Annotated in this window: 48 protein-coding genes, 3 tRNA genes and 6 pseudogenes (2 of these 57 only partly in view); 31 read left to right on the top strand and 26 right to left on the bottom strand. The window is 58.0% G+C overall.

Annotated elements, in window-relative coordinates:
- The 3 genes from FHT71_RS04620 to FHT71_RS04610 form a co-directional block, all read right to left on the bottom strand.
- On the bottom strand, positions 1 to 399 hold the beginning of the coding sequence (locus tag FHT71_RS04620; RefSeq protein ID WP_132590831.1) for an OmpP1/FadL family transporter. Its footprint begins 813 nt before the window's first position; the window shows 399 of its 1,212 coding nt (coding positions 1-399); it begins with the start codon at positions 397 to 399; the stop codon falls past the left edge of the window.
- 404 nt (positions 400 to 803) lie between these two features.
- Positions 804 to 3,647: a valine--tRNA ligase gene (locus tag FHT71_RS04615; protein WP_132590829.1), complete on the bottom strand. Its 2,844-nt coding sequence runs from the start codon at positions 3,645 to 3,647 to the stop codon at positions 804 to 806.
- A gap of 118 nt (positions 3,648 to 3,765) precedes the next feature.
- Positions 3,766 to 4,656: a DUF2497 domain-containing protein gene (locus FHT71_RS04610; RefSeq protein WP_132590827.1), complete on the bottom strand. Its 891-nt coding sequence runs from the start codon at positions 4,654 to 4,656 to the stop codon at positions 3,766 to 3,768.
- A 77-nt stretch (positions 4,657 to 4,733) separates the two neighbouring features.
- On the opposite strand from FHT71_RS04610, the gene FHT71_RS32120 reads away from it, so the two are divergent.
- Positions 4,734 to 4,865, top strand: coding sequence for a hypothetical protein (locus tag FHT71_RS32120; protein ID WP_274533071.1), 132 nt, complete (start codon positions 4,734 to 4,736; stop codon positions 4,863 to 4,865).
- 13 nt (positions 4,866 to 4,878) lie between these two features.
- Here FHT71_RS32120 and FHT71_RS04605 read toward each other — a convergent pair whose 3' ends face one another.
- Positions 4,879 to 5,541, bottom strand: coding sequence for a protein-L-isoaspartate O-methyltransferase (locus tag FHT71_RS04605; RefSeq protein ID WP_183719087.1), 663 nt, complete (start codon positions 5,539 to 5,541; stop codon positions 4,879 to 4,881).
- A 373-nt stretch (positions 5,542 to 5,914) separates the two neighbouring features.
- Between FHT71_RS04605 and FHT71_RS04600 the strand changes: the two genes are divergently transcribed.
- On the top strand, positions 5,915 to 6,061 hold the full coding sequence (locus FHT71_RS04600; RefSeq protein ID WP_007788879.1) for a hypothetical protein: 147 nt from the start codon (positions 5,915 to 5,917) through the stop codon (positions 6,059 to 6,061).
- Between the two features lie 998 nt (positions 6,062 to 7,059).
- Here FHT71_RS04600 and FHT71_RS04595 read toward each other — a convergent pair.
- The 3 genes and pseudogenes from FHT71_RS04595 to FHT71_RS04585 form a co-directional block, all read right to left on the bottom strand.
- Positions 7,060 to 7,133 (bottom strand) — tRNA-Cys (locus FHT71_RS04595).
- Between the two features lie 1,180 nt (positions 7,134 to 8,313).
- Positions 8,314 to 9,415, bottom strand: a pseudogene (locus tag FHT71_RS04590) (IS110 family transposase).
- Positions 9,416 to 9,518: 103 nt separating this feature from the next.
- Positions 9,519 to 9,953: a BA14K family protein gene (locus FHT71_RS04585; protein WP_007788873.1), complete on the bottom strand. Its 435-nt coding sequence runs from the start codon at positions 9,951 to 9,953 to the stop codon at positions 9,519 to 9,521.
- A 198-nt stretch (positions 9,954 to 10,151) separates the two neighbouring features.
- Between FHT71_RS04585 and FHT71_RS04580 the strand changes: the two genes are divergently transcribed.
- Together FHT71_RS04580 and FHT71_RS04575 are read left to right on the top strand one after the other, a co-directional pair.
- A complete protein-coding gene (locus FHT71_RS04580) occupies positions 10,152 to 10,793 on the top strand; it encodes a DUF47 family protein (protein ID WP_132594528.1) in 642 nt (213 codons plus the stop codon).
- Positions 10,793 to 11,797 (top strand): inorganic phosphate transporter, encoded by a 1,005-nt coding sequence (locus FHT71_RS04575; protein ID WP_007788869.1) that lies wholly within the window; start codon positions 10,793 to 10,795, stop codon positions 11,795 to 11,797. The genes FHT71_RS04580 and FHT71_RS04575 overlap by 1 nt, the downstream gene beginning before the upstream one ends.
- Position 11,798: 1 nt before the next feature.
- Here the strand turns inward: FHT71_RS04575 and FHT71_RS31355 are convergent, their stop codons facing one another.
- Positions 11,799 to 12,095, bottom strand: coding sequence for a hypothetical protein (locus FHT71_RS31355; RefSeq protein WP_132594530.1), 297 nt, complete (start codon positions 12,093 to 12,095; stop codon positions 11,799 to 11,801).
- A 117-nt stretch (positions 12,096 to 12,212) separates the two neighbouring features.
- On the opposite strand from FHT71_RS31355, the gene FHT71_RS04570 reads away from it, so the two are divergent.
- The 3 genes and pseudogenes from FHT71_RS04570 to FHT71_RS31350 form a co-directional block, all read left to right on the top strand.
- Positions 12,213 to 12,287, top strand: a tRNA-Asn gene (locus tag FHT71_RS04570).
- Positions 12,288 to 12,678: 391 nt separating this feature from the next.
- Positions 12,679 to 12,980, top strand: a pseudogene (locus tag FHT71_RS32260) (hypothetical protein).
- Between the two features lie 135 nt (positions 12,981 to 13,115).
- Positions 13,116 to 13,360: pseudogene (locus FHT71_RS31350) on the top strand (SAM-dependent methyltransferase); the annotation flags it as partial.
- An 81-nt stretch (positions 13,361 to 13,441) separates the two neighbouring features.
- Here the strand turns inward: FHT71_RS31350 and FHT71_RS04565 are convergent.
- Both FHT71_RS04565 and FHT71_RS04560 read right to left on the bottom strand, forming a co-directional pair.
- Positions 13,442 to 14,274, bottom strand: a pseudogene (locus FHT71_RS04565) (SDR family NAD(P)-dependent oxidoreductase).
- Positions 14,275 to 14,374: 100 nt separating this feature from the next.
- Positions 14,375 to 15,067 (bottom strand): ChrR family anti-sigma-E factor, encoded by a 693-nt coding sequence (locus tag FHT71_RS04560; protein WP_183719165.1) that lies wholly within the window; start codon positions 15,065 to 15,067, stop codon positions 14,375 to 14,377.
- Positions 15,068 to 15,253: 186 nt separating this feature from the next.
- Here FHT71_RS04560 and FHT71_RS04555 point away from each other — a divergent pair, with 186 nt between their 5' ends.
- The 5 genes from FHT71_RS04555 to FHT71_RS04535 all read left to right on the top strand — a co-directional run bounded on the left by FHT71_RS04555 (position 15,254) and on the right by FHT71_RS04535 (position 19,062).
- Positions 15,254 to 16,294 carry a cysteine synthase A gene (locus FHT71_RS04555; protein WP_132594534.1) on the top strand — a complete coding sequence of 347 codons (1,041 nt, stop codon included), beginning with the start codon at positions 15,254 to 15,256 and terminating at the stop codon, positions 16,292 to 16,294.
- 6 nt (positions 16,295 to 16,300) lie between these two features.
- Positions 16,301 to 17,038: an alanyl-tRNA editing protein gene (locus tag FHT71_RS04550; RefSeq protein WP_183719085.1), complete on the top strand. Its 738-nt coding sequence runs from the start codon at positions 16,301 to 16,303 to the stop codon at positions 17,036 to 17,038.
- Positions 17,039 to 17,055: 17 nt separating this feature from the next.
- Complete coding sequence (gene sseA / locus FHT71_RS04545) at positions 17,056 to 17,925, top strand: 3-mercaptopyruvate sulfurtransferase (protein WP_183719083.1); 870 nt, start codon at positions 17,056 to 17,058, stop codon at positions 17,923 to 17,925.
- Positions 17,926 to 17,929: 4 nt separating this feature from the next.
- Positions 17,930 to 18,493: a GNAT family N-acetyltransferase gene (locus tag FHT71_RS04540; protein ID WP_037082727.1), complete on the top strand. Its 564-nt coding sequence runs from the start codon at positions 17,930 to 17,932 to the stop codon at positions 18,491 to 18,493.
- A 101-nt stretch (positions 18,494 to 18,594) separates the two neighbouring features.
- Entirely contained in the window at positions 18,595 to 19,062 is a 468-nt protein-coding gene (locus FHT71_RS04535; protein ID WP_183719081.1) for a DUF1203 domain-containing protein, read from the top strand.
- A 62-nt stretch (positions 19,063 to 19,124) separates the two neighbouring features.
- Here the strand turns inward: FHT71_RS04535 and ald are convergent, their stop codons facing one another.
- Positions 19,125 to 20,243, bottom strand: coding sequence for an alanine dehydrogenase (ald, locus tag FHT71_RS04530; protein ID WP_007792839.1), 1,119 nt, complete (start codon positions 20,241 to 20,243; stop codon positions 19,125 to 19,127).
- A gap of 153 nt (positions 20,244 to 20,396) precedes the next feature.
- On the opposite strand from ald, the gene FHT71_RS04525 reads away from it, so the two are divergent.
- From FHT71_RS04525 to FHT71_RS04510, 4 genes and pseudogenes are all read left to right on the top strand, one after another.
- Entirely contained in the window at positions 20,397 to 20,858 is a 462-nt protein-coding gene (locus FHT71_RS04525) for an Lrp/AsnC family transcriptional regulator (protein WP_007792837.1), read from the top strand.
- A gap of 86 nt (positions 20,859 to 20,944) precedes the next feature.
- Positions 20,945 to 21,841: a DMT family transporter gene (locus FHT71_RS04520; RefSeq protein ID WP_132594540.1), complete on the top strand. Its 897-nt coding sequence runs from the start codon at positions 20,945 to 20,947 to the stop codon at positions 21,839 to 21,841.
- 70 nt (positions 21,842 to 21,911) lie between these two features.
- Positions 21,912 to 22,238 (top strand): annotated as a pseudogene (locus FHT71_RS04515) (PilZ domain-containing protein); the annotation flags it as partial.
- A gap of 99 nt (positions 22,239 to 22,337) precedes the next feature.
- Complete coding sequence (locus tag FHT71_RS04510; protein WP_132594542.1) at positions 22,338 to 24,326, top strand: bifunctional 2',3'-cyclic-nucleotide 2'-phosphodiesterase/3'-nucleotidase; 1,989 nt, start codon at positions 22,338 to 22,340, stop codon at positions 24,324 to 24,326.
- Positions 24,327 to 24,384: 58 nt separating this feature from the next.
- Here the strand turns inward: FHT71_RS04510 and FHT71_RS04505 are convergent, their stop codons facing one another.
- Positions 24,385 to 25,353 (bottom strand): LysR family transcriptional regulator, encoded by a 969-nt coding sequence (locus tag FHT71_RS04505; protein WP_007792823.1) that lies wholly within the window; start codon positions 25,351 to 25,353, stop codon positions 24,385 to 24,387.
- A gap of 141 nt (positions 25,354 to 25,494) precedes the next feature.
- Between FHT71_RS04505 and FHT71_RS04500 the strand changes: the two genes are divergently transcribed.
- Positions 25,495 to 26,109 carry an FMN-dependent NADH-azoreductase gene (locus FHT71_RS04500; protein ID WP_007792820.1) on the top strand — a complete coding sequence of 205 codons (615 nt, stop codon included), beginning with the start codon at positions 25,495 to 25,497 and terminating at the stop codon, positions 26,107 to 26,109.
- Positions 26,110 to 26,156: 47 nt separating this feature from the next.
- On the opposite strand, the gene FHT71_RS04495 is transcribed toward FHT71_RS04500, so the two are convergent.
- Positions 26,157 to 26,735 carry a TetR/AcrR family transcriptional regulator gene (locus FHT71_RS04495; protein WP_132594546.1) on the bottom strand — a complete coding sequence of 193 codons (579 nt, stop codon included), beginning with the start codon at positions 26,733 to 26,735 and terminating at the stop codon, positions 26,157 to 26,159.
- 104 nt (positions 26,736 to 26,839) lie between these two features.
- Between FHT71_RS04495 and FHT71_RS04490 the strand changes: the two genes are divergently transcribed.
- Positions 26,840 to 27,616 (top strand): SDR family oxidoreductase, encoded by a 777-nt coding sequence (locus FHT71_RS04490; RefSeq protein WP_132594548.1) that lies wholly within the window; start codon positions 26,840 to 26,842, stop codon positions 27,614 to 27,616.
- A gap of 3 nt (positions 27,617 to 27,619) precedes the next feature.
- Here FHT71_RS04490 and FHT71_RS04485 read toward each other — a convergent pair whose 3' ends face one another.
- From FHT71_RS04485 to ilvA, 3 genes are all read right to left on the bottom strand, one after another.
- A complete protein-coding gene (locus FHT71_RS04485) occupies positions 27,620 to 28,891 on the bottom strand; it encodes a GGDEF domain-containing protein (RefSeq protein ID WP_183719163.1) in 1,272 nt (423 codons plus the stop codon).
- Positions 28,892 to 29,103: 212 nt separating this feature from the next.
- Entirely contained in the window at positions 29,104 to 29,430 is a 327-nt protein-coding gene (locus tag FHT71_RS04480) for an HlyU family transcriptional regulator (RefSeq protein WP_183719078.1), read from the bottom strand.
- Between the two features lie 36 nt (positions 29,431 to 29,466).
- Positions 29,467 to 30,717: a threonine ammonia-lyase gene (gene ilvA, locus FHT71_RS04475; RefSeq protein WP_132594553.1), complete on the bottom strand. Its 1,251-nt coding sequence runs from the start codon at positions 30,715 to 30,717 to the stop codon at positions 29,467 to 29,469.
- Positions 30,718 to 30,894: 177 nt separating this feature from the next.
- On the opposite strand from ilvA, the gene FHT71_RS04470 reads away from it, so the two are divergent.
- The 4 genes and pseudogenes from FHT71_RS04470 to FHT71_RS04460 all read left to right on the top strand — a co-directional run bounded on the left by FHT71_RS04470 (position 30,895) and on the right by FHT71_RS04460 (position 32,828).
- Positions 30,895 to 31,272, top strand: coding sequence for a VanZ family protein (locus tag FHT71_RS04470; RefSeq protein WP_007792808.1), 378 nt, complete (start codon positions 30,895 to 30,897; stop codon positions 31,270 to 31,272).
- 288 nt (positions 31,273 to 31,560) lie between these two features.
- Positions 31,561 to 31,863: pseudogene (locus FHT71_RS32255) on the top strand (glycosyltransferase family 2 protein); the annotation flags it as partial.
- A 600-nt stretch (positions 31,864 to 32,463) separates the two neighbouring features.
- Positions 32,464 to 32,549, top strand: a tRNA-Leu gene (locus tag FHT71_RS04465).
- A 141-nt stretch (positions 32,550 to 32,690) separates the two neighbouring features.
- Positions 32,691 to 32,828 carry a hypothetical protein gene (locus tag FHT71_RS04460; RefSeq protein ID WP_007792673.1) on the top strand — a complete coding sequence of 46 codons (138 nt, stop codon included), beginning with the start codon at positions 32,691 to 32,693 and terminating at the stop codon, positions 32,826 to 32,828.
- Positions 32,829 to 32,906: 78 nt separating this feature from the next.
- Here the strand turns inward: FHT71_RS04460 and wrbA are convergent, their stop codons facing one another.
- On the bottom strand, positions 32,907 to 33,503 hold the full coding sequence (wrbA, locus tag FHT71_RS04455) for an NAD(P)H:quinone oxidoreductase type IV (RefSeq protein WP_007792676.1): 597 nt from the start codon (positions 33,501 to 33,503) through the stop codon (positions 32,907 to 32,909).
- A gap of 221 nt (positions 33,504 to 33,724) precedes the next feature.
- Here wrbA and FHT71_RS04450 point away from each other — a divergent pair, with 221 nt between their 5' ends.
- The 5 genes from FHT71_RS04450 (at position 33,725) to FHT71_RS04430 (ending at position 41,346) form a co-directional block, all read left to right on the top strand.
- Complete coding sequence (locus tag FHT71_RS04450) at positions 33,725 to 34,501, top strand: competence/damage-inducible protein A (protein ID WP_132594557.1); 777 nt, start codon at positions 33,725 to 33,727, stop codon at positions 34,499 to 34,501.
- A 111-nt stretch (positions 34,502 to 34,612) separates the two neighbouring features.
- Positions 34,613 to 35,455 (top strand): universal stress protein, encoded by an 843-nt coding sequence (locus FHT71_RS04445; protein ID WP_183719076.1) that lies wholly within the window; start codon positions 34,613 to 34,615, stop codon positions 35,453 to 35,455.
- 182 nt (positions 35,456 to 35,637) lie between these two features.
- Positions 35,638 to 36,135 (top strand): xanthine phosphoribosyltransferase, encoded by a 498-nt coding sequence (gene gpt, locus FHT71_RS04440; protein WP_132594561.1) that lies wholly within the window; start codon positions 35,638 to 35,640, stop codon positions 36,133 to 36,135.
- Positions 36,136 to 36,332: 197 nt separating this feature from the next.
- Complete coding sequence (locus tag FHT71_RS04435) at positions 36,333 to 36,920, top strand: hypothetical protein (RefSeq protein WP_132594563.1); 588 nt, start codon at positions 36,333 to 36,335, stop codon at positions 36,918 to 36,920.
- A gap of 592 nt (positions 36,921 to 37,512) precedes the next feature.
- Positions 37,513 to 41,346, top strand: coding sequence for a vitamin B12-dependent ribonucleotide reductase (locus FHT71_RS04430; protein ID WP_183719074.1), 3,834 nt, complete (start codon positions 37,513 to 37,515; stop codon positions 41,344 to 41,346).
- A gap of 1,076 nt (positions 41,347 to 42,422) precedes the next feature.
- Here FHT71_RS04430 and FHT71_RS04425 read toward each other — a convergent pair.
- From FHT71_RS04425 to FHT71_RS04415, 3 genes are read right to left on the bottom strand one after another with little or no spacing between them, the layout of a single operon-like run.
- Positions 42,423 to 44,441 (bottom strand): hypothetical protein, encoded by a 2,019-nt coding sequence (locus FHT71_RS04425; protein ID WP_183719072.1) that lies wholly within the window; start codon positions 44,439 to 44,441, stop codon positions 42,423 to 42,425.
- Complete coding sequence (locus FHT71_RS04420; RefSeq protein ID WP_183719070.1) at positions 44,422 to 46,410, bottom strand: hypothetical protein; 1,989 nt, start codon at positions 46,408 to 46,410, stop codon at positions 44,422 to 44,424. The genes FHT71_RS04425 and FHT71_RS04420 overlap by 20 nt, the downstream gene beginning before the upstream one ends.
- Entirely contained in the window at positions 46,407 to 47,516 is a 1,110-nt protein-coding gene (locus FHT71_RS04415; RefSeq protein WP_183719068.1) for a hypothetical protein, read from the bottom strand. Before FHT71_RS04415 ends, FHT71_RS04420 begins: the two co-directional genes overlap by 4 nt.
- Before the next feature lie 1,297 nt (positions 47,517 to 48,813).
- On the opposite strand from FHT71_RS04415, the gene FHT71_RS04410 reads away from it, so the two are divergent.
- The gene (locus FHT71_RS04410) at positions 48,814 to 49,035 is read left to right on the top strand and encodes a hypothetical protein (RefSeq protein ID WP_246717951.1); all 222 of its coding nucleotides are present in this window, start codon (positions 48,814 to 48,816) and stop codon (positions 49,033 to 49,035) included.
- A 272-nt stretch (positions 49,036 to 49,307) separates the two neighbouring features.
- Here FHT71_RS04410 and FHT71_RS04405 read toward each other — a convergent pair whose 3' ends face one another.
- Positions 49,308 to 50,750, bottom strand: coding sequence for a PLP-dependent aminotransferase family protein (locus FHT71_RS04405; RefSeq protein WP_183719066.1), 1,443 nt, complete (start codon positions 50,748 to 50,750; stop codon positions 49,308 to 49,310).
- Between the two features lie 159 nt (positions 50,751 to 50,909).
- Between FHT71_RS04405 and FHT71_RS04400 the strand changes: the two genes are divergently transcribed.
- The 3 genes from FHT71_RS04400 (at position 50,910) to FHT71_RS04390 (ending at position 53,334) form a co-directional block, all read left to right on the top strand.
- Positions 50,910 to 51,698, top strand: coding sequence for a cyclase family protein (locus FHT71_RS04400; protein WP_183719064.1), 789 nt, complete (start codon positions 50,910 to 50,912; stop codon positions 51,696 to 51,698).
- 106 nt (positions 51,699 to 51,804) lie between these two features.
- Positions 51,805 to 52,506, top strand: a complete 702-nt coding sequence (locus FHT71_RS04395; RefSeq protein ID WP_183719062.1) for a glutamine amidotransferase — start codon at positions 51,805 to 51,807, stop codon at positions 52,504 to 52,506.
- Between the two features lie 42 nt (positions 52,507 to 52,548).
- Positions 52,549 to 53,334: a YggS family pyridoxal phosphate-dependent enzyme gene (locus tag FHT71_RS04390; protein ID WP_183719060.1), complete on the top strand. Its 786-nt coding sequence runs from the start codon at positions 52,549 to 52,551 to the stop codon at positions 53,332 to 53,334.
- 33 nt (positions 53,335 to 53,367) lie between these two features.
- Here FHT71_RS04390 and FHT71_RS04385 read toward each other — a convergent pair whose 3' ends face one another.
- From FHT71_RS04385 to FHT71_RS04365, 5 genes are all read right to left on the bottom strand, one after another.
- On the bottom strand, positions 53,368 to 54,000 hold the full coding sequence (locus FHT71_RS04385) for a glutathione S-transferase (protein WP_183719058.1): 633 nt from the start codon (positions 53,998 to 54,000) through the stop codon (positions 53,368 to 53,370).
- A 180-nt stretch (positions 54,001 to 54,180) separates the two neighbouring features.
- Positions 54,181 to 54,627, bottom strand: coding sequence for a DMT family transporter (locus FHT71_RS04380; RefSeq protein ID WP_210294075.1), 447 nt, complete (start codon positions 54,625 to 54,627; stop codon positions 54,181 to 54,183).
- 123 nt (positions 54,628 to 54,750) lie between these two features.
- On the bottom strand, positions 54,751 to 55,689 hold the full coding sequence (locus tag FHT71_RS04375; RefSeq protein WP_183719054.1) for an ABC transporter substrate-binding protein: 939 nt from the start codon (positions 55,687 to 55,689) through the stop codon (positions 54,751 to 54,753).
- 67 nt (positions 55,690 to 55,756) lie between these two features.
- Positions 55,757 to 56,788, bottom strand: coding sequence for a ribose ABC transporter permease (locus FHT71_RS04370; protein ID WP_183719052.1), 1,032 nt, complete (start codon positions 56,786 to 56,788; stop codon positions 55,757 to 55,759).
- Positions 56,785 to 57,039 carry the end of a sugar ABC transporter ATP-binding protein gene (locus FHT71_RS04365; RefSeq protein WP_210294069.1) on the bottom strand. The gene runs 1,323 nt beyond the window's last position, so only the last 255 of its 1,578 coding nucleotides appear in the window; its start codon lies off the right edge, out of view; its stop codon occupies positions 56,785 to 56,787. Before FHT71_RS04365 ends, FHT71_RS04370 begins: the two co-directional genes overlap by 4 nt.

Genomic DNA, 57,039 nt, shown 5'->3' with positions numbered 1-57,039 from the left:
CTCAGTATTGACCTTCGTCTCAACGTTGCTGTTTGCGCCAGCCCAGTTCACGCCCGGATTGGTGTGAACACCGAATGGTTCGGAGTAGTCGAACAGGCAGTCAACCGCCTCATAACCGGCCTTGAAGCCTACATAGGGCACGGCATAGTTTTCGGTCTCATCTGCCGAATTCGGCCGACCACTCAGATTTCCGCGGCGAGCAGTGTTGTCCTTTACATTCTCCAATTCACGCTGCGGCATGACATAAATCACAGCCGACTGCGCGGAAAAACGCGACTGATCGAAGAGCAGATCGATATTGTAGCCGCCGCGATCAAGGCCGCCGGCGAAGGACGGCTGCGCCAGCGTCGAAAATAGGGCAAGCGACAGAACGCCGGCCGATGTCATACGAGATGCCAATGTGTCTCCCCCACTCAGGCAATTGCAATGGCGGGACTGTGCAGGCGATGCCGATAAATGGCAACTTTGTGTTCGGGCGTGATTGGAAACTCGGCTAACGGATGTTTTACGTAAAAAATTGACGGGCACGTCAATATTTCGGCAATTTAGAACAAAATTCTATAGATGGTAAAATTACCCCCGGCATTGAGGTCGACCATTCCACGTTAGCTGCCTCCTGTAACAGGGAAACAACACTGATGTTTTTCGCCAGGGGCAGCAAGAAAACGTGTGGAATCAAGGTGGGATCCCAGGAATATCGGCAAATCCGGATGCCAAATCCGGAGATCCATGTCGACCTTCAGCAAAAGGCGCCCGATTCGACATCGGGCGCCTTTGAAATTACCTGCTACTAAGCGTTGACTTCACGCAGCCTCGGATACACGCGACAGTGCAACCCGCAAGCTAGCGATCTGGCCTTGCAGCTCCTCCAAGCGATCACGCTCAGCGGCGACCACTTCAGGATTGGCATTGGCGACGAACTTCTCGTTCGAGAGCTTGCCGTTAATGCGCGCGATCTCACCATCGGCCTTGGCGATCGCCTTCTCGAGGCGTGCTTTCTCCGCGGCAAGATCGATCAGCGTGCCAAGCGGAAGGCAGACAGTCGCCCCGGCGACGACGATCTGCGCGGCACCTTTCGGCGCTTCGCCGGCCAGCGAGATGCCGTCAACACGGGCAAGACGCTTGATCGCAGCGTCATGCCGGACAAGCCGCTCGCGCGTCAGGCTGTTGGCGTCAACGACAACCAGCGGCGCGACCGCCGACGGCGGGACGTTCATTTCGGCGCGAACGGAGCGGATACCGGAAACCAGATCGATCAGCCAATTAATCTCATCGGCCGCACCATCATCGGCATAAGACGGCGCCGGCCATTCGGCGTGGCAGACCAGCGTGTCGCGCTCGCTACCCTCGCCTGCTGTGTGCGCCCACAGTTCTTCCGTCATGAACGGCATGAAGGGATGCAGGAGCTTGTAGATCTCCTCCAGGATATAGGCGGCGCAAGCCTGCGCTTCCTTCTTGGCGCCCTCGTCCGTGCCATTGAACACCGGCTTCAGCAGCTCGAGATACCAGTCGCAGACCTGGTTCCAGACGAAGCGATACAGCGCGCCTGCCGCATCGTTGAAACGGTAGGATTCGAGAGCTTCCGTAACGTCACGTTCCGTACGGGCAAGCTCCGTCAGAATCCAGCGGTTGATCGTCAGCTCGGCGGCTTCGGGCACGAAGTGTGGATCGCTCTTGGCACCGTTCATCTCGGCAAAGCGCGTCGCGTTCCAGAGCTTGGTGCCGAAGTTGCGGTAGCCGGCGATGCGGGCCGGATCGAGCTTCACGTCGCGTCCCTGCGCTGCCATGATCGCCAGGGTGAAGCGCAGAGCATCAGCGCCGTATTCGTCGATCAGCTCCAGGGGATCGATGACGTTGCCCTTGGACTTCGACATCTTCTGGCCGTTCTTGTCGCGAACCAGCGCGTGAACATAGACCGTGTTGAAGGGCTCGACCGGAGCGCCGTCCTCATCCTTCATGAAGTGAAGGCCCATCATCATCATACGAGCTACCCAGAAGAAGATGATATCGAAGCCGGTAACGAGAACGTTGGTTGGGTAGTAGCGCTCCAATTCGGGCGTCTTGTCGGGCCAGCCGAGTGTCGAGAACGGCCAGAGCGCGGACGAAAACCATGTGTCGAGAACATCCTCGTCACGCGTCAGGATTTCGCCCGGCTTGAAGTTTTCGAGCAGGTCTTCGACGTAGGCCTTCATCGGGCCTTCGTGCGAGAGATAGTGCTGGATCGCCGCTTGCAGGGCTTCCTCTTCGGTCTTTTCGACGAAGACCTGACCATCCGGGCCGTACCAGGCCGGAATCTGATGGCCCCACCAGAGCTGGCGCGAGACGCACCAGGGCTGGATGTTTTCCATCCACTCGTAATAGGTCTTGTCCCAGCTGCGTGGAACGAGCTTGGTGCGGCCTTCGCGAACCGACGCGATCGCCGGTGCGGCCAGCGTCTTGGCGTCAACGTACCATTGCTCCGTCAGGCGCGGCTCAATCGGAACACCGCCACGGTCGCCATGCGGAACCATGTGCTTATGCGGTTCGACCTTGTCGAGCAGCCCCCCCTCTTCAAAGATACGGACGATGATTTTGCGCGCCTCGAATCGATCCTTGCCTTCGAGCTCATCCCAGGCGCCGTGCAGCGCTGCGGCATCTGGAATGCCTTCCAGGAAATCCTCGTTGTCCTTGAGGGTGATCCGCGCATCGGCCGTGAGTACGTTGACGATACGCAAGCCGGTGCGCTTGCCGACGTCAAAATCGTTGAAATCATGCGCCGGCGTCATCTTGACCGCGCCCGTGCCGGCCGTCGGATCCGGATAGTCGTCGGCGACGATTGGAATGCGGCGGCCGACGATTGGAAGGATCACATGCTTGCCGACCAGCGGCTTGTAGCGCTCATCCTTCGGATTGACGGCAACGCCGGTGTCCCCGAGCATTGTCTCCGGGCGGGTGGTGGCGACGACGACATAGTCGCGCGTTTCCCATTCTGTCGGCTTACCTTCTTCGTCGAAGGCAACCGGATGCTGATAGGTGACGCCGGGCTCCAGCGGATAGCGGAAATACCAGAGGTTTCCGTTGACCTCGTGCTGCTCGACCTCGATGTCGGAGATCGCCGTCAGCAGCTTCGGATCCCAGTTGACAAGGCGCTTGTCGCGATAGATCAGGCCTTCCTTGTAAAGCGTTACAAAGACTTCAAGAACGGCAGCGGAGAGCCCCTCGTCCATAGTAAAGCGCTCGCGCGACCAGTCGCAGGACGCGCCGAGACGCTTCAATTGGTTGAAGATGAGGCCGCCCGATTCCGCCTTCCATTCCCAGACCTTCTCAATGAAGGCTTCGCGACCCATGTCGCGGCGGCCCGGCAACTGCTGTTCCATCAGCTTGCGCTCGACAACCATCTGGGTGGCGATACCGGCGTGGTCCATACCCGGCTGCCAGAGCACGTCCTTGCCGCGCATGCGCTCGAAGCGGACCATGATGTCCTGCAGCGTGTTGTTCAGCGCGTGTCCCATGTGCAGCGAGCCGGTCACGTTCGGCGGCGGGATCACGATGGTGAAGGTCTCGGCGCCCCGCTTGGCATTGGCGCCCGCACGGAAGGCGTCCGCCTCATCCCATTTCGCAGCGATTTTCGGTTCAACGGCAGCGGAATCGTAGGTCTTGTCGAGCATTTGGGGACCAAAATCTGGAGGTTCTTAGATGCGGGTTGTAAATAGGATGGCTTCAGGCAAGTCAATAAAAAAGCCGCCCCGGAGACCGGAGCGGCTCTTTGGGAAAAGGCGTTTCCGATCAGCGGCGCGGGCCGCGCGCCACGCGTTCGATCTCCTCACGCACCAGACGTTCGACCAGCGTCGGCAGATTGTCATCCAGCCATTCGCGCAGCATCGGGCGCAGCATGTCTTCCGCGATCTCATCGAGAGAGCGACGCTCGGCGCCATCGATCGCGGCAGCGAGCTCCTCGAAGGACCGGCTGACCTGAAGGCCCGCGTCACGCGAGAGCAATGCCGGCTGCTGCTCATCCTCGATGCGGCCTGGCAGCATCTCCTCCGCCATCGGTGTGGCGACGGCGGGAACGGATACCTCAGCCACTTCAACGACAGCCGGTCGCGGCTCCATGGCAACAATTTGAGGCATTTCGAACGGTACTTCCACAGGCGGACGCACGGCAACGATTTTTGGCGCAGGAGCTGAAATGGGGGCTGTCGCGGCTTCAGCAGGTTGCGGAGCCATCGGAGCAGGCATCGGCATCTCACGAGGAGCTTCCAACGCCTCGGCTCTCAGTTCTGTGTTCCTTATGTCCGGCTGCCGAAATGCCGGCGGCACTTCGCGCTGCAACTGGGCAGCGTTCCGCTCCGACGCCGCACGGACGCGCGCAGCGACATCAGCGAGAGACATGGCACGCGGCTGCGCGCCCGGCAGAGGAGCCGAGCCCGCCGAGTTAGCAGCGACGAAACGTGGGTCGGGCTGAGAGACCGGTTCAGGGAATTCCACGCCAGCGTAAGTCTCGTCCACCGTCAAATGAATGTCCGAATCACGATCGTCCTCATCGGCGCCATAAACCGCCGGCAGCGACGCCGAAAGCGCCCTGCCCGCACCAGGGTCATTGCTTTCGATGATCTGGCGGATCGACGCCAGAATCTCCTCCATGGACGGTTCACGCGCTACGCTTGGCTGAGCCATATCTATCCCCGTTATTCCGAAAAACGACCGGATTGCGTGGAATGGGCATCCGAATCACCCGTACCTTAGGATAGCCGATGATTGAAAAAAATCATCGCGAATCAAATGAATGCTGCCATGCACAGCTTTCTGCCACGCTTGCTTGGCACCCCGTTTCGATGGCCGGAAAGAAAGACGGGCGCCAAAAGGCGCCCGTTGAAAATCAGTGATCGCAGCTGTGGATCAGAACACGAATTCGCGCGCCTTGGCAAAACCAGGAAGCGGCTTAACGGAGGCATTGAAGTAGACGTTTTCGGAAACGGTGCCGCGCTCGCTCACAAAGACCTTCGCGCGTGCCGAACCGCCGTAACCCTGTACCGTGACCAGACGGCCACCGTCACGAAGCTGGGAGAGCAAGGAGGAAGGAACTCCCTCGACTGAGCCACTGACGAAAATGAGATCATAAGGAGCGCCGGACGCGTTGCCAGCATTGAGTGAGCCTGTGACGACCGACACGTTCGTGTAGCCGGCAAGGTTGGTCCTGGCTTCCGTAGCGAGCGTTTCGTCTTCCTCAACCGCGATCACCGTACCGGCAAGCTGCGAAAAAAGAGCCGATACGTAGCCACTGCCAGCGCCGATCTCGAGTACGACATCATCCTTCGTGACCGCCGCAAGCTGGAGCAGCTTTGCAAGCGGCGACGGCTGCATCAGATAGCGCGCAGGCTTGGCGGCAACTGCCGGACAGATTTCGACGTCACTGTCGATATAGGCAAGCGGCTTCGCCTTCTCGGGAACGAAGGCCTCACGCGGCACGGTGAGAAAGGCCGTCAGCACGGAATGCGAGGTGACGTCCGTCGTGCGGAGCTGGTTGTCGACCATGTTTGCGCGTGCTGATTCGAAGTTCATTATGTCCTCTCGCCCGGTAGAAGCGGCTTTGTCTGCACGTCTCTTAATCTTAGCACAGCGGCCTTTCAAGGCTTCGCGAATGGCTGCGGCAAGAATTCGGGGTGCGAGCGGCGCCGACGCGGCCCTAGCGCAATCCTTCATGGAACAAAGGAGCGTGCTGTGATATTATTGCAACCGGAGGAATTGAGGAGGAGTAGGCCATGCCGAACATTATCGAATATCTTTCGTTGTTCGACTTCTTCATCATCGCAACGTTGGTTGGCATCTTCTGCTGCGGTCTTTTCGATCGTGAAACAAGCTGACTGCCTACCTTCAGGCCATTGTCAGTTTTTGTCCCGATAGTGTCGTTTCCTTGCGATTCGACGGATGGGACATGGCAATCAAACCGCTCCTGCTGGGCAGCTTCTTCATCTGCGCGTTGCTAGCAATCATACTCCTGATCCCCTTTGTGAGGGTCAGCGCCCCGAACATCGCGACAACCGGCGTGTCACCGATGCCATCACTGCAGCGGATCAACTGAACGCCAAGCCGCGGCGGAGGTAGCGACTGGAACGCGGGCCGAGAAGTTCTTTTTAGGCAAGAACAAACGACGAAACAGACCTTTAAGCTACAATGGCGGCCGTCAAACGGGACCTATATCGTGTCGCGGTCGATCCCGGAGCCTCCCCAGCCCCTCCCCAGTCGACAACCCGGCCGGGGCCGAATACAGCCGGGGCCGCTCGGTTTACGGCGAAGGCTACTGCAACTCGGTTTCCTCTTCTATGTCGATGAGAATGCCGTGGCGCAACGCTTCTTCCTTGGCCTCTTTCAGGGCCTCCTCGATCAGTATAGCCAGCATGTCGGCATGCAGTTCACGGCTCCACCAGGTGCGGTATTTTAGTCGCCGACTTCATAGGCGCTCCTCAGAACTGAAGATGAAGCTTCAGCGCCCTACCGAAAACTCGGCGATCGCCGAGTTGGTCGTGGGAAACGTCCGCGTAGGCTAGTGCCTTGCGGATTTTCATATGCCGGTGGAGAAAATGTCGTCGAAGTTTAGCCGTGGAGGGAGGGCGCTCCAGAAGCGTCCGACCCGAACCGCCGAGCTGCTCGGCGGGATGAGGTAACTATGACCGGGAGAGGGCGACCAACTTGGCCGCCCCCTCAGCATTGCTGGGACAGAAAACTCACCCCCGCCCTGTCTGCCGCGGACAGGAAGATGGAGCTGATCAAGGAGTGGGTCCGATACCTTCAAAGCCCCGTGTTATCCCCGGCAGACCAGTAAGAGGAGCATAGCGCTGTTGTAAGAGTTGGCCCAGATGGACCTAGGTCCTAGTCCGATTGGAGTAGGTGGATTGGCGAGCTCGCTGCAAACAAATTTCGCGGGATTGAAGCGGCAAGAGACGTGCTGCCAGCTGGCGATTGGACAGCAAGCTGAAAATCGGATTAAGACGCCACTGCCCGATCCGGCATGGCGAGGTCAACGCGACCTGATCAGAAAATCCGGCCGTAAATCAATATCTTACGGATAGAAAATAGAGTTGGAGGCCTCGCCCGGAATTGAACCGGGGTACAAGGATTTGCAGTCCTCTGCGTCACCACTCCGCCACGAGGCCTCACGCGGTCGAAAAATCGAACCGTGGCGGTCGTTTAGAACCATCCTAGAAAAATCGCAAGAGGGTTCATTCTGAATAATGTCCTTTTTCCATTCTGAATAAGCGTTTCCAGAACGTTCTTCCACAGGCTTGACGTGAGGGTCCAGGAAGACAGATCAAAGGGCCATTACGGAATCGTATCAGGAAGCGGATGCTTCACCTTTCATGCAACTTCTCCTTGAGCGAAGGCCGGAATTCTCTTTTGCTAAAGGTATGCACCGCTCATTTCCCCCGCCGCGATATCGGACAAAGAAGCAGCCACCGCCGCTTTTTTCTACCTGGCGATCATCGTTGGCGGACTGGCTGGCTACGTTGGAACGGACCTACTCACGTCCTCGACGCCGCTTGCGGCCTTCTCCAGCGCATGCAACATCAAGGGCAACGTCAGCCTCAACACTGGCGAGCGAATCTACCACGTCCTAGGCAAAAAATATTACGACGAGACCAAGATATCGCAACTCCACGGGGAGCCTGTCAGCCGCGGGCGATATTGCATTTACTCGGATCTTAAAAGCTGCATGAGCCGTCGCCTCTGGCCTTGAAGCCATCCGCGCAGGCGAGGTTCAAAGGTTCGTTCAGCGAGCGGGCCCCCGGCCCACCGGGGGTACATGACGAACTGATTGCGGCGAGCAAGAGAAAAGCGAAAGCTGCGATTGGCTTGTGCAAGCGGATCATGGGAACTCTCCAAATTGAGCATGCTACAAGGCCTGACCGCCGAAACCTTCCGATCCCAAATAAATCAGTGTTAGTTCCGGGTTCGGACCTGCTGAAACAGCTAAGCGGCGGTAAGCATCCCACGTCCCCAGCAGGTCGTGCTGTTCAAGCGACGCGCGGAAAGGTCAAGGGACAGCCATGACATGATGAACCTGTACTCGCCTGTTGGAAAGAGGAGAGGCGAGAATTCATGTTTTTGAAGGATATGTACGACGAACCGCCTGAACGAACGTGATCTTGCCTCTCACCTTGAGCTCGTCGATCACCGTAAATGCGGCAAACCTCGACCCGGAAGCGTGGTGATGATCCCGGTCACCCTGCCGCAAAAACCGGCAGGATTTCCAATCGACAGGCCCGCCGGTTTCTGTGATCAACCACTCTGATCGGCTGTTGTCCTCCTTGATGAGCTAGATTTGAGCGGTATTATTCAACGCGGTGAAGCCTGGCATGCAATTGCCCAGACGAAACCCGATAGCTCACGGGCAATCGCCGTCGTTACGGTCGTCGCTGGCTTTCCGGCCTTGGTGAGCTTTCGATAGCGGCTGCACAAACGTACTTGTGCCTTCCATGCCGTGTCGCGGATCGGTTTTGGAAGCTGCTCCTGGCGCAGCAACTGTTCACGGCTGATCTTTGCAGGAAACCGATAACTCCAAGCGGCTTCGATCAGCATGCGACGGGCCGTTCCGTTGCCAGCTTTGGTAATTCCGCCCTGGCGCCGAGTTCCACCGCTCGAATGCTCCGATGGTACCAGCCCGAGATACGCCATCAATTGGCGAGGATTGGTGAAGCGACTGATATCGCCCAATTCGGCAATCATCGTAGCGGCGGTAACCAACGCCATGCCGCGCAGCGACTGCAAAGCCTGTACGACCGGGGCCAACGACCAATCGCTTAACATCATCTCGATTTGCTTCGTCAGCCGGTCTCGCCGGTCTGTTGCAGCTTCGATCGTGGCGATATGATCCTCAAGCACGATAAGGTGGATTGGTTGTTCGAAGCGGAGACCAGCCAGCCAACGGCGGTGCATCTGTGTCCAGGCTGGCCGGTTATAATGAAAGCCGTGACGCAATAGAAATCCGCTGAGTTGCTGACGCGCTTGTCTTAGGCTGCGCACCGCAGCAAGGCGTGCTCGAACCAGATCGCGCATCGCTTCATGGGCGGGATCGGGTATCCAAACCGCGCTCAACTCCCCAGCGCTGCAGCCTTGCCAGATTGTTCGCATCCCGGCGGTCCGTCTTGATGCGATCACCCGGCTTTCGTGGGATCAAAGATGGGGCGACGACCACACAGTCATGGCCAGCATCGGAAAGCTGTCGTTGAATGCCATAGCCGCAAGGTCCTGCTTCGTAGCAGAACTTCAACGTCCGGCCCGGCTGCGAAAGCTTGGCCACCATACGGGCCAACGCTGAGGGGGTATTTGCAATCTGGCCGAATGCCCTCGCGTCACTGCGCCCACCGCCATCGGCAAGCGCGACCGCAATCGTCTCTTTGTGAACGTCCAATCCGACAAATGTGATAGTCTCTTCCACGGCCCGTCTCCTATGCATGAGGCTCTGTGCGAGGATAACTTACGCAACCCTCGATACCTGCATATTGTGAGACGGGTCACCCGGTCCCAGGCGAACATTTAGTCTAGTATGGCGAGTAGCACTGCCGCCGCGGGCCATAATATGGCTGATAGGTGTTGTCATATGCCCGATAGGAGCGGTAGCGGCTGTAACACCAATCGACGTGCGAATTGCCGATCGGGCCAACCCGTGGCTGTGAAGCAATGAGGCCGCCGATGATTGCCCCCGCCGCCAGACCACCGATCAGAGCGCCGGCATCATTGTCGTGACGGCGATAGTAGTCATCACGATAGTAGCGCCTACCATAGTGGCCGTGGCGATAGCCACCGCAACGATAGACGCTGCATCGATCGTAGTTGCGGTTGTTTCTCGCGCCAGAATCTCCAAACGTGCCGCGGCTTTGAACCGAATGCTCGTCACCCGAATTTTCGGCAAAGGACGGTCCGATGCCCGACAGGCTCGTCGCAATTGCCAATACCAGTACCGCAAGCTTCTTCATTCCAGCACCTTCTCATTTCCTGCCTGTCTCGCGTTGGAAAACGCTTAGAACTTTAACGCTCAGTCAAGTCTCAAGTTCCCTGGCTCCTATTGTAATGCACGGCGCAAAAGAATCTTAGCAGGTGCAATTGTGACACTTTAATTGCAAGCCCTGCCAATTTATGACGAGCTTCTAAAAATTCTCAAACGGATGGATGGAATGCTCAGCTGGTTTCGTAGACTTTTGCCGCGTGAAGACCGGTTCTTTGACCTTTTTGCCCAGCATTCCCGGACGATCGTTGGCGCCGCGGAAGCGCTGAACGAGTTGCTCGCCGGCAGGGATACCGAGCGGCATTGCGATCGGATCGTCGCGCTCGAAAACGATGCCGACAACATCACCCGCGAGGTGCTGCTTGCGGTTCGCCGGAGCTTCATCACACCTTTCGACCGTGTCGATATCAAGGATCTGATCCAGTCGATGGATGACGCGATCGATATGATGCACAAGACTGTCAAGACGATCCGGCTCTTCGAGCAAACCCAATTCGATCCACGCATGCAAGAAATGGGCGTGGCAATCGTGCAGGCCGCCCATCTCATCGCCGAGGCGATCCCACTGCTTGATCGCATCAACGCCAACGCTCCGCGGCTCATGGCGATTGCGGAGGAAGTTACCCGCGTCGAAGGACGCTCCGACGAGTTGCACGATCACGGCCTGAAGGAACTCTTCCTCCGTCACGGCGCGTCGAATGCGATGGCCTACATCATCGGCAGCGAAATCTACGGTGAACTCGAGAAGGTCGTTGATCGCTTCGAAGACGTTGCCAACGAAATCAGCGGCATCGTGATTGAGAACGTTTGATGGACGCCACCCTCGCCTTTCCGCTGCTCGCCGGCCTGATCGCGATCGCGCTGTTCTTTGACTTCCTGAATGGCCTGCATGATGCCGCGAATTCGATCGCAACGATCGTTTCCACGCGCGTACTGCGGCCTCAGTATGCCGTCGTCTGGGCAGCTTTCTTCAATTTCATTGCGTTCCTGTTCTTCGGTCTCCATGTTGCCGAAACCCTTGGAACCGGCATCATCGACCCCAATATCGTCACGCCGCTGATCATCTTCGCGGCACTGATGGGCGCGATCGTCTGGAATATCGTCACCTGGATCTTCGGCATCCCGTCCAGCTCTTCGCATGCTCTGGTGGGCGGGCTGGTAGGCGCCGGACTAGCAAAAGTTGGCTTCAGCTCAATCGTGTGGAGCGGACTGCTGAAGACAGCGGGCGCGATCGTCATGTCGCCGTTGATCGGCTTCATGCTGGCGCTCTTCCTCGTGCTTATCGTCTCCTGGATCTTCGTTCGGCAGACACCCTTTGCTGTCGATCGAACGTTCCGCGTCCTGCAATTCGTATCCGCCTCTCTTTATTCGCTGGGCCACGGCGGCAATGATGCGCAAAAGACGATGGGCATCATCGCCGTACTTCTCTATTCGCAGGGTTATCTCGGGGGAAGCTTCCACGTGCCGCTCTGGGTCGTGCTCTCCTGCCAGACGGCCATGGCGCTTGGGACACTCTTCGGCGGCTGGCGAATCGTCCATACCATGGGGTCGAAGATCACCCGTCTGAACCCTATGCAGGGGTTCTGCGCGGAGACAGGCGGCGCTCTCACCCTCTTCGGAGCCACGTGGCTTGGGATTCCGGTTTCCACGACCCATACGATCACTGGCGCGATCATCGGCGTTGGCGCCGCGCGCCGCGTCTCGGCAGTCCGTTGGGGCCTAGCAGGCAACATCGTCGTTGCCTGGGTGATCACGCTCCCGGCTGCCGCGCTTATTTCGGCGCTCTTTTATTGCGTGGCGGGCCTTTTCAACTGATTTAAGGGGCGGGTTTCCGCCTCTTGCTCCACCAGACGGAGAATCGCCGCCGCATCCGACGCACGAGATGCAGGTCGTGCGATAGAACGATGAATCCCAACGGAATCATCCAGAAGCCGAGAACGGGCAAGAATCCCAAAAATCCACCCAGGATCAGCAGCATGCCGATCGTCATTCTGGCGAGGCGCGACCGTGGAAGCGGAATACTTACGGAGCCCAGAACGAGATGGCCGGTGTTGTGATCGATGCCAAATCGCTTGGCTCCCGATTTTCCAGTGGTATCATGTGCTTCAGTCATCCACAGGAGATGGGGTTATACAGAACGAATACAAGCGGATGTCATTTTTTTGAAAAAACCGCTTGGCAAATCGGGCAAGCATTTGTATTAGGCCACTCACACCGCGGCGAGCGGTGATCCCTGGTAGCTCAGCGGTAGAGCATTCGACTGTTAATCGACAGGTCGCCGGTTCGAATCCGGCCCGGGGAGCCAGTTTCTCAGCAATTGCTGAACACTTTCAAGAGCGGTTCGAGTTTCGAACCGCTCTTTCTTTTCTGAAATCTCTCAGGCCTTTCTCGGGAAAAGCTCACCTTTTGGTCAAGGATTGCGCTCCGTTGGTGGGCGCGATGTTCGAACTTCTTAGAGTTGAGGCTTGGGCTCGCGCTGCCCATGGTGGCGCAAAGACGATCGAAATGCCCATGGCATGCTTGCCGATCGGCGACGGGAAACAGCCCGCGAGTGTTGGGACGGCTGCTGAATAATCCGCGCTTGGGTGGATAAAAACTTCGCAACAATGCTTTTGCCGATGGACTTTGCCATGTCACCCAAACGAAAAACGACGACAAGAGGAAATCCCCATACGTAGTCCGATGATAGCGCGGCTATTCTTGCTGCGGGTCTGGCAACCTCCGCCTTTGCCTAATCCAATCCCGATCCAATCGGCCCAACGAATGGCGGTTCTACAAATCCCAGCTCCAGCACCTACTCGGGCGATTATACGAGCGGCGATAGCGGCACACATCCGATCACTGTCGCTCCGATTGACCCGACGACCACGCAGAGCATCACACCCAGCCCAAGGCAATGGATTGCCCGGGTATGCCACAGGTAAATTCGGGTATTGACACCCGTGGCGGCGAGAGTGGCGCATCCATCAGTCCCCCCTGCCGCGAATACGACAACTGATCGGGCCGATGGCCGGCTTCCAAGAGGGCCGGGATGGCCGGCCCTTTTCTTGCGCTTGAACCTCCAGAAACTCTCTCCATGAAGGCAGAAACGCCTGTTCCACGCCTACCGTAGTTTCGCGCCAAGAACAAAACGCCGACGCAGGGTCACCCAGCCGAACTTGGCTGGAAAGTGAATTTGTCACTGGTCAGGGACTTTGGTTTCGGGTTAGACTACACTTGCCGAATGGCGCGAGCGTTTTTGTCGGTATGGGAGCGCGTTCGCCCATGGGGCATTGATGAGCGCTTCAAGGGCTCTGGAAATTCTGTTTATTTTATTGTGAAGCAGGCTTCCGCGCTAGAAACATAGACGTCCGCCAGGTCGTCTTTTCGCGGAGCTGACGAGAGCGGGTGGCGGCCTGTTCGACAGATGACCTCCTGTCTGGCCGCCATCCGCCTCGTCCTTGCCTCGGACGTCGACGACTACTCTGCAGGATGCGCTAGGCCCGGCCGCGCATGCTTTTCTAACGGCCGCTCCCGCCAGCCTGTGAAGCGATTCACTGCCCAGAAATAGAGATTGTAAGGCAGGAGATTGACGAGCTTCATCATGTAGGTGAAGCGCTTCGGGAAGCTAATCTCGAGCTTTGAGACTTGAGGCCCGCCGAAATCTGTTCTGCTGCCTCCTCCACCGACACCAGCGAGGGCGTGGGAAATTGGTTTCTCTTCATTGCGGACGTATCGACGAAGCCCGGATTGATGAGCTGGATGCGGATGCCCATCTTGTCGAGATCGAATTTGAGGCTCTCCGCCATATTGATCAAGGCGGCTTGTGTGGCGCCGTAGGCCGCACCTGTCGGCAGGCCGCCGTAGCCTGAAACAGACGCGACGATGGCAATTTGCCCCTGCCCCTTCGCCTTCATGTGCCGCACCGCAGGGACGAGGCAATTCACAACGCCCTGCAGATTGACCGCGAAACTCTGCTCAAAATCAGTAAGCTTCAACTCCTCCGCATGGACGGGGAGATAAACGCCGGCGTTAAAGACCGCCAACGCGAGCGCGCCATGTTCATATTCGATTGAAGCGAGCACATGCTCCATGTCTTCGGCGTTGGTGACATCTCCGTCCAGCACGATGATGCTGCCGGGCAGATCGGAAGCCTCGACCTGCAATTCGGCAAGCTTTTCATGATCGCGAGCGGTGACAGCGACCTTGTATCCGTCTCCGGCAAGCTTGAGTGCCAACGCTCGCCCAATTCCGCAACTCGCACCCGAAATCCAGGCAATTCCGTGTTCTGGACGAGCGACAAAGTCTTGCATGGCACATATCCTCCGGGCTGTTTTCTGAACGTCAAAACAGGTCCGGGAGTTCCTCGCCATCTCCCGGATTCAACGCAATATCACGCCATTGTGGCTGCTTTCAGCCGATCAGGTCACCTATCAGCTGACGCAAAGATCCGGTCAGCTTGACCGGCGCATCGAGAACCGAAAACGCGATGCAGGGACGGTCCCTTTCGGCGATCGGCCGATGGTCGACGCTCTCGTCTGCTACCGAGATATCGCCAGGTCCGAAACGGCCGCGTGCGTCGTTGAACGCGCCGTCCAGGATTAAGGTGAGTTCCATTCCCTTGTGGGTATGCGCGGGCAGCGCCCGGCCGGCCTTGATCCACATCAGGCTGACTTCGCAGCCATCGATGTCGGTGGAGTATTCCTTGAAGCCTGGAAGCTTCGTCTTCCAAGGCACTGTATCCACATCATAACCGACCAGATTGCGAATCGCCTTCGGGAAGAAGCCCCCGTGTGCCTGTAGATCGGCTGGCGCGTGATCTTCGGCCGGCGGCGCGGAGGCGAAGACGGCAGCGACCCGTGCCTCGCGATCGCCGATCGCAGTCTCCGGTATCTGCTCGAGAGCCTCACCAGCCAGGGCTTCAAGATCGCTCACGAGCAGACGATGATCTGCCTTCATTTCGAGATGCGATTCCACGAGCACCCGCGCCGGCTCAAGTAGAGATCCGGCGACGTAATGCGCCATCAGTGCATCGACCGTGTCGATATGCTCGTGAACCATGACGGTTTCGGTGATTTCCGCTTTTATAGATTGCTTTGTCATCATCCGTACGTTGAAAGTCAATCTCCGGATCACGACGGTCGCAAACGGCTCTGGCTCAAGCGCCCCGGACCACGATGAAGTCTAATTTTGTCGCTGCGCTCAAAGGGATGGAATAGCATTTCTTGCCAACCTAGCCTTGTGAAGGGAAAAGACCGTTCCTAAACTAAGCGTTCAAAAGAGGCAGAGTCCATGACCGTCTATCCGTCCGTTCTAGAGGCAATCGGCAACACCCCCTTGATCAAGCTCAAGGGCGCGTCGGAAGCGACCGGCTGCACTATCCTCGGTAAAGCGGAATTTCTCAATCCGGGCCAGTCGGTCAAGGATCGCGCCGCGCTTTACATCATTCGCGATGCAGAGAAGAAAGGTTTGCTGAGACCGGGCGGAGTTATCGTCGAGGGGACGGCCGGCAATACCGGTATCGGCTTGACCGTCGTTGCAAAGGCGCTTGGATACCGAACCGTCATCGTCATCCCGGAGACCCAGAGCCAGGAAAAGAAGGACGCCCTGAAATTGCTCGGTGCCGAGCTCGTCGAGGTGCCCGCCGTTCCCTACAAGAACCCGAACAACTACGTGAAGGTATCCGGAAGGCTTGCCGAGCAGCTGGCGAAGACGGACCCGAACGGCGCGATCTGGGCAAACCAGTTCGACAATGTCGCCAACCGGCAGGCGCATATTGAAACGACGGCCCAAGAAATCTGGAACGACACGAACGGCAAAGTCGACGGCTTCATCTGCTCCGTTGGCTCGGGCGGGACGCTTGCGGGCGTGGCAGCCGGCCTCAAAGCCTTCAGCAATGACATCAAGATCGGCCTTGCCGATCCCGACGGAGCCGCGCTCTACGAATTCTACAAGAACGGCGAACTTAAATCCGCTGGTTCCTCGATCACCGAAGGAATCGGTCAGGGCCGGATCACGGCAAACCTGGAAGGCTTTACGCCCGATTTCTCTTACAGCATCTCGGATGCCGAAGCCCTGCCCTACGTCTTCGACCTCGTCGAACATGAAGGATTGTGCCTGGGCGGATCGACCGGGATCAACATTGCCGGCTCAGTGCGCCTTGCTAAAGAGCTCGGTCCCGGCCATACCATCGTGACCATCCTCTGCGACTACGGCAACCGCTATCAGTCCAAGCTCTTCAACCCGGATTTCCTAACCTCGAAGGGCTTGCCCGTCCCGGCGTGGCTCGCCAAGACGCAAGACATACAGATCCCGTACGAACCAGCAGCGTGAGACCCCATGCCCGTCAATGCCCTCTATCGTGACGATTTCTATCTTTCCACATGCGAGGCGGTTGTAACCGCCATTCACGAAGACGGGGGCATTGAGCTGGATCGGACCTGCTTCTATGCGACATCGGGAGGCCAGCCGGGCGATACCGGCTTTCTCGAGCGCGCCGACGGCAGCAAGATCGCGCTCGCACAGACAAAGCATGGGCCAAGCAAGGACATCGTCGTCCATGTGCCGCTCGAAGGTGAGACCAAGCCAGTTGTCGGCGAAAAGCTGGTGTTGCACGTCGACTGGCCGCGCCGCTACAAGCTGATGCGAATGCATACCGCCTGTCATCTGCTCTCGGTGGTCTGCTCCTATCCGATCACCGGTGCGGCCGTTGGCGAAGACGAAAGCCGTGTCGACTTCGATATGACCGAGACAATCGACAAGGACGACGTGACCGAAAAACTGATGGAACTGGTGCGGCAGAACCATCCGGTCTACCTGCAATGGATCACCGACGAGCAACTTGCCGCCAATCCGGGCATCGTCAAATCCAAGAATGTTCGCCCGCCGATCGGCCTAGGCCGGGTCAGCCTTGTCTGCATCGGCGAAAACTCTGCGATTGACAGCCAGCCTTGCGGCGGCACACATGTGTCCGAAACGCAGGAAGTCGGCCAGATTCACATTGCCAAGATCGAGAAGAAGGGCAAGGAAAACCGCCGCTTCCGAATTCGCTTCGGCGCTCCCGGCGACGAAGCTTGAAGCCTAGGGAGAGCAGAATGAGCGAAGAGAAGAGCCGGTTCGTCGTTTCGGCCGATTGGCTGCAGGCGGCATTGGGCAAGCCGGATTTGCGCGTCCTAGATGCATCCTTTTATTTGCCGGCGCAGAAGCGTGATGCCGACGCGGAATATGCCGCCGGCCACATCCCTGGTGCCGTCCGCTTCGATCAGGACAAAATCGCGGATCATTCCGTACCGCTGCCGCACACCATTCCCTCGCCTGAGCTTTTCGCAACTGAGGTCGGAAAACTCGGCATCGGTGAAAACAACCGTATCGTCGTCTACGACGGGATCGGAATGTTCGCATCGCCGCGCGTCTGGTGGCTGTTTCGCGTGATGGGCGCGCGGAATGTGTACGTTCTCGACGGCGGCCTTGACGGATGGAAGTCTGAGGGTCGACCGCTTGAGACAACCGTGCCGCACTATGAGCCCAAGGTATTTAGGCCGACCTACGACGCCTCGCGGGTCGTCACTCTCGACACAATGCGGGATATCGTTGCGAGCGGCACCCTGCAGATAGCCGACGCCAGAAGCGCCGGCCGATTTGCAGCGCTCGAGCCTGAGCCGCGCGCTGGCATGCGCTCCGGTCACATGCCGGGTGCGCGAAACCTGCCGTCGGGTGTCTTCGCCAACCAGGGCCGCTTCAAGTCGCTGCCGGAACTCAAGCAGACGATCGAGGACGCCGGCATAGACCTGTCGAAGCCCGTCGTCACGTCCTGCGGCTCAGGCATCACAGCCGCGATCATTACGCTGGCGCTGGAATCGCTCGGCCATGCCGACAACAAGCTCTACGACGGCTCTTGGAGCGAATGGGGTGGCCGGGACGACACGCCCGTCGTCACTGGCCCACCAGAACCGGTCAAAGTCTAACGCGATGGTGAAGGCCCCCTCGTCCCTGAAAGCCCATATTACGCGCCTGGAAATGACGGCACCGCCGAAGGCAAGCCTGCCGGTGCCCATCAACATCCAGACGGCGATCATGCGTGCTCCCGATATTCCGCTGCCTTTCTACCGCTATCTCTACCGCCAGGTCGGGGCCCGGTGGCAGTGGGTGGATCGGATACGGATGGTGGACGAGGACCTGGCCAGGGCGCTGCATGATAAGCGCAACAATATCAGCGTGCTCTATGTGAATGGCGCACCCGCCGGTTTCTATGAATATTTCGTCGAGGATGAGGACACCATCGAGCTCTGCCACTTCGGGCTGATCGAGCATGCACTTGGTCTCGGGATCGGAAAGTGGTTCCTGCTGCAGGCACTCTATGCGATCTGGACGCTCAATCCGAAGCGAGTGACGACGACGACCAACAATCTCGATCATCCGCGTGCGCTCCAGCTTTACCAGATGTTCGGCTTTTCTCCGGTCTCCACCGGCGCGGGCATCGTCCGGCCGCTCAGCGACAAGGAACTGCTGGAGCTGAGTAAGAAGGGCTGTTGAGCAGGCCAAAAGGAACTCTGGCTGGAGGCGCTTGCGCAGGAATCGGGTGGCTTGCGCGCCTGCAAAGGCGCATCTCATGGCAATCAGCAAGGAGATCTGCAATGACCGACATCCGCTTTTCCGCCATGCCCACTGCCGACGCCGAAAATCTTTGGAACGGCGGTACAGATGCCTACGGTTTCTTGCCCGAGACGATGGTCTCAGACGGCCCGGGCTACCCCTGCCGTCACTGCCTGAACAACATCGATGCGGGCGAGGAACTGCTGGTTTTTGCATACCGGCCGTTTCCCGAGCTTCAGCCCTATGCTGAAACCGGCCCTGTCTTTCTCCACAAGCAACCGTGCGGGCGCTATGTCGCCGAAGAAGTCCTACCACCGGTTCTGACCAGCCCCGATTTCATCGTGCGCGGCTACAATGCCGAAAACCGCATTGTCTACAGCACAGGCGCGGTAACACTGACACCCGACATTCGCTCCTATGCGGCCCAACTCCTCGAGCGGCCGGAGATCGCCTACGTGCACGTGCGGTCAGCGCGCAACAACTGCTATCAGTGCCGTATCGACAGATGACAGCAAAAAGGGCCGATCGCAGGAGAATGCGATCGGCCCTGCCTCACGTAACGTGATGGGAATTACGCTACGTTCAGTACGCTTTCCGGGGCGTAGACTTCATAGCCTAAAGCTTCGGCCACCGGCTTATTGGTGACGCGGCCCTTATGGATGTTGAGACCGTTCCTGAGGTGGCGATCCTCCGCGATTGCACGCAGCCCACGGTCCGCAAGCGCCAGCCCATAAACCAGCGTCGCATTGTTCAGGGCATGGGCCGAAGTGACCGGCACGGCGCCTGGCATATTGGCAACGCAATAATGCACCACGTCATCGACAACGTAGGTCGGCTCGGAATGGGTCGTTGCATGCGACGTCTCGAAGCAGCCACCCTGGTCGATGGCGACGTCGACAATCACGGAGCCTCGCTTCATCCCCGACAGCATTTCGCGGGTGACGAGCTTCGGTGCGGCGGCTCCCGGAATGAGCACAGCGCCGATGACGAGGTCTGCCGAGAACACTTCCTCTTCCAGGGCCTGAATGCTGGAATAGCGGGTATGGACGCGACCGCCGAAGATATCGTCGAGCTGGCGCAGGCGCGGCAGAGACTTGTCGAGGATGCTGACGTCGGCACCGAGGCCCGCCGCCATCCTGGCTGCATGCAAACCGACGACGCCGCCGCCGATCACCGCAACCTTGGCCGGCAGCACGCCGGGCACGCCACCAAGCAAGATGCCAAGGCCGCCATTCGCCTTTTGCAGCGCGGTCGCGCCCGCCTGGATCGACAGGCGTCCGGCGACCTCGGACATGGGCGCAAGGAGCGGCAGGCCGCCGCGGTCATCTGTTACAGTCTCATAGGCAACAGCGGTGACGCCGGAGGCGAGGAGGCCCTTGGTCTGTTCCGGATCGGGCGCGAGGTGAAGATAGGTATAGAGAATCTGGCCATCGCGAAGCTGCGCCCATTCGGAGGGCTGCGGCTCCTTGACCTTTACGATCATGTCGCACTTCTCAAAGATTTCCTTGGCCGAGGCAGCAATCTTTGCGCCGGCGGCCGCGTAGGCGGCATCATCGGCACCAATGCCAGCGCCTGCCTTGGTTTCAACCCAGACCTCATGGCCATGTGCGACATATTCACGAACGGATGCAGGTGTCAGGCCGACACGATATTCATGATTCTTGATTTCCTTCGGGCAACCGACACGCATTAGGCGTTCCTCTCTCTTTGTCCGCTTGGCGGAGTGTATTGACGAGGAAATCCAACCACCACGGCCACGAAATGTCCTTGCAAAGAAGGTTTGCGCCGACACTGATTTTCGAAGATTATTGCAAATTCGAGCAAATAATCGAAAGTCCTTCGAATGTCCGAACTCGACACCATCGATCTTGCGATTCTGAAGACACTTCAGTCCAATGCCCGCATTACCAACGCCGATCTTGCGGCCAAGGTCGGCCTGTCGGCATCGGCCTGCTCTCGGCGGCTTGATATACTGGAGAAAAGCGGCGTCATCAGCGGCTACCACGCGCACGTCTCTCACAAGGCGCTCGACTATAAGATGATCGCGGTGGTGCACATTTCCCTGTCGGGCCAGTTTGCGAAGACGCTTTCCGAATTCGAGGCCGCCGTTAAGCGCTGTCCGAACGTCCTCGTCTGCTACCTGATGTCCGGCGAATACGACTATATTCTCCGTGTCGCCGCCCGTGACCTGGAGGACTACGAGCGCATCCATCGCGACTGGCTCTCGGCGCTTCCACACGTCGTCAAGATCAATTCCAGCTTTGCCTTGCGGGAAGTCATCGACAGGCCAAATGTCGGGCTTTGACAGAGAGCCAAAATCGGCAGACAGTTCTTGCATCGGAGCAGCAGCTTCGTTACCCCTGCCTGATCCCCCCGCAGCAAGACGCACGCATGAAATCCAAGACCCAAGGTTATGTTTTCGTCCTGTTGGCGATCACCATCTTCTCGCTGCAGGACGGCATCTCGAAGCATCTGGCATCCGCCTACCCACCCGTCTTGGTTACCATGATCCGCTACTGGGCCTTTGCCGCCTTCACCGTAGCGCTTGCTAGCAGGATGAGGGGTGGCTTGAAACAGACGGCCTACACAAAGAGGCCGCTGCTGCAGGTGATCCGGGGTGTTTTGCTGGCCGCTCAGGTCGTCGTCGTCATCAACTGCTTTGCCCTGATCGGTCTTGCCCACTCGCAGGCGATCTTCTCGGCAACCCCGATTCTCATTGCATTGCTCTCGATGCCTATCCTTGGCGAACGGGTCGGCTGGCGTCGCTGGACGGCAATCGGTGCGGGTCTCGTCGGGGTGCTGCTGATCCTGAAGCCGGAAGGCGAATTCTTCGATGTCCAGCTTCTGCTTGCCGTCTTCTCGTGCTTCCTGTTCGCCTTCTATGTCATCGCCACCCGCCTTGTCAGCCGGGACGACTCGGCCATGACGAGCTTCTTCTACACGGGCGTCGTCGGCGGCATCGCCATGACGCTGGTCGGCCCTTTCTATTGGACCTGGATGTCGGGCTGGGATTGGGTATGGATGGCACTTGTCTGCATGACCAGCATATCGAGCCACTATTTCCTCATCCGTGCGTACGACATGCTGGATGCCACCGCCGTGCAGCCGCTGACCTATCTGCAGCTCGTCTATGCATCGATCATCGGCGTCGTGATCTACAACGAGAAGCTGAACCTCACCATGATCATCGGCTCCGTCATCGTCGTCGCGGCGGGCATTTTCACCGTATGGCGGGAACAGGTCGTTGCACGCAGATCGCGTCGGCAACAGGAATCTCGGCAATTTTAGATCGAGCTATTAAAGCATTCTCAACGTTCGTCCCATAGAATTCATCTGTATGTTTCTGGTGGAGCGTAACATGCAGCGCAATCTGATTATCATTACCCGCAAGGCCGAACGCCGGTCCTGCCGCATATTCGGTAAGGTCCGCTATCTCACCAAAGAAGTGGATGCCCGCATCCTCGACATGTCGGTTACCGGCATGGCCGTCGAAATCCGGGCGCCGATTCATGCCGCTTCCGGCAGCCGTGTACAGGTTCTTGCCGATGATCTCGGCACGCTGCACGGCATCATCCGCTGGAGCCACAATGGCCGTCTGGGAATTCAGTTCGATCCGAATTCCAATGCCCGCGCGCAGGTGGCGTCATATTTCCGGTTCTTCCACAAGGAGGTAAAACCAGTCCTGACGCGATAATCGCCCTGTCATTTTCAGGGTTTACTCCTTCGCAAATCACCATAATCTCGCCCGCGGGCCGGGCGATGCGTGATTTTCGAAGGAGTTTTCATGTCTTCCATTCTCGATCTGCCACCAATGACCCGTCGCTCTCTGCTTGGCGGCATCGCTGCCACGTCTGCACTCGTCCTGCTTCATCCCTTTAGCGCGCGCGCAGCCGCCAATCAGGCTCATCTGCGCCTGATGGAAACGACCGACATTCACGTCAACGTCTTTCCCTACGACTACTATGCCGACAAACCGAACGATACGATGGGTCTGGCGCGCACCGCGACGATCATCGACAACATCCGGGCGGAAGCTGCCAACTCGCTGCTGATCGACAACGGCGACGTGCTGCAGGGCAACCCGATGGGCGACTATATGGCCTATCAGCGCGGGATGAAGGACGGCGATGTGCATCCCGTCATCAAGGCCATGAACACGCTCGGCTACACCGTCGGCACGCTCGGCAACCACGAATTCAACTATGGCCTCGACTTCATGTTCAAGGTGCTGAACGGGGCAAACTTTCCGTTCGTCTGCGCAAACCTGACAAAGGGCCAGCTCGCATCGGATCCGACGAAGGATGAGCTGTTCTTCAAGCCCTACATCATCGTCGGAAAGACCATCAGGGACGGTGCCGGCAACGAGAACATGGTCAAGATCGGCTTCATTGGCTTCGTGCCGCCGCAGATCATGCTGTGGGATATCAAGAACCTCGAACGCAAGGCGCAGACGCGCGACATCGTCGAAGCTGCTAAGGCCTGGGTGCCGGTCATGAAGCAGGAAGGGGCAGATATTGTCATCGCGCTCTCGCATTCCGGCATCGACGGTGCGGCAGCCTCCGAGAAGATGGAAAATGCCTCCCTGCATCTCGCCGCCGTCGATGGAATCGACGCAATTTTCACCGGCCACCAGCACCTTGTCTTCCCCGGCCCCAAGACCTGGGATGGCATCCAGAACGCCGATCCGGTGAAAGGCACCTTGTACGGCAAGCCCGCCGTCATGGCCGGCTTCTGGGGCTCGCATCTCGGCCTGATCGATCTCCTTCTGGAGAAGGACGGCAAGGGCTGGAGGATCGTTGACTTCACCTCCGAAGCTCGGCCGATCTACCACCGCGATGACAAAAAGAAAGTCGTCGCCGATGTGGTCGACAAGAAGGACGTCATCGAGGCTGCGAAGGCCGAGCACGAGGCAACGCTCGCTTACGTGCGCACCCCCGTCGGCAAGACCTCAGCCCCGCTCTACTCCTATTTCGCGCTGGTCGCCGACGATCCGTCGGTTCAGATCGTCAGCCAGGCGCAAACCTGGTACATCAAGCAGATGCTCGCCGACACCGAATACAAGGACCTGCCGGTGCTTTCGGCGGCGGCGCCGTTCAAGGCGGGTGGCCGCGGCGGCGCGGACTACTATACGGACGTGCCTGCCGGCGACATCGCGATCAAGAACGTCGCTGATCTCTACCTCTATCCGAACACAGTCCAGGCGGTCGCCATTACTGGCGAGCAGGTGAAGAACTGGCTGGAAATGTCAGCCGCCATGTTCAACGAGGTGAAGCCGGGCTCAAAGGATGCCGAACTGCTGAACAACGCCTTCCCATCCTACAACTTCGATGTGATCGACGGCGTCACCTACCAGATCGATCTATCGCAGCCGCGCCGGTTCGATGATGACGGCAAGCTGAACAATGCCGATGCAAACCGCATCCAGAATCTGCAATTCGACGGTAAGCCCATTGATCTCAAGCAGAAATTCTTGGTCGTCACCAACAATTACCGCGCCGGCGGCGGTGGCAAGTTTCCGGAAATTGCGGCCGACAAGGTCGTCTTCCAGGCGCCGGACACGAACCGCGACGTCATTGTCCGTTTCGTCCACGAGCAGGGGACGATCAATCCGTCGGCCGACGGCAACTGGAGCTTCAAACCGCTGCCGGGGACGACGGCGGTCTTCCAGAGCGGTCCGAAAGCCAAGCAATTTCTCGCGGATGTGGAGAGCGTCAAGATCGAGGACGCCGGTGAAGGCACTGACGGATTCTCGAAGTTCAGGCTGATACTCTAGATGTGAGCTTCAGGAGGTTTTCAGCGCGGAATGGGAAGGCGCGGGAATCCGCGTCCTCTTACTCGGCGGCAATCGGTAAATCGGGCGGCGATAGCTCAGCCAGTTGGGCCGTAAAATCGGCGTGCCTGGGGCATTGCTCCAGCCTTACCCGAAACGCTTCGATCATCCAGCTTGCCGCCGGACCAGGCGGGCTGGCGATCCGTCTCATGGCATAGAGCGGATATTCTCCCTGCTCGAAAGCAGGCAAGTCGAGATGGACCAAAGCACCGCTTCTCAGATCGTTGCGAATAAGCGAGGCGGGCAAGCCGCCCCAACCAAGCCCACCGCGAATGAGGGAGTGTTTCGTCGCAATGTCGCTCACCCGCCATGTCTTATAGGAAAGCACATTGAAATCACGGCCCTTTGTCAAACCAGACGCGTCCGTCACCACCAACTGCGTCTCCTCACGGACATCCGCCAGGGTCAGCGGTCTGCCGATCTTCGCCAGCGGATGATCATGCGCGGCAACGGGCATCATGAAGGAATGTCCGATTTGTTCTGCTGCAAGCGCATCGTGTTGCTTCAGCAGAGCGCCGCCGATGCCTATCGTTGCTTTGCCGCTCAAAACGAGATCCATCACCACACCGAGTTCACCCACGGTCAAACTGAGCGCCACGGACGGGAACTTGTCACGGAACCCGCGCAGCACGTCGACGACCGCGTGCGACGGCACCATGACGCTGATCGCCACGGAGACTTCGGCCTCCAGCCCTTCCTTCAGCCCTTTCACGCGGGCACGCATCACCTCGAGATCCGAGACAAGCCGCCGCGCATCCTCAAGAAGCGCCTTGCCCGCCTCCGTCAGCTTCGGCTGCCTTGCGCCGGAGCGCTCGAAGAGCGCCACTTCCAATTGAGCCTCGAGGTTGGCGATTGTGTAGCTGATGACCGATTGAGCGCGGTTTAGCGAGCGCGAAGCGGCCGAAAAGCTGCCCGTTTCCGCAACAGTGAGAAACACCTGCAGCTGGTCCAATGTCGGATTCGGAAGCATTTACCATCCAATCTATCGATGCTTTTGATCGACATTATCACAGTTTTTTCGATAGCCAGCCAGTCCTATTTTCTGCTTCGAAACAGCGGCTCGAAGCTCCCAAGACGTGCCGCAGAACCAAATTCGAGAGGAAATTCAATCATGTCGTCCATCCTGCTTTTGACTTCCAGCCCGCGCGTAGACTCGCTTTCCACCACGATCGCGGCTGACCTCGTCGAGAAGATCAAGGCTCAGCAGCCGGGCAGCGCTGTCGTTCGTCGCGACCTCGCCGCCAACCCGCTCCCGCATATCGACGATCTCTTCACCGCTGCCATCCGCAAGCCGGCCGATGACCGCACCGCCGCCGAAGCCGCCGCAGTGAAGACCTCCGACGAGCTCGTCGCCGAACTGCTCGCAGCGGACACGATCGTCATCGGCACCGGTCTCATCAACTTCAACATCTATTCGTCGCTGAAGACCTGGATCGACAATGTCGCTCGCGCCGGCCTCACCTTCACGTACACCGAAAGCGGCCCGGTTGGCCTTGCTACCGGCAAGAAGGTCTACGTCGTTCTCGCCTCCGGCGGCGTTTACTCGCAGGGACCGGCCGCCGGCATGAACCATGCTGTTCCGTATCTGAAGTCGGTTCTCGGCTTCCTCGGTATCACCGACATCGAAACTATTTACGTCGAAGGTCTCGCCTTTGGCCCGGAAGCTGCGGAAAAGGCAATTGGCGCTGCCAAGGCTCGCGCCGAGGAAATCGCCCTCGCCGCGTAATTGGTGTCCAGACTGATGTTGAAAACGGCCGGCTCTGACCGGCCGTTTCATTTTGTGCCGAGTTCGTTCACGAAAGCCTTTACAGTATCGAGTATCTCGCTAGCGAGGACTTCATCGTTCGCGATGCGTGCGAGGCCGAGTGCGCCGATCATGAGACAGGACGTGATAATCGCCTTGCGGCGCACCTCTGTTTCATTGGCCGCGGCCATGCGCGCCTGCATGTTGTGCAAGTTCGTCTTCATCTGATCGGTCGCGAGCGATCGACACCTCTCCCCACCGCGCGCGATATCAGCCGTGAGGGCTGCGAACGGGCACCCTCCGGCCGTATCGTTTCGGTGTTCCCGGCTCAGATAGCTGGCCGTATATTCCTCCAGCGCGATGTCCGCCGGCGCCCGCCCTTCGGACCGCACTTTCGCGGCCCAGGAGCCAAAGGCTGCCTGCATCGCCTCGGCGACCAGCTCGTCACGCGACGCAAAATGCTTGTAGAAGCCACCGACCGTCAGCCCCGCCTCCTTCATGAGATCCGCGACCCCGACGCCTTCAAGACCCTTCTCGCGCAAACGTTTCGAAGCAATCTCGACGATCCTCTCGTGCGTCTTGCGCTTATCCTGCTGTGAGTGGCCCATGAAATTCTCTCCCGGGATCGGTTGACTTATCAAGATTACAATCATAATCCTTATGGATGTTGATCGTAATCCAGATCAGGAAAATTTCCAAGAGGAGTTATGCAATGCGTCTGCAGAATAAGGTCGCCCTCATCACGGGCGGAAATAGTGGCATCGGTCTTGCGACCGCCAAGGTCTTCCTCGATGAAGGGGCCAGGGTGATCATTACGGGGCGCAATACCGAGACCCTCGCCGCGGCCGAAAAGGCGCTAGGCGGCAACGTGCTCGCGCTGAAGCTCGACGTTACTGATGTAGCGGCCACGGAACGGGTATTTGCAGAAGCAGCTGCTAAATTCGGCAAGCTTGACGTGCTTTTTGCGAATGCGGGTATTGGTGGTGCTACGCCACTTGGCGGGACGTCACTGGAGCAATTTAACGCCATCATCACTACCAACCTGACCGCCGTCTTCTTCACGGTCCAATCGGCTCTTCCGCATCTGAACGATGGCGGTTCTGTCATCCTCAACGGATCCGTGCATGCGGTGCTCGGTGCGCCTGGCTGGTCGGCCTATGCCGCCACAAAGGGTGCTGTGCGCGCCATGACCCGCAATATGGCGTCCGAGCTTGCACCGCGTGGTATCCGTGTCAATCAGGTGACGCCCGGCGGCACCAAGACACCGATCTGGCAGCCAATGGCGTCCACGGCCGATGCAATGTCCGCGCTCGAAGCCCGACTGGGCGGCATGAGTCCGCTCGGACGAATGAACGAAGCGGAGGAAATTGCCAAGGCTGCGCTCTATTTCGCCTCAAGTGATTCGACCAACGTCACAGGGATCGAGATCGTGGTCGACGGCGGCGCGACGGGCGCACCCTCCGGTGCCAAGATTTTCCGCGCCGGATAATCGCTAGCCCGTCTTCACAAGCCCAGGCTTGCCAACAACGCAATTGCGGCCGCCTTTCTTTGCCTGATAAAGCCGCTCATCGGCAGCCGAAAGGACGGTTGTGAAGCTCACGCCGTCGGTATCGGCTGTCGCCACGCCGATGCTGACGGTCACCGGCTTGCCATCCGGCGTCTTGACGCTGCTTGCAATCGTCCAGCGCAAGCGTTCGGCAAGTCGCATTCCCTCGGCATGGTCGGTTGCCGGGCAGACCGCGACAAATTCCTCGCCGCCAAAGCGGAACAGGCGGTCGGCCGATCGCAAAATGGTCCCGAGGCGAAGCGTGATCGCCTTCAACACCTCATCTCCCTGCAGATGCCCGAAGCGGTCATTAACGTCCTTGAAATGGTCTGCGTCCAGAATGATCACAGTAGCCAACTGCCCTTGCCGCAACGCTTCGCGGACCATGACCGGCGCTTCCATCTCCATGCGCGTACGGTCGTAGACACCCGTCAGAACGTCCCTACCCGTCCGGTTCAGCAGGTCGTTGTAGCGCTCCCGGAAAGTCAAGTCACTGAAGACATCGCTGATCGGCCGCACGCTCGCGGGAACGCCGTCGCGGCGTATCCAAATCTCGTAGACGGCAAAGAGCGCCGTATAGATGCAGACGGCGAACATCTTTGCCCTCCACCCGTCCCAGAAGGCGGAGGCCGGAATCTCGAGGAAATAGTGCAATGCACCGAAGAACCCGATCTGATCGAAGGTTAGGAGGACAAAGCCACAGATCATGAACCGTAGGATGATCCTGCGCTTCAAATAGCGGCCGAGACGCTCGTACAGGAGGATAATGCCGATGGAATCGAGATACAGAAGCGTTGTTCCCCAGACCATGAGCCAGCCCATTTCCTTGAGGAAATCGAAGTTCGCGCCGTCCCCGCGCGGCAGATCGATTGGCGTATGCAACTGAAGCAGCCACGCTACGGCGACCGTCAGGATATTGCCGAGAAACAGGCCGTAGATCGGCTGGCGAACCGTCGCAGCATCCTCCTGCAGATACAGCATGAGGATCATCATCAGCTTGCCGGCGAAGAACACCGACGATCCGGGCGACGCAACGCCGAATGGCAGCGCGACATAAAACACGGCCGCGAGGTAAGTCTCCATGAAATGCATGACGCCGAGGGCTGTGAGAAACACACCCAGGCCAAGGCGCTGGCGAAAATGCAGCAGCGTCACCATGAGCGTGAAATAGCCAACGGCCTCAATGACAAACAGCAGCAGATTAAAGGCTTGCATCAGGCGCCTCTCTCCTCAGCCAGCGCACCAACGCCAGAGGCGGCACGCCGCGCGAAGAATCAGCGGCGGCGAACATGAGTGGCTGTCCGTGTGTGGTGTAAGGCACGTGGCCGTCCTGCAAGGCTGCGAACACCAAGATTCCTCGCAATCCTTTAAGATTACGTGAGGATTAATACCGTCACGTCAGACACCGGAGAGACCGCGTCGGAAGCGGGTCAGACCTGACGAATTTTTGCACCATCGCTGAACAACGACGGGCCGTTCTGATCGATGATCTGTTGCGCTTTGCGCACCGTGCACTCGATCGCATCGTCGGAAGATCCAAACATGTCGGCGCGAATGAAGTTGCGCACGAGGACTTCTCCACCGACCGTCTTCTCGATCCGGCCAGCAAGGCGATACTGGCCGCCCTCTTTCTGCGGCTCGGCGTAGATCGTGCAGTCGCCGTAGAGCTGCGGCTCGGAAGAGACGCCTGCCGGAGCGTCAGCAGATTTGCCGCTGCCTGAAAACATTGAGAAAATGCTGGAGAAGATCGAAGCCATACTCCGCCTTTATCACGGCAGCTCGTGCCGGAAAAGTTAAATGATGAGGTTTGCGAGGATCTCGTTTTCAGTGATGTCCTCGAAGCCGATGGCGGCATTCTCGAAGTTCGCGACGAGTTGCGCAAAATTCTCCGGCGCCTTGGTTTCGATGCCGATCAGGACAGAGCCGAAATTGCGAGCCGTCTTCTTCAGATACTCGAAACGGGCGATGTCGTCGTCCGGACCGAGCAGGTTCAGGAAATCGCGCAATGCGCCCGGCCGCTGCGGCATCCGCAGGATGAAGTACTTCTTCAAGCCGGCGTAGCGCATTGCGCGCTCCTTGACATCGGGAAGGCGCTCGAAATCGAAGTTGCCGCCAGAAACGACGGCCACGACCGTTTTGCCCCTCAGCACTTCCGGATCCATTGCAGCGATCGCGGTCAGTGACAGCGCCCCTGCCGGCTCGAGAACAACGCCCTCCACGTTCAGCATCTCGCCAATGGTCACGCAGATCGCGTTTTCCGGCATCAGCATGACCTGCTCGGTCGGGAATGTTTCGAGGGCGGCGAAGTTCAGATCCCCGATCCGCGCCACCGCCGCGCCGTCGACGAAATTGTCAACCTTGGTGAGCGTCACCAAGCGCCCCGCGTCAATACTTCGCTTCAGGCTCGGCGCTCCGGCCGGCTCCGTAAAGATGAAGCCGGATTTCGGCATGAGGCCATCGAGATAGCCGGTGATGCCAGCCGCAAGGCCGCCGCCACCCACCGGCATCACCACCATATCAGGTAGCGTTCCTTCGGGCAGCTGTTGCAGGATTTCCGCAGCGACCGTCGCCTGCCCTTCGATGATATCAGCATGGTCGAAAGGCGGCACCATGACACCGTCGATCGCCTCGACGTGATCGCGGGCGGCCTGGTAGCATTGATCGAAGAAGTCGCCCGTCAGCTTGATGGTGATGAACTCGGCGCCAAAGATGCGAGTCTTGTCGATCTTCTGCTGCGGCGTCGTTACCGGCATGAAGACAACACCGGGCACGCCGAAATAGCGGCAGACAAAAGCGAAGCCCTGGGCATGGTTGCCGGCCGAGGCACAGACGAAGGTCTTGCCGCCAGCGCCCATGGCGATCGCCTTGCGGAAGAAATTGAAGGCGCCGCGAATCTTGTAGGAGCGCACCGGCGAAAGATCTTCACGCTTCAACCAGATGTCGGCGCCATAACGCGCCGACAGGTGCTCGTTCAGCTGCAGTGGCGTTGCTGGAAAGAGGCTGCGCATGGCCGCCTTGGCGCTCTCGACATCCTGTCTGGTCACGGTCGTTCGTCCATTCCTGTTTTGCTCTCGCTATCGCACAAGTGAGCGGAGCGAGAAAGCCCATATCCGACGATATTGTTTACTTCAAAAGTCATCTTTTAAATCGGAGTTCCAAAGCTGGTCGGATAACGCAATTGTGCGCTATCAATTCGCTCACGATGCGGCTACATCGCCCCGATGATATCAAGTAAATTTGCAAAGCCGGCTGCCTGGCTGCTTCTCGCGGCCATTATTTTCGTCACGCTGTCGCCGATCGGGCTGCGGCCGCATACCGTGACCTCGGTCAATCTCGACCGCGCGCTCGCCTATTTGTTGGTGGGCTTCATGTTCGCGGTCGCCTATCCCAGGCATTGGCTCGCGGTCGCCGTTCTCCTAATCTTTGGCGCATTGGCGATCGAATATCTGCAATATCTGTCGCCGACGCGCCACGCGCGCCTGCACGACGCGCTCGTCAAGATCCTCGGCGCATCTGCGGGAATATTCGCTGCCCGCGTGTGCGCAACATCCACAGCTGGCACCTCAGAGATAAAAACGCAGCTGCTTGGTGACGACTAATCGGCTGAGTCTTCGCTGGAAAAGCATGGTGCAACTGCCAATCGCAAGATGTCGCAATTCATACGCTGCATTTTTTACAAGCTATTTTTCTCAATATAGCTCGCAGATTAGATGAAAAATGATCAAGAACCCTTTCGTTCGCACAACGTTTGAATGTCGGCTGGGCACGGCGCCGAATTCAGATGCCACGCCTATCCCACTCGTTCTCACTGGTCGGCTTGGTTGACTTAACTCAACTCGGAATGGCATAGTGCCACCCAACTTCCCATCAATGACTTACAGTTCCGCATGTCCACTACATTGCGCATCATCTCGCTCTCTACCATCCCTCCACGTTTCGCCAAGCTTGCACCGACCCTTAACAGCCTAGTTAAGCAGAACGGCGCAGTGGATGAGATCCGGCTCTACGTGCCCAAACGCTATCGGCGGTTTCCTGACTACGACGGATCCGTTCCATCCGTGCCCACTGGGATCACGATAGTTCGACCTGAAGAAGACATGGGACCTGCATCTAAGGTGCTGTTTGCCGCACGCGAGCTCCGTGGGAAAAAGGCACAAATTCTGTTCTGCGATGACGACAAGGTGTTCTCGCCCAATTGGGCCTCTCAGTTGTTCGCGGCACAGGACGAGCGACCAGCGGAATGCGTAGCCCTGATCGGCAAGGACGTGCCAACCCATATTGCGAAACCCTCCGCCATTGTGCCGAAAGCAGTGCGCAGACGGAAAATGGATCTTTTGCTCCGCGCCCGCCGACTACGGCATAAGTTCGCTTCCATAGTGTTGCGTTTGGACCAGCCGAAACCGATGCCGACGTTGGTTGCGAAGGGCGGCTACGTGGATGTGCTTCAAGGGCTCGGCGGTGCCGTCGTGCGTCCAGAGTTTTTCGATGATATCGCGTATGACATCCCTGAAGTCATATGGGCAGTCGATGACGTTTGGTTGTCCGGCATGCTTGCACTGAAAGGTATCCCGATCTGGCTCCCTGCTGGGCTGGAAGAACCACGGACGACCGCTGCACACGATGTCGCCTCACTATACCTCGCCACCATCGAGGGTGCGGTCCGTAGCGAAGCCAATCGCCGGTGCATCGAGACATGCAGCAGCATTTCAATATATGGCGATAAATTGCGCCACGATTGGGTGTGCAGAGCTTCCCAAAACAGATTCGCTAAGTTATTGCGATCGTTGAACGCGAGCGTGGCGAAACTGGTAGACGCAAGGGACTTAAAATCCCTCGGCCTTAGGCTATACGGGTTCGATCCCCGTCGCTCGCACCATCAGGGCCAGACTGTATCAACATCCAGGGCAGCCGGCCACCACCCTTTATCCTCGCTTGCGAATGTGCTTGTATGCGCACGCCAGAAGGACCGCGGTTGGGGCTGCGCATAGTTGTAGGCTTGTCTTGTGGGAGTAAGGCTATGGTTTACGATTGGGATGGCACGAGAACGCGACGTCTCAAATTGTTCAGGGCGGGAACGGCATTCATGATCGCCATTGCGGTTCTCGGAATACCGCTTCTTTTCTACGCAGTGAAACTGCACGATCTCTACGGCTGATGCGCAGTCGGTGACTTTGTCTGCGCAGTGCAAGCAGGCGCGAACCCAATGGCCGCGCCTGCCGGTGAAGAGAGCCGATTAGCCCAGCTTTGCGGCAATCTTGGCGACGTGAGCGCCCTGATACTTTGCCGCTTCCAGCTCGATCGCCGAAGGTTGACGGGATCCGTCACCATCCGTGATCGTGGATGCGCCATAGGGTGAGCCGCCCTTGATTTCATCAACGCCCATCTGGCCTTGGAAAGCGTAGGGAAGTCCCGCGACGATCATGCCCTGATGCAGGAAGGTGGGGATAAAGCCGAGGATGGTGGACTCCTGACCACCGTGTTGCGTTGCCGAGGACGTGAAAACCGAACCAACCTTGCCGACCAGCTTGCCGGCAAACCAGTGGCCGCCCGTTTGATCCCAGAAATTGCGCATCTGCGACGCAACCGTTCCGAAGCGCGTGCCGGCACCAACGATGATGGCATCGTAATCAGCAAGTTCATCGACAGTTGCAATCGGCGCAGCCTGGTCCATCTTGTAGTAGGACGCCTTGGCAACTTCGTCTGGAACCAGTTCCGGAACGCGCTTGACAACAACGTCGGCGCCAGTCGACTTTGCGCCTTCGGCGACGGCATATGCCATGGTTTCGATGTGGCCGTAGGCCGAATAGTAGAGCACGAGTACCTTCGCCATTTACTTATCTCCATCAGGGAATTTGCGTTTGAATTCGTAGGCGGTGGAAACTTAGCAGCGCGCTGTAATCAACATAGCCCCACGCGGCAGAACGCACTGTTCAATGGCCATAGACGAAAAAATACTTGGAGCCAGTTGCGTGACCTAGCGGCGGTGACACGGTTTGCAAGACCGGCGAAGGGCGCTACCTATGTTGGGATCCAAACGTTCGGAAATTTCCAATGACCAATGAGACAGTTGTCACCGCCGCCATGCTTGCCATTGGCGACGAACTCTTATCCGGCCGCACCAAGGACAAGAATATCGGCCATCTGGCGGATATGCTGACGCTTTGCGGCATCGATCTCAGAGAGGTCCGCATCGTCGGCGACGAGGAGGATGTGATCGTCGAGGCCCTGAATGCCCTGCGCGCAAAATACGATTACGTCTTCACGTCGGGAGGCATCGGGCCGACCCATGACGACATTACCGCCGATGCTGTGTCCGCAGCGTTCGGGCTGCCTTGCGAATACGATGCTGACGCAATGACCTTGCTCGGCGAGATGTATGCGCGCCGTGGGCTCGAATTTACCGATGCCAGAAAGAGAATGGCCCGCATGCCCAGAGGGGCGCGCCATATCGCCAACCCGGTCTCGACCGCACCTGGTTTCGTCATCGGCAATGTTCACGTCATGGCCGGCGTCCCGCAGGTCTTCCAAGCCATGGTCGACGCGGTCATACCGACCTTGCGCACCGGCACGCGCGTGCTCTCGCTCGGCATCTCCTGCCCTTACGGCGAGGGCGACATCGGCACGCCGCTTGCCGCCATCCAGAAAGCCCACCCGGAGACGAGTATCGGCTCCTACCCCCGCTATGTCGGCCAGGCGTTCTCGACTGAAATCGTCGTACGAAGCCGCTCGCAGAATGCGGTCGATGCCGCGGGAGTTGATGTGCGCGCCATGATCGAGACCATCCGTCAAACAAAGGAGGTGGCTGAAAACCGCTCGGCAGAGGCGTAGAATAAAGGAGATCCCGGCTCGCCGTTGATATGCATCAAGGCACCGGCGCCCTTGCCGGCGCATTCTCGTTGAAGATTAGCCGATTTCATCCGCGTAAGGAGAGAATTGTTTATGTCTTACAAGACGATACTTGCCATTCTCGACACCGTCGACAACACCACCGCCGTGGCCGATTTTGCTTTCGCCATTGCCGCGCAGACCAATGCCCACGTTATCGGCCTTCATGCGGAAACCGTCGCGGTCGTGCCTCTCGTGGCACCAATGGAGATACCCGACCCCGTCGCCGTGCAGGCGCTTCAGGACATGGCGCGTGCGGAAACCCTCGAAGTAGAGCGCGTCTTCCGCAGGAAGGCGCAGGCTGAAGGCATCTCCTTTGAATGGCGTAGCTTCGCCTCATCCACCGGCTACGGCACGGCACCGTTGATCGAAAGCGCGCGAAGTGCTGACTTGCTGATCGCGTCGCAGGCCAATCCGGCAAAACCGTCGGACAGTCATGTCGACATTGACAACTTTCTCTTCGAAAGCGGTCGCCCGGTCATGCTGATCCCCTTTGTGCTGCGCCAGCCGAAGTCGATCAAACGTGTTCTCATCGCCTGGAACGGCTCAAGGGAGGCAGCGCGCGCGGCGTTCGACGCCTTGCCAATCCTGAAAGCCGCCGACGAAGTCGAGATTTTCTCCGTCGATCCCGTCGACAATGCACTCCAGTCTGCGGCTGTCGCGGGCGCGGACATCGCAGCGGCTCTTTCCCGCCACGGCGTCAAGGTCACCTTGGCGACCGCTCAAAGCGCGGACAAATCCGCGTCGACTGTCATCGAAAACCGTCTCTCCGACAGCAGCATCGACCTGCTGGTTATGGGTGCTTACACCCATTCGCGACTCTGGCAGATGATTTTCGGCGGCACCACGAAAACGCTGCTGCAGTCGATGACTGCTTTGACGCTGCTGTCGCGATAAGAATCACGAGGGGCTTGCGTTTTGCCCCCGGAATCCGTTAATTGCGGCGACCGATGACGAGCTCCGGCTTCGGTCCTCCAATCGCGCAGTCTCGGCTGCGCGATTTGCGTTTGGCCGATCGCGGAATGCCTTGTCCGGCCGCCGGCAAACGGCGTGTCATCATTCATGCCGCGGAGCAAACCATGTCCCTTCCCGATAAAGCCTTTCCCGTCTCCTGGGATCAGTTCCACCGTGACGCGCGTGCGCTCGCCTGGCGCCTTGCTGGTTTGAAGCGCGATTTCAAGGCAATCGTCTGCATCACGCGTGGCGGCCTCGTGCCAGCGGCGATCATCTCGCGCGAACTCAACATCAGGCTGATCGAAACGGTCTGCGTTGCCTCCTACCACGACTATGTGAACCAGGGCGAAATGATGCTCCTGAAGGGCATCGCGCCGGAACTGACCGCTGACGAAGGCGAAGCTGTCCTCGTCATCGACGACCTCACCGATACCGGCAAGACGGCCTCGGAAGTTCGCTCGATCCTGCCCAAGGCACACTTTGCCTGCGTCTACGCGAAGCCTCAGGGTGTTCCGATGATCGATACGTTCGTCACGGAAGTCAGCCAGGACACCTGGATCTATTTCCCTTGGGATATGGGGTTCACCTATCAGGAACCGATCTCCAAGGCCGGCCGGGGCTGAGCGCGACTCGCGGCGCAACCTGACAGGCCGGTGACAATTTCAAATTGCACCAATCTTTGTTTAACTAACTCATCGGATTCCGCTATCGCGCCGCCCCCTCAGACCTTATCCTTCAAAGCAACCGTCCCGCGCGGCAACGGCGTTGCGCTGCGGACCGGGGTAGAAGTTTAGTCGCGGGGCGCGACGTTGGAACGAATATGATGCGTTGGGGCTACGTCGGGACGGTTGCGGCTTTCGGGCTGGGCCTCTGTCTCTCGCCTTTGGCCACTTCGGCGGAACCGGCCTATGTGTCCGTCGTACGGGAATACGTCGAGACAGTCGTTAAGCCGATGGTGAATACGCCGATCGTCCGGAAGGCGATCGAGGACCAGAACGCCAAACTCGGCAATATCAGTGACGCGAACATCCAGGTGCTGGACAATACCTACCGCTCCGAGGTCCAGAGTGGCGGGTGGCAGATGGTCAGGCGCCTGCTCAACAAGCCGGTGTCACGATATTTGAAATCCAAGCAGGATGATTCGCAGGGCACCATCATCGAATTTTTTGTAACCGATCGTCATGGACTCAATGTCGGCCAGGGCACGATGACCACCGACTATTGGCAAGGCGATGAAGACAAGTTCCTGAAAACATTTCCGAGATATTCCGACGAGATATTTATCGACCGGGCTGAGCGCGATGAGCAGACACAATTACTGGAAACGCAGGCAAGCTTTGTCATCAAGGATGAAAACGGACAGCCTATAGGTATCGCAACGGTGACAATTGCGATTGACGCATTATGACCGAAATTGGCCTCAAACGAATCGGTTGCCGCATTTGGCCGGCAAAAGCTGCAACCAAATCAACACGGTCGCAACTTTTCTTAGATTTTTTAGGCTCTGGGCCGACTAAAGCTCGCAACCCATTGAATTTCTTGCACGACTTTGTTTTCCCCACTCTCCACAGCCCGATCCACAATATGTTGTGGTGAACGGTTCGTTAAAAACAACCCCTTGACGGAATCGCCAGTTTCCAACTTAATGGGTTCCGATGTTGCTGCGGCAGTTGGACCGGAATTAACGAGGCCGGTTCTCTTCAAAAATCGAGCGTAGAATCAGGGTGTTGCATCCATGAAGGATGATCGCCATGAGGGGCTTCGTGCGCGATTTTTATCTTCCAAAAAGTGACATCGGGGGGCTGGCGATAATAAGCTGTTAATACTATATTTAGTGTTTGCAGCCACCATCACCACAAGATACAGGAAAGCCATCTCCGATGACACTCCTGTGACGATACGGAAACGAGAACTGGCTGCGCTCCTCACGGCGCCGCCGGAGGTGGAAACTTGCGCCTTGATCAAACGGGGACGGGGCGCGCAAGCTAGAGGTTAGGCAAATGCGCATAGAACGCCGTTTCACGAAGGCAGGACAGAGCGCTTACGCGGATATCGAATTCCGCAAGGCGACGAGCGAGATCAAGAACCCGGACGGTTCGATCGTTTTCCGCCTCGAGAATATCGATGTTCCGGCGCAGTTCTCCCAGGTCGCTGCCGACATCCTGGCGCAGAAGTATTTCCGCAAGGCCGGCGTTCCAGCCAAGCTCAGGAAGGTCGAGGAAAACGACGTTCCTTCCTTCCTGTGGCGTTCGGTTGCCGATGAAGCGGCTCTGAAGGATGTTCCCAAGGACCAACAGTACGGTTCCGAAACCGACGGCCGCCAGGTCTTTGACCGTCTTGCCGGCACCTGGACCTACTGGGGCTGGAAGGGCGGCTACTTCTCGTCCGAGGAAGACGCCCTCGCCTTCAAAGACGAACTTGCGTACATGCTTGCTACCCAGCGCGTTGCCCCGAATTCCCCGCAATGGTTCAACACCGGCATGCATTGGGCCTATGGCATCGACGGCCCCGGCCAGGGCCACTTCTATGTAGACCCTTTCACCGGCAAGCTGACCAAGTCGAAGTCGGCCTACGAACATCCTCAGCCGCACGCCTGCTTCATCCAGTCTGTTGAAGACGACCTCGTCAACGAAGGCGGCATCATGGACCTGTGGGTTCGCGAAGCCCGTCTTTTTAAGTACGGCTCCGGTACCGGCTCCAACTTCTCCTATCTCCGCGGCGAAGGCGAAAAACTTTCCGGCGGTGGCCGCTCCTCCGGCCTGATGAGTTTCCTGAAGATCGGCGACCGTGCAGCTGGCGCCATCAAGTCGGGCGGCACAACGCGCCGTGCTGCCAAGATGGTCGTGGTCGACATCGACCACCCGGATATCGAGGAATATATCAACTGGAAGGTGAAGGAAGAGCAGAAGGTCGCTGCCCTTGTCACCGGTTCCAAGGTCGTCGCCAAGCACCTGAAGGCGATCATGAAGGCCTGCGTCAACTGCGAGGCTGGCTCCGAAGCCACTCGGGGCGATTGCTTCGACCCGAACAAGAACCCTGCCCTGAAGCGCGAAATCCGCGCTGCCAAGAAGGATCAGGTTCCTGAGAATTATATCGGCCGCGTCATCCAGTTCGCCCGCCAGGGCTACAAAGACCTCGAATTCAAGACCTACGACACCGACTGGGATTCGGAAGCCTACCTCACCGTATCCGGTCAGAACTCGAACAACTCGGTCTCGATCAAGGACGACTTCTTGCGCGCCGTCGAAAACGACGGCGACTGGAACCTGACCGCCCGCAAGGACGGCAAGGTCATGAAGACGCTGAAGGCCCGCGATCTCTGGGAGTCGATCTCCTACGCCGCCTGGGCATCGGCCGACCCGGGCCTGCACTTCAACACGACGATGAACGACTGGCACACCAGCCCCGCAGCCGGCCCGATCCGCGCATCCAACCCGTGCTCGGAATACATGTTCCTCGACGACACAGCCTGCAACCTGGCCTCGCTGAACCTCATGCAGTTCAAGGATGCCGCCACCAAACGCATCAACATTGCCGACTACGAGCACGCCGTCCGCCTGTGGAGCGTTGTTCTCGAAATCTCCGTGATGATGGCACAGTTCCCGTCGAAGCGGATTGCCGAACTCTCCTACGAATACCGTACGATCGGCCTCGGCTATGCCAACATCGGCGGCCTGCTGATGTCCTCGGGCATTCCGTATGACAGCGACGAAGCCCGCGCCATCGCCGGCTCGCTGACGGCGATCATGACCGGTATTTCCTATGCCACCTCGGCGGAAATCGCTTCCGAGCTCGGCCCGTTCCCGATGTTCAAGCCGAACCGCGAAAACATGCTGCGCGTCATCCGCAACCATCGCCGTGCCGCTTACGGCGAGAGCTCGGGCTATGAAGGCCTGTCGATCAACCCGGTCGCGCTGATCCATTCCGAAAACCCGGACCAGGATCTCGTAGCCCATGCCAAGAGCGCCTGGGACAAGGCTCTCGAGCTCGGTGAAAAGCACGGCTACCGCAATGCCCAGGCAACCGTGATCGCGCCGACCGGCACGATCGGGCTCGTCATGGATTGCGACACAACAGGCATCGAGCCCGACTTCGCACTGGTGAAGTTCAAGAAGCTCGCCGGCGGCGGCTATTTCAAGATCATCAACCGTGCGGTTCCAGAGGCGCTGCGCACCCTGGGTTATTCCGAAAGCCAGATCGCCGAGATCGAAGCTTACGCAGTCGGTCACGGCAACCTGAACCAGGCGCCTGCGATCAACCCCTCGACGCTGAGGGCCAAGGGCTTCACCGACGAGAAGGTCGAGGCGATCAACGCCGCGCTGAAGTCGGCATTCGACATCAAGTTCGTCTTCAACCAGTGGACGCTCGGTACCGACTTCCTGAAGGGCACGCTGAAGGTTTCCGACGAGCAGCTCGCCGACATGAGCTTCAACCTGCTCGACCATCTCGGCTTCTCGAAGAAGGACATCGAGGCTGCGAACATCCATGTTTGCGGTGCGATGACGCTGGAAGGTGCACCATTCCTGAGAAACGAACATCTCGCCGTCTTCGATTGCGCCAACCCGTGCGGCAAGATCGGCAAGCGTTATCTCTCGGTCGAGAGCCACATCCGCATGATGGCAGCTGCCCAGCCCTTCATCTCGGGTGCGATCTCCAAGACGATCAACATGCCGAATGAAGCCACCGTCGAGGATTGCAAGAGCGCCTACATGCTCTCCTGGAAGCTCGGCCTGAAGGCGAACGCCCTCTATCGTGACGGCTCCAAGCTGTCGCAGCCGCTGAACGCCTCGCTGATCGAGGACGAAAGCGACGAGGATGCGGTTGAGGAACTGCTGCAGCAGCCGGTCGCGGCCCAGGCCGTCACCATCACCGAGAAGATCATCGAGCGTGTGGTCGAACGCGTCACCCGCGAGCGTGAGAAGCTGCCGAACCGCCGTCAGGGCTACACCCAGAAGGCCGCCGTCGGCGGACATAAGGTCTATCTGCGCACCGGCGAATTCGGCGACGGCCGCCTCGGCGAAATCTTCATCGACATGCACAAGGAAGGGGCCGCCTTCCGTGCGATGATGAACAACTTCGCGATCGCCATCTCGCTTGGCCTGCAGTACGGCGTGCCGCTCGAAGAATATGTGGAGGCCTTCACCTTCACCAAGTTCGAGCCGGCCGGCATGGTCATCGGCAATGACGCTATCAAGAACGCCACGTCGATCCTCGACTACGTGTTCCGCGAACTCGCCGTGTCCTATCTCGGCCGCCACGATCTGGCACATGTCGACACGTCGGACTTCTCGAACACGGCGCTCGGCAAGGGCATCCAGGAAGGCAAGACGAACCTCGTCTCGACCGGCTGGACGCGCGGCTACAAGCCGACGCTGGTAACGGGCAACGAGCGTCAGGCCGGCGGCGAGCCGAAGGGCGCCGCCACCACAGCCCCGGCGCGTGCCTCCTCTGGCGCCACGGTGACGTCCTTTGCCGGTGCTGCCGCCCGCAAGATCGAACCGACCGTCGCCATTTCGAGCTCCGAAATCGTCGCTTTCAAGCGCGACTATGAGGAGCGGGCGAAGGAACTAGCCGAAGAGATCGCCGAGGAAGTGATCGAAGAAGTTACGACTGAGGCCCAGCAGCAGGCAACCGCCCTCTTCTCCGACAAGGCGGCCGCCGACGCGGCATCGGCCAAGACGGAAGCCAAGAAGGTCGAAGCCGAACGCCGTGCCCGCTCCATCATGCAGGGTTACACCGGCAACATGTGCTCCGAGTGCCAGAACTTTACGATGGTGCGCAACGGCACTTGCGAGAAGTGCGACACATGCGGAAGTACAAGTGGGTGCTCTTGAGTACTCATTGTACTCATGTGACGCCAGCCCCTCGAATTTCGCGGGGGGAGCCATAATGAGAAGATCGCATAGGTGAGCGAGCGTCTCCGCCGGCCCGGCCGGCGGAGACGACCGAGAAACCGGCCTAGATATCCTAGCGGTAATGCAGGACGCTGTCGCGTAAGTGTGGACCCTGAGGACGGTGAGTTTAGGAATTGTGTTGGCGATCTTTCGATCGACACGGAATGCTGGTCGCTATGTCGGCATTCTACATTCGGAGCCGTAGACGGTCAGCGCTTGGCCTGCCCGGCGCTGGGCCGGGGTTGCAGAGGGTAGGCCAAGTGCTGGTGATGGGTATCGTCGAATAGGGGCGTGATCCGAAACGCTGGACTTTCAATGCAGTGGTACGATCCCCGACGATCCAGGCTCGGCTATGAGTTTTACCGCACCGTTCAGATCACGTCTTAAATCGAAGCGATTGACGTTGGGTGCGATACACACCAACGTTGGAAACGTCCCTGTGAAGAAATTGCAGGCCGCCGCCCCAAGCTCGTGCCGCGGCCATCCTAAGACTTAACGCCCAGCACGGAATCGTCTAGGTTTTCGTCGGGGAAATGCTCTCGCGTAGATCAATGTTCTCTTTTTCTACCCGAGAGAGCTCCGCGCGCAACGTGCGAATGTCAGCGTTGGCTTGAACAAGGTTTAACTCCGCCTCGTGCCACCCTTCCTTTAACCGTCGCACCAATTTCCCTTCTGGCACATCTGCTTTGTCGGGAACCGGTAGGGAGATTGTACGCACATTACCCAATTTCTTATTAATCTCCGACTTCAGTTCCGCGTTTCGCTTGTCGCGAGGGCTGGGAACTCGATTGCGTTTCTCAAGGAACGTTCTCGGCAACCCCGCGCGCACGAGGACGTTTGATAGGGTAGGCTTACGATTGAGCGGCGGGTAAATGCCGCCGTTTCTCTGGCATTCTTCCATGACTGCTGCCAACGCCCAGCGTATCTTCTCCCGAGTGTCCCTCATATCGGAAGGCGGGCCGTTCACCGCAACTAAGCGAACTCTACGGCGACCCTTTGCTCGTGTCTCCCGGACCTCAGTCACTTGCTTCAGTCCAGAGGTCAATAGCAAGACGATGTTGAGCGAAAATCCGCTGTCGGACATCGCTCCAACGCTCCATTTCGTAGACAAATTGGCCCTTCAAATGTTCGACGACCATTGTTCGGCCTGCAGAAGCGGCATTTTCGATTAGGTCTAGGATCGCCTCAATCTGCCGTTCGCACCGCTGTTTCTCAGCGGCCAGTTCAAGGCGGTGAGTGCAGGTCGATCTACAAGAGCCCTTGTCCGCACGGCCCAAGGTCTTAGTACAGGGTCCGAATTCCCCTGGCTGCTTAGTGCAAATTACACCGCGACGAACCACCTGGAACGCGGTTCCTGAAACCGTCAGCTGCTTTACCGCTTCTGCGGTTTCGTCTGTGCCGAGCCGACGAATTCCTCGGCTCATCTTCAGTTCTGCAATCCCTTGCCGGATCGCACCAGCAGCTGGCCCACCGGCTGCCCCCTCGTCGATCTCGTTGATTGCCTGCTCAGCTAGTGCGTAGGTATATTCTTCAGCGACTCGGATGGCCTCTTTGGCGAGATCGGGGTCTGATAGAAGGTAGTCCAAAACCCCCTCCAGATTGTTCCCCAATAGGTCCATAAGAACCTCCGGCGCGTTCTCGACCGCCAACCCTATCATCCGAGCAGTAGTGTGACGCCATCGATGTACATGCGGTTTCCCACCCGCCAATTCCGTAAGATTCAAGTGGTCCACGACACTTGCCGAGGCACTCGTGGGATCGGCCAATGGACTGCCCACTGGATCATCAAATTCCTTCAGGGTGACCCAAAGATGCGTTTTGCCATCTGGGCGCACAAGCTTCGCCAACTGCTCTTGCAGGGCTATGGCCTTTTCCGCGCGTTGATGGAGAGGCCAATCTCTTCTACGTCCTCCCGCGCGGCCGGTATTTTTGAAGGTGATGCCCTCTACAACGGTTTCGTCGTCTTCGTGCACGATAGCTTGATGAGCCATCCCCTGTAATTCGTGTCTTCGCGCCGCCGTGCAAAACGCTACCGTGCAGAAATTCAATGTCTGAATGACTCTCAGAAATAGGCGTAACGTGGAGTGGTGCTGTGGAGGCCATCGAACTGAATACTCGAAACAATACTGGTCCCTCCGCTGCCGGATTGGAAACGGCAACTCGGTGATTAAGTTGCCGTCGGCGTCCCGCCAATCGACACTGCCAATCGCTTGACGCCTGATGGGCTTCCATTGGTCGCCACTTAAAGGGCCATCCGCTTCAAACGCGGCAAGCGTCTCGAAATAGTGGATCACGGATGTGGCGAGATTGTCCTGTAACCAGAAAGCGCGCGACAGCAGTTCAGTTACAAACTTGTCTGGGAAGGGCTTTTTCTTTACGTCGGCTTTTGGAGGTAAAGGTTTTTTTTGCGGTCGCTCCTGGTTGTAACCTTCCTCAACTTTCGCACCGGGGATTGGAATCGATGTAACAGCCGGTGACGGCAGTAGTCCTGAGGACGCAGCCTCGACCAAGAGGTTGACCGCCAAATGCTTATCGTACTTTCCTCGGTCCGAGCACGTGACCGCAACAAACTCATCAGCTTGGTGCGCCAATACAAATGGCCAAAAATCTTTATCGTGTGGTCCCATCGACGGCAGGGAAGCTTCCACTATTGACAAGAGTTCGATGCACCGTTTGCGAAACGAGTATGCCTGCAATCCGTTTCCGCGTTTGCTTCCTGTAGGCAGCCAGAACGCTAGTATCGAACGACCGATCCATTCGCGGCGATGCTCAGCAGCAAGGTCGCTCGCTCCCTGCAAAAGTCTGCCGTCTATCGTTGCATCTATCGTTCTCTGGGTTAACTTCCGCTGACCGCCCGGTGGAAGTAGGTCTTCAGGAATGACGAAGTATAATTTTCCTAGCGGTTGACCCGGGAAAATCTCGATGCGGCTCAACGCCTCCCAGTCGCTGCCGCGGAGCGAACGGATACCCCCCGCTGCCTCGACACCTGCGTCGCGAAACTGCGACATACCGTTTTTAAAATATAGGATATCCATCAAGCACCCTCCCTTGCCCGCTCTTCAGTTCGTGTCTGCGCCTCGCGTAGTGTTTCTTGACGTCGGCCGGGTTGAATTGGTTTAGCGTCAGACGAAGGGATTTTTGCTCGAGTTCGAAAGACGACCCGTTCCAGCTTCGTATGGGGGTCTGCGTCTGAAGAAAATCCAAATCCGCAAGAGTTTCGGCGAGCGGCTGGAGACTTTCGGAAAATACCACTCCATGTGTGCAGCCAGTACACCGCTGAACCCGGCAAACGTGTCCTGATTTATGGTCGGGCGAGATTGCCTTAGGCGGTTTGTACGGCTCCAGACATCCCATACCCAATCGAGTTCGCTGTTTGATATCTTGGAGACGCGCGGCTTGCTCCTGGGTGATTTCCCCTCGCGCAAGGAGAATCTTCAGTCTCGCGTAGTCTAGCGGTCTCTTCTTTTCGATATCGTCGACCACTATTTCGAGGACTGTTTTGATCGCCTTGAAACTTCTCCGTTTTCTGCGGCGCTTAGACAGGTAGAAGCGTAGCGATCGAAGATCGGAATGTTGTGCAGCAATCGAAGCCATAAAGCTTCCACTCGTCTCATTGGTGTGTTCTACGAGGGATTTTCGGGGCTGCTTGGTCGTTATCTTCTTTAGGTAGGGATGGTCTTCCAACAGACCGCCTTGCTCGGCAACCGTTCGCACGAATTGGTTCATCCAAGCGGATGAATCATTATCGAAACAGCCTATGGAGCCCGCGTCGCCAAGGGATATGTACAGCCAAGGCGATTTGATCATCGATCTAAGACGTGCCATATCCGCCACATTCTGGTGTTCGAATAGGGTCGCCTGCTTTTCCTCAAGGACAGCGAGCTCGTTTTGGAGCGTGCGCCTCATCGGCCCGGTTACCGAGATCATGAACTTGATGATTTGGTATGCGTGAAATTCCGGCTTCATATCGGAAGGCGCGACCACCTCGAGGTCCACCCTTCCCTTGTATGCTACGATCTCTCCTCGTTCACTCCCACCGATGATCGATGGAATCCACCAACTGCCCTCGTCTGAAATGTCAACATTCAAAACGGCGGCGTAGTTGAACCCGGTCAAAATCATTACCAGCCATATGAATACCGCCGTGTCGCACCTGGCTGGGTAAAACCAGCGCATTTTTCCTACGTATCCAGCGTTCGCGTTCTCGCCCTGAAGGGGAAGAGTGTTGGGCGGGCCGTAGACATTGTGCCCTGTTGCCCCTGAGCCATAGATGAGCGCATAGCCACCAGATTTCATCACCTCATCTTTCGACGGGATAGAGATGCGCGTTAGCTGGTGGACCAAGAACGCATGATTCTCACGTCGCCCCCATTGATCACGTTTGGTGCCAGAATGAGGGGGAAGTCTTGGGTCTTCCCCAATCGAAACCAGCTCCATGCCTTCGCGAAAATTAGCTTTGACGTCGCGCGCATATGCTCGAAGGGCGAGGTTCAGCGATTGCAGTCCGCGTAGATCAAATTCCTCGACATCGGGATCGTCGAAAGGCTCACGGGACGGCCACAAAGAGGCCGTCCCGTGCACTGTCATGAAGTGATTGTCGACAATACCCTTCACTCGCTTGTAGATGTTCTGTCCCAAGTTCTTAGAACGTAGCCAAGCCTGAAAGCGTCTTGCGTAGATGTCATCCAGATCGCTTATCGATTGCGGTGTTGGTAGATCGGGGCTTTCCTCCAGAAAGCGAACCATACTCCGCCAGGACGACGAGTGGCTCTTGTAAGCGCTCCTGTCAAAAGCCTTCCGCAGGATGGTCGAACGGAAATCTTCTGCAAGGCCGTGGTTGCCGGGGAAGTCGCCGGCCCACAGCCGCGCCGACCGTCCGTCCATGTCAACCAGGTACCTTCCATGATAGAATTCGGAAAAGTCTGCCAAGTGTGGCGGTTTGCTATTAGCTGGATAAATCCAGTTCTGGTAAGCGGTCAGTATGGGCGAGGCGGCGCTGCTCATGCATCCCCCTCCTCGTCGAATTGTGCCGACCAGCTCTCAGACGCGTCGTAACCCTGATGGATCGTCACAATCCATCTGGCGTAAATTCTCGTCGTCGCCGGGTTGGAATGGCCAAGTAGCTCAGACGCGGTGTCCCAGTGGCTGGCGACCTGACTGCGCACCCAATCAGCGGGCATTTCCGCAACTGATTTCCCGTGCAGCAATGCCGAGCTCTGAACCCGCTTTAAAAGGTACATACAGGTAAAATAATGCCGCCCCTTGTGCGGATACCATCTCCCGGCATAACCGGGCACCACCAATCGAAAGCACTCGTAGAGTCGGCTTTTCGAGATTGGCGTGCCTTCGAATCCAGCCGCATCCGACAAAAACAAGCCTTCAGGTGGAGGCTGCTCTGTCCGTCGAACGTAGGCGTCCACTAATTTTGGGCGCTCGGAATCTATCCAATTCCGGACGATGTCGGCAAACTCAACATCGACGAGAACGGTGCGGGGGGCGTTGCCCTTGGTAAATTCCAGAACCATGTCAACATGGCGATCACCATACTGCCTGGCTTCTTGAATCTCCTCGGTCGACGGCCAGCATTCGACCGACGCCCCGCACGCTTCAGCAATCCGCGGACCGACGTCGACAATTAGGCGACAGGCCAGCATCTTCGACTTTCCTCGCCTGCGCTCGATTTGTGAAAGCCAGTCGTCTACCCAGGTTTCACGGGGAAGCCCTATGCGCTCGCGCTGCGATCGCTTGGCCTTTTTCAACCCTGCCCTGACGGTTTTTTTGTGGGTGTTTCCGTTTCGAGTTTTAACGGTAACGGTGGTCAGCGTCGGAACGAATGGGGCGCGAATGCCGATATGGCCCGACCACATGAGATATGAGCATGCGGCTGATCCTCGGGCGTTTATAGTACGACCGCTCAGCGGCATGCCCGCTTTCGACCATTGTCCGCTCTGCATGTCGTCTTGGTAGAGAAGAATGTCATCGTAGACAGCATTGCTGAGACCGATCCCTTGGACGTTCGCCCAGCTGAGAAAATTGACGAGCGAGTCGCCGGTGCCGATGATCGATGTCGTCGCGAGCACCCTCATTTTCGGCGAGCGCTCAAACGACATTTCCCATCTCCCTTCGAATGTCTCCCTGAGGAAACGAGAGGGAAGGCGATCATAGCCGTCTGGCCCAAATATCGACGGGCAATCACGGATCGTAGGGGTTTTAGAATGTAGTGTGTCTCGCCCCCCAGGAACGTGTAACGAGAACATACTCCGAAATTTCTCCGGAACCCTTCCCAGCCGCTCGTATCTCTCCTCCGGACGAATGGCTGGATGGACTGCCGGGTCGCTGCCAATTTCCATGTCGGTCTCCTTCACTTCGAGACCAAGGGTAGGATTGCTCGGTCTAAAGCTGAACCCCCTCGACGGCAGAATCTCGGTGTCTTGAGATAAAATTACTTATATTTATCAATTACTTAAAATTATCTCAAGACGTCACATGTCACTTGAGGGCAATGAATTGCAGACATAAAATTGTGGATAAGTCGCGTGGATATACGCCCGCCGGCTCGAGTGCTTCGACAAGGCAACGCTATCAGCAACTATCCATGAGAAATTCTGGGGCACTTTGGTTTGGACAACGCCCTGCCAAGCGTACGCGTGGCGACGAAGAGCGACCGACAATTCTCCGCAGCAACGCTGCCGCTTCATTCGCTTTCGCGACCATCACAACCTTCGTGTCGCTATTGGCCAAATGGAAACGTAGCCCGTTCCAACAGCGGCTTCTGCCGAGCCAATACTCATTTCACACGCTAGGTTGATGGCGGCATGAGCTGACTATGCGAAGCATCCAGCTTCATATCCCGTAGTCAGTGTTGACCACCTGGTAGATCGGAACACAATATGATCATTAAGTATAAAAGTGAGGGTGGCCGCCATGAAAACCGTACCAATCGATACAATACGCGCCGAGCCAGTAACCGGTAACTACTGGACACCGCCTCTCGAAGTGTCAACGGCTGAAATTCACCCAACTCTCATGGAGACTCTGGTTAGGATACCTCAATGCGAGAGTTGGCGCATCTTCGCTATCAACATTTACGACATGGTTTCTAAGGGGCCGCTAGGATATTTCGAAATCGCGATCGATCCATTAACTCATCGAGCCTGTGGTTACTTCGCGCAAGTCGGCTTTCACCCCCCAATGAGCGAGCCAATCTGGTTCCATTGCCCAGGAAGCGTGGAAGACGCGATAGAAACCTTTTATCAGATCGTTCGAACGAAGGGCTGTCTCGAGTAACCCGCCACTTGACTGGTTCGCGAGTACCGCGACCGATCCCCAATCTTGGGCCGTGCCATGGAATGGGCACTATGAGATTTTAATGCGCGTCTCTCTCGCCGCGAATAGATCGCTAATGCGATGAAGACCATCTTCCCCATGGTCGAAACGTCGAACTGGAGTTGGAAGATGTATTTCGAGCTGAAGGACGCGACTGCCGACATGCTTGCGAGAAGCCGCCGGCATGACGAGCTCTACGACCTGCCGCTTCAACTCGTGTCGTCGGAAGGCGAAGCATTTGATATCCAAGCCGCCGCACAAGATGCGCTCGGATTCGACAGAAAAGGCTACAGCGCCCACTAGAATAGGACCTGCTCGTTTGATTCCGTCCTGATAGGGGCCGGGTATGTCGAGATAGTTCAATAGCCAAAGCAAAAAGAAGGCAGCAATTCCGGCCGCGAGCCAAAGGAGCTGGCTCCAGGGTATCGGACGGCCATGGTACCGTTTCAGACGCGAGAGAAATGACATAGGTGATCCCGATACAGACTGTTCGAAAAGCCTGGAAATAGCGCCGAGGTTGCTCGAAAGCGTTTGAATGAAGACTAAAGAGCGACCTATCAGAGCGGATCGACGCGCTATCGATTGGTCGACAGACCATCCATGGCCGATCTCGCCAACAGCGCAGTAGCGACATCGAGTTCTTCACTCGTCAATGACGCGAACCCAAGCCGCAACGCCTCCCTGGGAGAAAGCGGGTCGAGCGCGAATTTGACACCGGGCATGACACTAAGACCCACGGCGGCGGCCTTCGCAGCCAGCGTCTCTGCGCTGAGGTTCTCTTGAAGCTGCAGCCAGATCGCAAGGCCTCCGGCGGGCACGTCGAACTCCCCTCGCGGAAACCTCTCTTCCAAAAGCCGGGTCAGGATGTCCCTGCGCTCCATGTAGAGCCGTCGTGCCTTCTTCGTGTGGCGTCGGATCGCACCTTCCGCAAGCATGGATGCCAGCGCGTGTTCCAGCGGGATGTCGCCTTGTCTGTCGATTGCCTCTCGTCGGTCGCACATCCTCTGCAGAATTGAAGGCTCCGCCAGCGCATAACCGACACGCAGGCCGGGTGCGAGGAGCTTCGACAGCGAACCAACATATACCGAAGAGATTCCACCCGCCCCCCTGGCGACCAGGGGCATGATGGGGCGACCCTCGTACCGATACTCGTGGTCGTAATCGTCCTCGATGATCGTGAGATTGGCCCTTTGGCAAAGCTCCAGCAGTTTCATCCGGCGAGCGGCCCCCATGGTCACCGTCGTTGGATATTGATGGTGAGGCGTCACATAGACCGCTCGGAGGCCCTCGACCTGACCCGAAAGTTCCGACAGGTGGTCGACGTCCATGCCGCCACTGTCGACGTTGACGCCGACGATCCGAGCCCCTGCCGCACGAAATGCAGTCCAGGCAAGCGGATAGCCTGGGTTCTCTACGGCGATGGTCTCCCCTGGCGAAAGGAGAGCGCTGGCAGCGAGAAACAACGCCATCTGGCTGCCACGGGTCACGAGAATGTTGGTGGGTGGCGCGACGATCCCTCTCTCCTCCGCAAGATATTCTGAGAGCGCGGCGCGAAGCTCCATGCTTCCGCGAGGATCGCCATAGCCACGCGATGACAGGAAGGCAGGAGACGCCAGCGCCCTCCTGAAGCTCTGCGCCAGCTCTGCCCCCGGGAGCAAGCGCGGATCGGGCGCACCGTCGGAAAAGTTCAGGGCGGGTTTGCGGAAGTTCGATGTCGCCGACACGAATGCCGATGTTGTTCGCATCGTCTGAGCAATTGACGTTGGCATGTCCTTCGACACGAAAGTCCCGGACGATGGTGACGTCTCGATCCATCCCTGCAGCTGCAGCTCGCTGAACGCGGCGTTGATCGTATTGCGGTTCAGTCCAAGCGACTTGCCCAGTGCTCGGGTTCCCGGCAACCGCTCTCCGGGCTTCAACCGGCCCCGCTCGATCTCCGTCCTCACCGCATCGACCAGCTGAAGGAAGATCGGTCTACGACCGTCGTTGCTAAATTCGATCGTAAGCTTTGATCGCATAACCGGACCACCATCAAAATGCAAACCGGACCTTTCGAGTGGTCCGGTCACAGGTGTAGCAAAGTGATGAAGGCCCTAGCAACAAGTGCCTTGCCTTCAGATCACGAAAGTTCAGGGAGGAGGCGTGCAGCGCTTCCCGTCGTTGGAGAGGAATTCGAAATGCCGCAGTCCCAAGCCGAGCAATTGCTGTCTTTGATGAAGAACGCAAAGTATGTCGACCTGTCGGTCACAACCGGAGTGAACCTCCCGTCGTCGCCTTACGAAGGCCAACCCTTCGGCCAGTTTCTCATGAACAAGTACGACTGGCCCCGCGGCAAATATCTGGAATATGTGCAAATCCACGACGACCACACCGGAACTCACATCGATTCCCCGTCGCACTTCACACCGACGCTCGAAAGCGGCCTCCCCCATGCTACCGAATTCGGAAGCGTGACCGTCGAGCAGCTCAAGATCGAATGGTTGATCGGCGAAGCAATCGTCGTGGATTGCCGTCCGCTCATTGATGGCTACCCGAAGGGCGAGACCACCAATCTCCGCGAAAGCCCGATCATCGAGCGCAGCTACCTCGAAAAGTGGGAACGGGAAAACGGTGCGTTCGCCGAAGGTCAGATAGTCCTGCTCCGCAGCGACTGGTCCGACACCTACTACAAGCCGATCCCGGAAGGCTTCAAGTACGACCGCTCCAACCCCGCTCCGTCTGCGGAAGCTATCGAGTTCCTGTACCAGCGCGGTGTCCGTCACATCGGCATCGACGCCCGCAGCATCGGCCAGATGCAGGATGACAATTCCCCTCACTGGGCGTCGCTCGGGCGCGGCATGTACGTGACGGAAAACCTGACCAACCTTGGGAAAATCCCGGCCCGCGGCAGTCTCTTCGTCTTCCTCCCGCATAAGTTCGACGGCGCGACCGGCGGACTCGGCCGCGCGATCGGCGTTGTCGCCTGATCCTTCATAGCCTGCGCGCGACCGGCGGGCAGGCGAGTAAAACAGAAGCCAATCCCGCGCCGGCCCGCGCGGGATTGGCCCGAACCAGTTTGGAGATAGGACAAAAATGCTCAAATCCGCGATCGCAATCCGCCATGTCGAGTTCGAGAGCCTTGGAACCTTCGAGGCTGTACTGGCGTCGGCTGGCTACCGACTTCATTACCATGACGTCGGCACTTCCGACCTTTCGACCCTCGATCCTTTAGTTCCCGATCTGCTGGTTATCCTCGGCGGCCCGATAGGCGTTTACGACACCGACGAGTATCCGTTTCTAGCGGAGGAGTTAGCGTTGATCTCGAAACGGCTTGCACGCGGTTTGCCGACATTGGGTATTTGCCTCGGCGCTCAGCTTATGGCCGCCAGCTTGGGAGCGAAGGTTGCGCCGATGGGGACGAAAGAGATCGGCTTCTCGTCACTCGACCTCACGGACGCTGGGCTCACTAGCCCCCTTAGGCACCTTGTAGGCGTCCCGGTCCTCCACTGGCACGGAGACGCCTTTCAAATTCCCAGTGCCGGAGTGGGCCTGGCGACTACGTCCATTTGCCCAACGCAAGCGTTCGCGATTGGCTCGAATGTCCTCGGCATACAGTTTCATCCCGAGGTGGACGCCACTGCCGGTATCGAGCGGTGGTTGATCGGTCATGCCGCCGAATTGTCCGCGGCGGGCGTTAGCCCCCAAGCACTGCGGGCCGACGCGGAACGCCACGGCCGCCGCCTCCGGGATGCGTCCCGCGCCATGTTTGGAGAATGGCTTACCGGACTGACCTAATCCCGGTTCATCATCGCTATAGTCACGAAGGAGCCCAACCCGATGACCGAACTGGAAACCGTTCAGTCCTTATCAGACGACGACCTGGATCGTTTCGGCAGCGATCCCCGATCTACATTCGAAGCCAATCTTGCATCCGTGCACAGGCGAATTGCCCACGCATGTCAGCGAGCCGGCCGGCGGCCCGAGAGCGTGCGTCTCCTGCCCATCACTAAAACAGTTCCGGCCCACATTCTGCGTTTTGCGTTCGAGGCGGGAATCCGGGATTTCGGAGAGAACAAAATTCAGGAAGCACAGGGAAAACGCGAGGCACTCCACGATCTGTCAATCCGCTGGTCAATCGTTGGGCATCTACAGACCAACAAGGTCAAATACCTGACCCGGTTCGCAACAGAGTTTCAGGCCCTCGACAGCACCAAGCTTGCGCATGAACTCAACAAGCGCCTCGAGCGGGAAGAAAGGGATTTGGACGTCTTCATCCAGGTGAATACATCACAAGAGGCCAGCAAGTTCGGACTGGACCCCCGCGACGTCGGCGCATTCATCGAAAACCTACACCAGTATCCTCGCCTAAATCCCAAGGGATTCATGACTTTGGCCTTGTTCTCGTCGGACATGACCAAGGTTCGGCCGTGCTTCCGCCTTCTCCGCGAGCTCCGAGATCGGACCGTTAGGGCCCACCCGCATATCGGACAGCTATCAATGGGAATGTCCGGGGATTTCGAGGCTGCGATCGAGGAAGGCGCTGACGTCGTTCGCGTCGGTCAGGCGATTTTCGGCAAGCGCCCCACACCTGACTCGTTCTATTGGCCCGAGGCCGCCGTCTAACCAGTCAGAAACGGATCAGAACACCCGTCTAAATCAACTCAACGAGGTCGGGCCTGGCATCAATTCGTAGGGGTGACGCCATCCCGGCATATTCTTGATGCGCTCTTTCCACGAAGCAATTGACGGAAAGGCGTCGTGGTCCATGCCCGTTTCCTCTGGCATGAATACATAACCTGCTAGCGATATATCCGCGATAGTCAGACGATCTCCGACCAAAAAGGTATTTTTCCTGAGGTGTTCGTCAACGATTGCGTATGCTGAGACTGCGCGTTGCCGCAGGAATTCAGTGACCGGTGTTTCCCCTGACTTCTGAATCCCGTACATAAAACGGAGCGTGGCGTAGTAGCTGGTGAATTTGTGGTTATCGAATAAAATCCATCGCAGGATTTCCCGGCGTTCTTCCTCGTCGATCGGCCCGAACTTGCCTGTCTTGGCCGCCAGATAGTCAAGGATTACCCCCGACTGGCTGATCTTGAGCGCGCCATGTTCCAGGACAGGAGCCTCTCCTTGTTCGTTTACACGAGCGCGCCAATCTACGTCCCGTGTCTCGCCATTGAGGTAGTCCACGAAGACCGGTTCCCAATCAACACCGGCGAGAGTGAGAAAAAGGGCGGCTTTGTAGGCGTTTCCCGAAATTGCGAAGCAATGCAATTTGTATTCGGCCATTGAACGCTTCTCCAGCAATGTTGACAGGACTGAGGGATAACATGTGTGGCTCGGTTCGGGGAGGTCCGACCACTCGATGGGAAAGTCGGGAATGAGAAAGGCCCCGACATCGTTTTGCGTGGTCCGGCGATTTTCGGAAAACACCCGGCACCTGCGTCGTGCTTTGGGCCGCCTGACGCATTACAAGCGGATCAGTACAACGCCCCCGGCAAGCAACAGCGCCCCGCCGATCCGAACAGGGCTTATGGGATGTTGCGCTATACCGAGGCCCCCATAGTGGTCGAAGATCATCGATCCGACCATTTGCCCGACGACGATAAGCGCCAGCGACGATGCCGCGCCCAGACGCGGGACAGCCAGAATACTGCCACCGATAAAAATGGCACCGAAGAATCCACCGGTCCAAAAAATCCAAGGGACGCCCGCCACCTCATTGAAGCTAGGCTTCGTTCCTGGGGCGATCATCGCGGTCGCGAGCATCACGATCATGCCGACGAAATAGCTTGCGAAGCCTGCCCACCAAGGCGACCCGAGTTCAATACGCAAATTGGAATTGAGGATTTGCTGGAATGCCACGCTGGCACCAGCTCCTACGGCGAGTAGATAGAAGTTCTGCATCAGAAGCATCCGTTGATCGAGATTCGGCACGGACGATACCCGATCCAATTACCTCGGGTGGCGCAACTTCGGTCCATTCACAGAGGAAATCAGTCGAAGGCCCCGAGCCGAAGTTCGGGGCCTTCTTGGAGATTAGTTGCGTGAAGCTTCCCAGCCCTTGTGCGTCGCGACGTTGTCGCGGGTCACGAGGGTTGCGTCTAGCAGCACGACTGGCTTCTCGGGCTTCTCGCCCTTGAGCACCTTGTCGCCGAGTTCGACGGCGGTCGCAGCCATCTTGTACGGGTCCTGGGCTGCCGTCGCCTGAATTGCAGACTTCGAGCTGCTCTTCAGTTCTGCTTCCAGGTCAGGCGCACCATCGACAGACGTGATGATGATGCCATCGCGCTTGAGCTGACGGGCTGCGAGGTTGCTGCCGATTGCCTGCGGGTCGGCCACGGCGAAGACGGCGTCAATCTTGGGGAAGCGCGTCAGCTGAGACTGCATAACTTCAAGGCCGCCGTCGCGCGAGCTCTTGCCGTTCTGGTCGTCCGACAGGACCTTGATGCCAGGGCTGGCTTCGAAGACCTTTTTGCAGCCAACGACGCGGTCCATGATCGCGGAATTCTGCGGACCGTTCTGGATGATGACGTCGCCCTTACCGGAAAGCTGATCGACAATGTACTTGCAGGCGATCTCGCCGGCCTGGACGTTGTTGGTCGTGACCGTGAGGTCCGCTCCGTCAGCTGCCGTGTCGACCGAGACAACAATGATGCCGGCTGCTTTGGCCTTCTTGATCGCCGGAGCAAGTGCCTTGGGATCGCCCGGGTTCAGAAGGATCATGTCGACGCCAGAAGCGATGAAGTTGTCGATCTGGTCGATCTGCTTGTTCAGGTCCTGCTCGAAGCCGAGCGTCGTGACCTTGACCTTCGGGTTGATCTTCTTGGCTTCCGATTCAGCTCCCTGCGCCAGGGCGACGAAGAACGGATTTCCGAGCGAGGCAACGGAGATGCCAATGGAGTTGAGGTCCTTGGCGGCCACCGAAGACGCGGTTACCGCGAGCATCGAGATAGCAGCAAGCAATGCACTTTTCATGGTATGTCTTCTCCTGGTGTGGCGACTAGAAATCGGTTGATCAGCCCTAGTCGGAAGCTTTCGACTGTTAGGTTCGCGCAGAGCCCTTCAGGCGATATCGATCGAGCGCGACAGCGCCGATGATTACGAGACCCTTGATGATGAACTGCCAGACGTCGGACACGCCGATGAGGATCAGTCCGTTCGAGAGTACGGCGATGATCAGTGCACCGATGAGCGTACCCCAGATCGTGCCCACGCCACCGACAAAGCTGGTGCCGCCGAGAATGACCGCCGCGATCGCGTCGAGTTCGTAGGACTGGCCGAGCTGCAGGCCGTTGGCGGCGAGAAGGCGTGTCGAAGACATGACGCCGCCGAGGCCGGCGAGGAAACCAGAGGCGCAGTATACGAACATCAAGACCTGCCAGACCTTGATACCCGATAGCTTGGCAGCAGCCTCGTTACCGCCGACCGCGTAGATGCGGACGCCAAGCGTCGTGAAGCGCAGGACGATCCACGAGACAACGATTACCGCGAAGGCAATCACGGTCAGCCATGAAATGCCAAGAAACGCGTCACCACTCATGCCGGCGAAAGGCAGGTCCGGGTTGAAGACGGTCTTGTCGTCGCCGAGCACACGGGCAAGGCCGCGCACGGCAGTCAGCGAGCCCAGAGTGACGATGAAAGGCGGCAATTTCGCAAAGGACACGAGGCCACCGTTGATTGCGCCGAGGAGTACCCCGAACGCGATACCAGCCGGCACACCCATAATTCCCCACTCGGGGACCAACGAGATGATCACTGCGATCATAGCAGACGCGGCAAGGATCGAGCCGACGGAGAGGTCGATACCGCCCGTCAGGATCACGAACGTCATGCCGGCGGCAAGTACGGTGTTGATCGACGCCTGCTGCATCACGATGGACAGGTTCTGCATGGCGAGGAAGCGACCGGCAGTCCAGGCTTCAGCGAAGCTGCCCGTCTCGGTGTAGCCGCTCATGAACTGGAAGGCCAAGCCAATCAGGATGAGGATCGGGAACATGCCCAAGGCCTGGAAGGAAGAACGAAGCGCTCGTTTACGCTGCGTCAGCGGCTGTTCGGCGATGGTTGTTGTGGTCATTTTCTCGTCTCATGCATGATTGCGGTCTCGCGACCGGTCGAGCCGGTTGCGATAGCGATGATGTTTTCGGATGAAATGGGCGTGGGGCTATTACCCCCTACTTCGCCCTCGATGCGACCGTCGCGCATCACGACGATGCGGTCGCTGATCCCGATGAGCTCGGGGAGATCGCTCGAGATCACCAAGACCCCAGTGCCGTTTTCGGCAAGGGTCTCGATGATGCGGTAGATTTCGGATTTTGCCCCGATATC

Source organism: Rhizobium sp. BK060, assembly GCF_014193145.1.
In the GTDB taxonomy this organism is placed as follows: Bacteria; Pseudomonadota; Alphaproteobacteria; order Rhizobiales; family Rhizobiaceae; genus Rhizobium.
This window is presented reverse-complemented; position numbering and strand designations above follow the sequence as displayed.

Bases quoted from the DNA above. Each gene is read 5' to 3' on its own strand.
- FHT71_RS04615 (WP_132590829.1), bottom strand. From the start codon at position 3,647: ATGCTCGACAAGACCTACGATTCCGCTGCCGTTGAACCGAAAATCGCT.
- FHT71_RS04610 (WP_132590827.1), bottom strand. From the start codon at position 4,656: ATGGCTCAGCCAAGCGTAGCGCGTGAACCGTCCATGGAGGAGATTCTG.
- FHT71_RS32120 (WP_274533071.1), top strand. From the start codon at position 4,734: ATGATTGAAAAAAATCATCGCGAATCAAATGAATGCTGCCATGCACAG.
- FHT71_RS04605 (WP_183719087.1), bottom strand. From the start codon at position 5,541: ATGAACTTCGAATCAGCACGCGCAAACATGGTCGACAACCAGCTCCGC.
- FHT71_RS04600 (WP_007788879.1), top strand. From the start codon at position 5,915: ATGGCAATCAAACCGCTCCTGCTGGGCAGCTTCTTCATCTGCGCGTTG.
- FHT71_RS04585 (WP_007788873.1), bottom strand. From the start codon at position 9,953: ATGAAGAAGCTTGCGGTACTGGTATTGGCAATTGCGACGAGCCTGTCG.
- FHT71_RS04580 (WP_132594528.1), top strand. From the start codon at position 10,152: ATGCTCAGCTGGTTTCGTAGACTTTTGCCGCGTGAAGACCGGTTCTTT.
- FHT71_RS04575 (WP_007788869.1), top strand. From the start codon at position 10,793: ATGGACGCCACCCTCGCCTTTCCGCTGCTCGCCGGCCTGATCGCGATC.
- FHT71_RS31355 (WP_132594530.1), bottom strand. From the start codon at position 12,095: ATGACTGAAGCACATGATACCACTGGAAAATCGGGAGCCAAGCGATTT.
- FHT71_RS04560 (WP_183719165.1), bottom strand. From the start codon at position 15,067: ATGATGACAAAGCAATCTATAAAAGCGGAAATCACCGAAACCGTCATG.
- FHT71_RS04555 (WP_132594534.1), top strand. From the start codon at position 15,254: ATGACCGTCTATCCGTCCGTTCTAGAGGCAATCGGCAACACCCCCTTG.
- FHT71_RS04550 (WP_183719085.1), top strand. From the start codon at position 16,301: ATGCCCGTCAATGCCCTCTATCGTGACGATTTCTATCTTTCCACATGC.
- sseA (WP_183719083.1), top strand. From the start codon at position 17,056: ATGAGCGAAGAGAAGAGCCGGTTCGTCGTTTCGGCCGATTGGCTGCAG.
- FHT71_RS04540 (WP_037082727.1), top strand. From the start codon at position 17,930: ATGGTGAAGGCCCCCTCGTCCCTGAAAGCCCATATTACGCGCCTGGAA.
- FHT71_RS04535 (WP_183719081.1), top strand. From the start codon at position 18,595: ATGACCGACATCCGCTTTTCCGCCATGCCCACTGCCGACGCCGAAAAT.
- ald (WP_007792839.1), bottom strand. From the start codon at position 20,243: ATGCGTGTCGGTTGCCCGAAGGAAATCAAGAATCATGAATATCGTGTC.
- FHT71_RS04525 (WP_007792837.1), top strand. From the start codon at position 20,397: ATGTCCGAACTCGACACCATCGATCTTGCGATTCTGAAGACACTTCAG.
- FHT71_RS04520 (WP_132594540.1), top strand. From the start codon at position 20,945: ATGAAATCCAAGACCCAAGGTTATGTTTTCGTCCTGTTGGCGATCACC.
- FHT71_RS04510 (WP_132594542.1), top strand. From the start codon at position 22,338: ATGTCTTCCATTCTCGATCTGCCACCAATGACCCGTCGCTCTCTGCTT.
- FHT71_RS04505 (WP_007792823.1), bottom strand. From the start codon at position 25,353: ATGCTTCCGAATCCGACATTGGACCAGCTGCAGGTGTTTCTCACTGTT.
- FHT71_RS04500 (WP_007792820.1), top strand. From the start codon at position 25,495: ATGTCGTCCATCCTGCTTTTGACTTCCAGCCCGCGCGTAGACTCGCTT.
- FHT71_RS04495 (WP_132594546.1), bottom strand. From the start codon at position 26,735: ATGGGCCACTCACAGCAGGATAAGCGCAAGACGCACGAGAGGATCGTC.
- FHT71_RS04490 (WP_132594548.1), top strand. From the start codon at position 26,840: ATGCGTCTGCAGAATAAGGTCGCCCTCATCACGGGCGGAAATAGTGGC.
- FHT71_RS04480 (WP_183719078.1), bottom strand. From the start codon at position 29,430: ATGGCTTCGATCTTCTCCAGCATTTTCTCAATGTTTTCAGGCAGCGGC.
- FHT71_RS04470 (WP_007792808.1), top strand. From the start codon at position 30,895: ATGATATCAAGTAAATTTGCAAAGCCGGCTGCCTGGCTGCTTCTCGCG.
- FHT71_RS04460 (WP_007792673.1), top strand. From the start codon at position 32,691: ATGGTTTACGATTGGGATGGCACGAGAACGCGACGTCTCAAATTGTTC.
- wrbA (WP_007792676.1), bottom strand. From the start codon at position 33,503: ATGGCGAAGGTACTCGTGCTCTACTATTCGGCCTACGGCCACATCGAA.
- FHT71_RS04450 (WP_132594557.1), top strand. From the start codon at position 33,725: ATGACCAATGAGACAGTTGTCACCGCCGCCATGCTTGCCATTGGCGAC.
- FHT71_RS04445 (WP_183719076.1), top strand. From the start codon at position 34,613: ATGTCTTACAAGACGATACTTGCCATTCTCGACACCGTCGACAACACC.
- gpt (WP_132594561.1), top strand. From the start codon at position 35,638: ATGTCCCTTCCCGATAAAGCCTTTCCCGTCTCCTGGGATCAGTTCCAC.
- FHT71_RS04435 (WP_132594563.1), top strand. From the start codon at position 36,333: ATGATGCGTTGGGGCTACGTCGGGACGGTTGCGGCTTTCGGGCTGGGC.
- FHT71_RS04430 (WP_183719074.1), top strand. From the start codon at position 37,513: ATGCGCATAGAACGCCGTTTCACGAAGGCAGGACAGAGCGCTTACGCG.
- FHT71_RS04425 (WP_183719072.1), bottom strand. From the start codon at position 44,441: ATGGATATCCTATATTTTAAAAACGGTATGTCGCAGTTTCGCGACGCA.
- FHT71_RS04420 (WP_183719070.1), bottom strand. From the start codon at position 46,410: ATGAGCAGCGCCGCCTCGCCCATACTGACCGCTTACCAGAACTGGATT.
- FHT71_RS04415 (WP_183719068.1), bottom strand. From the start codon at position 47,516: ATGTCGTTTGAGCGCTCGCCGAAAATGAGGGTGCTCGCGACGACATCG.
- FHT71_RS04410 (WP_246717951.1), top strand. From the start codon at position 48,814: ATGAAGACCATCTTCCCCATGGTCGAAACGTCGAACTGGAGTTGGAAG.
- FHT71_RS04405 (WP_183719066.1), bottom strand. From the start codon at position 50,750: ATGCGATCAAAGCTTACGATCGAATTTAGCAACGACGGTCGTAGACCG.
- FHT71_RS04400 (WP_183719064.1), top strand. From the start codon at position 50,910: ATGCCGCAGTCCCAAGCCGAGCAATTGCTGTCTTTGATGAAGAACGCA.
- FHT71_RS04395 (WP_183719062.1), top strand. From the start codon at position 51,805: ATGCTCAAATCCGCGATCGCAATCCGCCATGTCGAGTTCGAGAGCCTT.
- FHT71_RS04390 (WP_183719060.1), top strand. From the start codon at position 52,549: ATGACCGAACTGGAAACCGTTCAGTCCTTATCAGACGACGACCTGGAT.
- FHT71_RS04385 (WP_183719058.1), bottom strand. From the start codon at position 54,000: ATGGCCGAATACAAATTGCATTGCTTCGCAATTTCGGGAAACGCCTAC.
- FHT71_RS04380 (WP_210294075.1), bottom strand. From the start codon at position 54,627: ATGCTTCTGATGCAGAACTTCTATCTACTCGCCGTAGGAGCTGGTGCC.
- FHT71_RS04375 (WP_183719054.1), bottom strand. From the start codon at position 55,689: ATGAAAAGTGCATTGCTTGCTGCTATCTCGATGCTCGCGGTAACCGCG.
- FHT71_RS04370 (WP_183719052.1), bottom strand. From the start codon at position 56,788: ATGACCACAACAACCATCGCCGAACAGCCGCTGACGCAGCGTAAACGA.